At 75.3% G+C, this 45,481-nt stretch carries 41 protein-coding genes and 1 riboswitch; of the genes, 21 read left to right on the forward strand and 20 right to left on the reverse strand.

The window, feature by feature from the left end:
* The coding region (locus tag GCU56_RS00005; protein WP_163479459.1) for a hypothetical protein at nucleotides 1–190 on the reverse strand (190 nt) is incomplete at its 3' end.
* Nucleotides 191–433: 243 nt separating this feature from the next.
* On the opposite strand from GCU56_RS00005, the gene GCU56_RS00010 reads away from it, so the two are divergent.
* Entirely contained in the window at nucleotides 434–1,108 is a 675-nt protein-coding gene (locus GCU56_RS00010) for a response regulator (protein ID WP_163479460.1), read from the forward strand.
* Between the two features lie 54 nt (nucleotides 1,109–1,162).
* Here the strand turns inward: GCU56_RS00010 and GCU56_RS00015 are convergent, their stop codons facing one another.
* From GCU56_RS00015 to GCU56_RS00040, 6 genes are all read right to left on the reverse strand, one after another.
* Nucleotides 1,163–2,884, reverse strand: a complete 1,722-nt coding sequence (locus tag GCU56_RS00015; protein ID WP_163479461.1) for a GAF domain-containing sensor histidine kinase — start codon at nucleotides 2,882–2,884, stop codon at nucleotides 1,163–1,165.
* 94 nt (nucleotides 2,885–2,978) lie between these two features.
* On the reverse strand, nucleotides 2,979–3,419 hold the full coding sequence (locus GCU56_RS00020) for a pyridoxamine 5'-phosphate oxidase family protein (protein ID WP_163479462.1): 441 nt from the start codon (nucleotides 3,417–3,419) through the stop codon (nucleotides 2,979–2,981).
* A 98-nt stretch (nucleotides 3,420–3,517) separates the two neighbouring features.
* The gene (locus tag GCU56_RS00025; RefSeq protein ID WP_163479463.1) at nucleotides 3,518–4,276 is read right to left on the reverse strand and encodes a phosphatase PAP2 family protein; all 759 of its coding nucleotides are present in this window, start codon (nucleotides 4,274–4,276) and stop codon (nucleotides 3,518–3,520) included.
* The gene (locus GCU56_RS00030; protein WP_163479464.1) at nucleotides 4,273–6,678 is read right to left on the reverse strand and encodes a phosphatase PAP2 family protein; all 2,406 of its coding nucleotides are present in this window, start codon (nucleotides 6,676–6,678) and stop codon (nucleotides 4,273–4,275) included. The genes GCU56_RS00025 and GCU56_RS00030 overlap by 4 nt, the downstream gene beginning before the upstream one ends.
* Before the next feature lie 83 nt (nucleotides 6,679–6,761).
* The gene (locus GCU56_RS00035; RefSeq protein WP_163479465.1) at nucleotides 6,762–6,986 is read right to left on the reverse strand and encodes a hypothetical protein; all 225 of its coding nucleotides are present in this window, start codon (nucleotides 6,984–6,986) and stop codon (nucleotides 6,762–6,764) included.
* Nucleotides 6,987–7,017: 31 nt separating this feature from the next.
* On the reverse strand, nucleotides 7,018–7,614 hold the full coding sequence (locus GCU56_RS00040; protein ID WP_163479466.1) for an Rv1733c family protein: 597 nt from the start codon (nucleotides 7,612–7,614) through the stop codon (nucleotides 7,018–7,020).
* Between the two features lie 285 nt (nucleotides 7,615–7,899).
* Between GCU56_RS00040 and GCU56_RS00045 the strand changes: the two genes are divergently transcribed.
* From GCU56_RS00045 to GCU56_RS00055, 3 genes are all read left to right on the forward strand, one after another.
* Entirely contained in the window at nucleotides 7,900–9,483 is a 1,584-nt protein-coding gene (locus GCU56_RS00045) for a DUF4389 domain-containing protein (protein ID WP_163479467.1), read from the forward strand.
* A gap of 114 nt (nucleotides 9,484–9,597) precedes the next feature.
* Nucleotides 9,598–10,332 (forward strand): GAF and ANTAR domain-containing protein, encoded by a 735-nt coding sequence (locus GCU56_RS00050; RefSeq protein ID WP_163479468.1) that lies wholly within the window; start codon nucleotides 9,598–9,600, stop codon nucleotides 10,330–10,332.
* 176 nt (nucleotides 10,333–10,508) lie between these two features.
* Entirely contained in the window at nucleotides 10,509–11,963 is a 1,455-nt protein-coding gene (locus GCU56_RS00055; RefSeq protein WP_163479469.1) for an FAD-binding oxidoreductase, read from the forward strand.
* 126 nt (nucleotides 11,964–12,089) lie between these two features.
* Here the strand turns inward: GCU56_RS00055 and GCU56_RS00060 are convergent, their stop codons facing one another.
* The gene (locus tag GCU56_RS00060) at nucleotides 12,090–13,580 is read right to left on the reverse strand and encodes a SulP family inorganic anion transporter (RefSeq protein WP_163479470.1); all 1,491 of its coding nucleotides are present in this window, start codon (nucleotides 13,578–13,580) and stop codon (nucleotides 12,090–12,092) included.
* Nucleotides 13,581–13,825: 245 nt separating this feature from the next.
* Here GCU56_RS00060 and pgi point away from each other — a divergent pair, with 245 nt between their 5' ends.
* Nucleotides 13,826–15,457: a glucose-6-phosphate isomerase gene (gene pgi, locus GCU56_RS00065; RefSeq protein ID WP_163479471.1), complete on the forward strand. Its 1,632-nt coding sequence runs from the start codon at nucleotides 13,826–13,828 to the stop codon at nucleotides 15,455–15,457.
* Nucleotides 15,458–15,470: 13 nt separating this feature from the next.
* Here pgi and GCU56_RS00070 read toward each other — a convergent pair whose 3' ends face one another.
* The gene (locus GCU56_RS00070) at nucleotides 15,471–17,084 is read right to left on the reverse strand and encodes a peptide chain release factor 3 (protein WP_163479472.1); all 1,614 of its coding nucleotides are present in this window, start codon (nucleotides 17,082–17,084) and stop codon (nucleotides 15,471–15,473) included.
* 261 nt (nucleotides 17,085–17,345) lie between these two features.
* Here GCU56_RS00070 and GCU56_RS00075 point away from each other — a divergent pair, with 261 nt between their 5' ends.
* From GCU56_RS00075 to GCU56_RS00095, 5 genes are all read left to right on the forward strand, one after another.
* The gene (locus GCU56_RS00075; RefSeq protein ID WP_163479473.1) at nucleotides 17,346–17,540 is read left to right on the forward strand and encodes a hypothetical protein; all 195 of its coding nucleotides are present in this window, start codon (nucleotides 17,346–17,348) and stop codon (nucleotides 17,538–17,540) included.
* Nucleotides 17,541–18,009: 469 nt separating this feature from the next.
* Nucleotides 18,010–18,765: a glycerophosphodiester phosphodiesterase gene (locus GCU56_RS00080; protein ID WP_163479474.1), complete on the forward strand. Its 756-nt coding sequence runs from the start codon at nucleotides 18,010–18,012 to the stop codon at nucleotides 18,763–18,765.
* A 154-nt stretch (nucleotides 18,766–18,919) separates the two neighbouring features.
* Nucleotides 18,920–19,462: a hypothetical protein gene (locus tag GCU56_RS00085; protein ID WP_163479475.1), complete on the forward strand. Its 543-nt coding sequence runs from the start codon at nucleotides 18,920–18,922 to the stop codon at nucleotides 19,460–19,462.
* A 171-nt stretch (nucleotides 19,463–19,633) separates the two neighbouring features.
* Nucleotides 19,634–20,569, forward strand: coding sequence for a PDR/VanB family oxidoreductase (locus tag GCU56_RS00090; RefSeq protein WP_345771541.1), 936 nt, complete (start codon nucleotides 19,634–19,636; stop codon nucleotides 20,567–20,569).
* Nucleotides 20,570–20,579: 10 nt separating this feature from the next.
* Nucleotides 20,580–21,788 carry a cytochrome P450 gene (locus tag GCU56_RS00095; RefSeq protein ID WP_345771542.1) on the forward strand — a complete coding sequence of 403 codons (1,209 nt, stop codon included), beginning with the start codon at nucleotides 20,580–20,582 and terminating at the stop codon, nucleotides 21,786–21,788.
* Nucleotides 21,789–21,801: 13 nt separating this feature from the next.
* Here the strand turns inward: GCU56_RS00095 and GCU56_RS00100 are convergent, their stop codons facing one another.
* From GCU56_RS00100 to GCU56_RS00110, 3 genes are all read right to left on the reverse strand, one after another.
* Nucleotides 21,802–22,116 carry an SMR family transporter gene (locus GCU56_RS00100; protein ID WP_163479476.1) on the reverse strand — a complete coding sequence of 105 codons (315 nt, stop codon included), beginning with the start codon at nucleotides 22,114–22,116 and terminating at the stop codon, nucleotides 21,802–21,804.
* Between the two features lie 11 nt (nucleotides 22,117–22,127).
* Nucleotides 22,128–22,192, reverse strand: a riboswitch (guanidine-III (ykkC-III) riboswitch).
* Between the two features lie 47 nt (nucleotides 22,193–22,239).
* Nucleotides 22,240–22,803 carry a TVP38/TMEM64 family protein gene (locus tag GCU56_RS00105; RefSeq protein WP_345771543.1) on the reverse strand — a complete coding sequence of 188 codons (564 nt, stop codon included), beginning with the start codon at nucleotides 22,801–22,803 and terminating at the stop codon, nucleotides 22,240–22,242.
* A gap of 8 nt (nucleotides 22,804–22,811) precedes the next feature.
* Nucleotides 22,812–24,497 carry a ribonuclease J gene (locus GCU56_RS00110; protein WP_163479477.1) on the reverse strand — a complete coding sequence of 562 codons (1,686 nt, stop codon included), beginning with the start codon at nucleotides 24,495–24,497 and terminating at the stop codon, nucleotides 22,812–22,814.
* A 130-nt stretch (nucleotides 24,498–24,627) separates the two neighbouring features.
* Between GCU56_RS00110 and GCU56_RS00115 the strand changes: the two genes are divergently transcribed.
* Complete coding sequence (locus tag GCU56_RS00115) at nucleotides 24,628–25,779, forward strand: acyl-CoA dehydrogenase family protein (protein WP_163479478.1); 1,152 nt, start codon at nucleotides 24,628–24,630, stop codon at nucleotides 25,777–25,779.
* Between the two features lie 78 nt (nucleotides 25,780–25,857).
* Nucleotides 25,858–26,523 carry a hemerythrin domain-containing protein gene (locus GCU56_RS00120; RefSeq protein WP_163479479.1) on the forward strand — a complete coding sequence of 222 codons (666 nt, stop codon included), beginning with the start codon at nucleotides 25,858–25,860 and terminating at the stop codon, nucleotides 26,521–26,523.
* Here GCU56_RS00120 and GCU56_RS00125 read toward each other — a convergent pair.
* Nucleotides 26,498–28,813 carry a helix-turn-helix domain-containing protein gene (locus tag GCU56_RS00125; protein WP_163479480.1) on the reverse strand — a complete coding sequence of 772 codons (2,316 nt, stop codon included), beginning with the start codon at nucleotides 28,811–28,813 and terminating at the stop codon, nucleotides 26,498–26,500. The two genes, GCU56_RS00120 and GCU56_RS00125, sit on opposite strands and share 26 nt — an antisense overlap.
* Nucleotides 28,814–28,937: 124 nt before the next feature.
* Between GCU56_RS00125 and icmF the strand changes: the two genes are divergently transcribed.
* Together icmF and GCU56_RS00135 are read left to right on the forward strand one after the other, a co-directional pair.
* Nucleotides 28,938–32,195: a fused isobutyryl-CoA mutase/GTPase IcmF gene (gene icmF, locus GCU56_RS00130; RefSeq protein ID WP_163479481.1), complete on the forward strand. Its 3,258-nt coding sequence runs from the start codon at nucleotides 28,938–28,940 to the stop codon at nucleotides 32,193–32,195.
* 1 nt (nucleotide 32,196) lies between these two features.
* Nucleotides 32,197–32,970 (forward strand): helical backbone metal receptor, encoded by a 774-nt coding sequence (locus GCU56_RS00135; RefSeq protein WP_345771544.1) that lies wholly within the window; start codon nucleotides 32,197–32,199, stop codon nucleotides 32,968–32,970.
* Nucleotides 32,971–33,000: 30 nt separating this feature from the next.
* Here the strand turns inward: GCU56_RS00135 and GCU56_RS00140 are convergent, their stop codons facing one another.
* Complete coding sequence (locus GCU56_RS00140; protein WP_163479482.1) at nucleotides 33,001–33,489, reverse strand: SRPBCC family protein; 489 nt, start codon at nucleotides 33,487–33,489, stop codon at nucleotides 33,001–33,003.
* 158 nt (nucleotides 33,490–33,647) lie between these two features.
* On the opposite strand from GCU56_RS00140, the gene GCU56_RS00145 reads away from it, so the two are divergent.
* Nucleotides 33,648–34,025 (forward strand): hypothetical protein, encoded by a 378-nt coding sequence (locus GCU56_RS00145; RefSeq protein ID WP_163479483.1) that lies wholly within the window; start codon nucleotides 33,648–33,650, stop codon nucleotides 34,023–34,025.
* A gap of 2 nt (nucleotides 34,026–34,027) precedes the next feature.
* Here the strand turns inward: GCU56_RS00145 and GCU56_RS00150 are convergent, their stop codons facing one another.
* Complete coding sequence (locus tag GCU56_RS00150; protein WP_163479484.1) at nucleotides 34,028–34,492, reverse strand: MaoC/PaaZ C-terminal domain-containing protein; 465 nt, start codon at nucleotides 34,490–34,492, stop codon at nucleotides 34,028–34,030.
* A gap of 74 nt (nucleotides 34,493–34,566) precedes the next feature.
* Here GCU56_RS00150 and GCU56_RS00155 point away from each other — a divergent pair, with 74 nt between their 5' ends.
* The 3 genes from GCU56_RS00155 to GCU56_RS00165 all read left to right on the forward strand — a co-directional run bounded on the left by GCU56_RS00155 (nucleotide 34,567) and on the right by GCU56_RS00165 (nucleotide 37,881).
* Entirely contained in the window at nucleotides 34,567–35,721 is a 1,155-nt protein-coding gene (locus GCU56_RS00155) for a CoA transferase (RefSeq protein WP_163479485.1), read from the forward strand.
* Between the two features lie 25 nt (nucleotides 35,722–35,746).
* Complete coding sequence (locus GCU56_RS00160; protein WP_163479486.1) at nucleotides 35,747–36,511, forward strand: crotonase/enoyl-CoA hydratase family protein; 765 nt, start codon at nucleotides 35,747–35,749, stop codon at nucleotides 36,509–36,511.
* Between the two features lie 80 nt (nucleotides 36,512–36,591).
* Nucleotides 36,592–37,881, forward strand: coding sequence for an MFS transporter (locus tag GCU56_RS00165; RefSeq protein ID WP_163479487.1), 1,290 nt, complete (start codon nucleotides 36,592–36,594; stop codon nucleotides 37,879–37,881).
* Between the two features lie 6 nt (nucleotides 37,882–37,887).
* On the opposite strand, the gene GCU56_RS00170 is transcribed toward GCU56_RS00165, so the two are convergent.
* From GCU56_RS00170 to GCU56_RS00190, 5 genes are all read right to left on the reverse strand, one after another.
* Nucleotides 37,888–38,265, reverse strand: coding sequence for a nuclear transport factor 2 family protein (locus tag GCU56_RS00170; RefSeq protein ID WP_163479488.1), 378 nt, complete (start codon nucleotides 38,263–38,265; stop codon nucleotides 37,888–37,890).
* A 72-nt stretch (nucleotides 38,266–38,337) separates the two neighbouring features.
* Nucleotides 38,338–39,576 (reverse strand): acyl-CoA dehydrogenase family protein, encoded by a 1,239-nt coding sequence (locus GCU56_RS00175; RefSeq protein WP_163479489.1) that lies wholly within the window; start codon nucleotides 39,574–39,576, stop codon nucleotides 38,338–38,340.
* A gap of 85 nt (nucleotides 39,577–39,661) precedes the next feature.
* Entirely contained in the window at nucleotides 39,662–40,372 is a 711-nt protein-coding gene (locus tag GCU56_RS00180) for a Clp protease N-terminal domain-containing protein (protein ID WP_163479490.1), read from the reverse strand.
* A 52-nt stretch (nucleotides 40,373–40,424) separates the two neighbouring features.
* Nucleotides 40,425–41,252 (reverse strand): IclR family transcriptional regulator domain-containing protein, encoded by an 828-nt coding sequence (locus tag GCU56_RS00185; RefSeq protein WP_163479491.1) that lies wholly within the window; start codon nucleotides 41,250–41,252, stop codon nucleotides 40,425–40,427.
* Between the two features lie 100 nt (nucleotides 41,253–41,352).
* Entirely contained in the window at nucleotides 41,353–42,843 is a 1,491-nt protein-coding gene (locus GCU56_RS00190) for an amidohydrolase family protein (protein ID WP_163479492.1), read from the reverse strand.
* A gap of 217 nt (nucleotides 42,844–43,060) precedes the next feature.
* Between GCU56_RS00190 and GCU56_RS00195 the strand changes: the two genes are divergently transcribed.
* The 3 genes from GCU56_RS00195 to GCU56_RS00205 form a co-directional block, all read left to right on the forward strand.
* Nucleotides 43,061–44,233, forward strand: coding sequence for a CaiB/BaiF CoA transferase family protein (locus tag GCU56_RS00195; RefSeq protein WP_163479493.1), 1,173 nt, complete (start codon nucleotides 43,061–43,063; stop codon nucleotides 44,231–44,233).
* Nucleotides 44,230–45,024: a citryl-CoA lyase gene (locus tag GCU56_RS00200; RefSeq protein WP_163479494.1), complete on the forward strand. Its 795-nt coding sequence runs from the start codon at nucleotides 44,230–44,232 to the stop codon at nucleotides 45,022–45,024. The genes GCU56_RS00195 and GCU56_RS00200 overlap by 4 nt, the downstream gene beginning before the upstream one ends.
* 5 nt (nucleotides 45,025–45,029) lie before the next feature.
* The coding region (locus GCU56_RS00205) for a zinc-binding alcohol dehydrogenase family protein (RefSeq protein WP_163479495.1) at nucleotides 45,030–45,481 on the forward strand (452 nt) is incomplete at its 3' end.

A 45,481-nucleotide genomic window follows, 5' to 3' on the forward strand; every position in this document is an offset into this window, starting at 1 on the left:
CCCGGTACGCCGCGATCATCGCCTCCAACCGGGCCAGCCGCCCCAACTCCAGCGCCTTCTCCGCCGGCGTCCGCGACGCAGGCGGCAACACCTCCGACAACCGCGCCGGACGCTCCCACTCCGCCAACTGCGAGGGCACCACGAGATCAGCGACCGTCAACCCGACGCCGAACCCGCCACCGATGAACACACCCCGAACCTATGGAGCAGGTACGACAGTTCCCGGCGCTCTGACCAGCGGGCATGCCGGTACGGGTGCGCGATCGGCCGGCCGCACCTCCGGGCGTCGACACCGGAGGCCGGATGCCGCCGCGGGGGCAGGTCTCGTCGGTCACACCGGGACCTTCGACTCTGCGCGCGCGCAGCGCACGGCCCCCTAGCCTGGGCCGGATGCGTGGCGGCTGCCGGGCCGCACGGGCGGGGGAGGTGGCTGGTGGGCGCAGGCGAGCAGGCCCCGGTGCGGGTGTTCCTCCTCGACGACCACGAGGTCGTGCGGCGGGGCGTGGCCGACGTCCTGGAGAGCGACCCCGGGATCACCGTGGTCGGGGAGGCGAAGAACGCCTCGGAGGCCCTCGCCCGCGTCCCGGCCCTCCAGCCCGACGTCGCCGTCCTCGACGTCCGCCTCCCGGACGGGGACGGCGTCTCGGTCTGCCGCGAGCTGCGGTCGAAGATGCCCGAGCTCAAGGTCATCATGCTGACCAGCTACAGCGACGACGAGGCCCTCTTCGAGGCGATCATGGCCGGGGCGTCCGGCTACCTGCTCAAGCAGATCTTCGGCCACGACCTGGTCAGCGGCGTCCGTGCGGTGGCCGCCGGCGGTTCCCTGCTCGACCCCACCGCCACCACCGCGGTGCTCGACCGGCTGCGGCGGGCGGCCGAGCCGGCCGGGCCGCTGGCCAAGCTCAGCGAGCAGGAGCGCACGGTGCTCGAGCTGATCGGGGAGGGCCTGACCAACCGGCAGATCGGGGAGCGCATGTTCCTGGCGGAGAAGACGGTCAAGAACTACGTCTCCCACCTGCTGGCCAAGCTGGGCCTGGAACGCCGCACGCAGGCCGCGGTCCTCGCCACCGAGCTGCGGGGCACCCCGCCGGCCCCCCGGCAGACCTGACCGGCCCTCCCGCAGGTCCGCCGGGGGACGACGGGCGGGCGACGGCGTCCCCGGTCAGCGCAGCGGCGCCCACCAGCGCAACCGCGTCCCCCCGTCCGGGAGCGCCGCCACCTGCGCCCCACCACCACGCCGGCGGGCGCGGTCCTCGAGGTTGCGCAGCCCGCTGCGGGCGACCCGCGGGTCGATCCCGCGGCCGTCGTCGGTGACCTCCAGGACGACGTCGTCGGCGACGTCCAGGGTGACCATCAGGTGGGACGCGCCGGAGTGCCGGGCGGCGTTGCTGACCGCTTCGCGGGTCACGGCCTCGAGGTCGGCGGCCAGGTCGCCGGTGACCAGGCTGTCCACGGCGCCGGACATCCGCACCGTGGGGTGCATGGTGCGGCCGGCGGTCTCGGTGACGATGTCGAGCACCCGCCGGCGCAGGCTGGTGCTGCGGTCGGTGTCCTCGGTGGTGTGCAGGTCGAAGATCGTCGTCCGGATGTCGCGGACGGTCTGGTCCAGCTGCAGGACCACCTCGTGGATCCGGCGCTGCGCCTCCTCGTCGGCGACGCGGGGGAGGACCGACTGCAGGCTCAGCCCGGCGGCGAAGACCCGCTGGATGACGTGGTCGTGCAGGTCCTGGGCGATGCGGTCGCGGTCCTCGTAGACGTCCAGCCGGCGCGCCACCCGCTGCTGGGCGGCCATGTCCAGGGCGGCGGCGATCTGGTCGGCGAAGGAGCTCATCAACGGAGGCAGGTCGGCGGAGAAACCGGGGCCTCCGGCGGTGCGGGCGGCGATCAGCACCGCCTCCTCGCTGTGCGTCCCCCGGAGCCGGACCCCGATGCAGGGACCCCAGGTGCGCCGGCTGCCCGGGCCCTCGAAGCTCGTCCCCGAGCAGTCCAGCACGACCGCCGACTCCGCGCTCGCCACCGCGTCGAGGACGGGGTCGGTCGCCGCGGACAGCCGCCGCCCGGTCGCGTCGCTCGTGCCCTCTCCGGCCCGCGCCCGGACGGTGTAGCGGCCGTCGCGGACGTCGGGCCCGACGAGCAGCCAGGTGGCGTCGGCACCGGTGAGCCGGCCCACCCGGTCGACGACCAGTTCGAAGGCGTCGTCCACGTCGGAGGAGCTGAGCAGGCAGGCACGGACGTCGGAGACCGCCGACATCCACCGGCGGCGCGCCTCGCCCTCCTCGTAGAGGCGGGCGTTGTCGATCGCGATGCCGGCCGCACCGGCCAGCGCGGTGAGCACCGCCTCGTCCTCGGCGGTGAACTCCCCGTGCCGCTTCTCGGTGATGTAGAGGTTTCCGTAGACGTCGCCGCGGACCAGGACGGGCACCCCGAGGAAGGCGTGCATCTCGGGGTGGTGCGGCGGGAAGCCCACCGACGAGGGGTGCCGGCTCAGGTCCGGGATGCGCAACGGGCGTGGCTCGGTGATCAGCTGACCCAGCACGCCCTTGCCCTCGGGGAGGGAGCCCATCCGGGTCGCCCGTTCGTCGTCCACCCCGACGTGGATGAACGCGGCCAGGCCGCCTCCGGCGGCCAGCACACCGAGCGCGCCGTACCGGGCGTCGACCAGGTCGACCGCGGCCTGCACGATCCGCCGCAGGGTCGTCTCCAGGTCCAGCCCGGCGGACACGCTCAGGAACGCGTCGAGCAGGTGCTGCACGCGGGTCCGGCTGCGGGTGGTGGTCGCCGGCCGGTCCTGGAGCTCGTCCAGGAGCTGGGCGAGCCGCGTCGCGGCCGCCGGTGCCTCGGCACGCCCGGCACCGTGCGGGCGGTCCTGCGGAGTCGGCGGCATGGCGGGGCGTCCTTTCCGGCACCCGAGCGTTCCACGGACGGTTCCGGAGCGGAAGCGGTCGGTCGACATCGACGGGGCCGCCCGGGTGCCGCGGTCAGGACACCGGCCGGGCGACCGGCTCCTCCGGCACCGCCCGCCAGCCGCGGATCAGCCCGATGGCCACGCTGATGTAGCGGCGGTCCGGACAGCTCGGCCGGTGGGGCCAGGGCAGGGCGTCGAGGGTGGCCACCTCGTCGGCGTCGATGACCGACCGGGAGGGGCCGATGACGGTGACCGTCCAGCCGCTGTGCACGTCGGCGTCGAACGAGTCGGCCTCGAACGCCACGACCGCACCGCGGGTGCCGTCGACGAGGTGGCTCCCCGGCCGGGACGGGATGATCACCTGGTCCCCGTGCAGGCGGAACGGGACCGGCGCGATCGCCGGCAGCGCGTCACGGGTGTACCCGAGTCGGCCGATCCCGACGGTGCCCAGGAGTTCGTGGCAGTCGTCGGCACCGAGGACCACGACCGACCGGCCCTGTTCGGTGGGGAGCACGCTGACTCCTCTCCGGCGCCCGGGCGCGGCGGCGCGGACGGACGCCGCCCTGCACGCTCCGGCTCGGTCCCACTCTCGGTCGGCCCCGGCCTCCCGGCTCAGGGGAGAACGTCCCGACCACGGCGTCCGGTCGTCCCGGCCGCACCGGGGACGCCGGCGCCGGGCCCGCGGTCCTGGACACCCGCACCGGGTCCGCGGTCCGGCACGCCGACGAGCAGGTCGAGGGCCGCGCCGATGGCGATGCCGATCATGGCCCCGCCCACCACGTCCAGCGGCGCGTGGGCGCCGAGGTAGACCCGCGCCACCGAGTTCAGCACGGCCACCACCACGAGCACGGCCAGCCAGCGCCGGCGCACGTAGGGGGCCAGGAGGACGACGATGCCCGCGGCGATCACCGCGTGCCCCGAGGGATAGGCGACCCCGGCCGAGGGGACGTCGCGCAGCACCGCGTCCGGGATGGTGCTGCCCGGCCGCTGCCGCTGCACCAGGCCCTTGACCAGCTCGCCGTGCACCAGCAGCTTCAGCGGCACCAGCGCGACCAGTGCGACCGCGAGCCGCCATCGGCGCAGGAGGAGGGCGGCGAGCGCCACCAGCAGCGGCATGCCCAGCACGCCGACCAGCTGGAACACCCACAGCGGGTCTCGCAGGGCGTCTGGCCAGCCGTTGACGGCGGCGAACACCGCCCGTTCGGCCGCCCCGACCTCACCGGACGAGACCGCCCACGACACGAGGACGGTGCCGGCGACGGCGGCCACCAGGACCACCAGGTCGCCGGTCCGGCGCCGGACGGCCACCCCGGTCCGCGGCCTCCGCAGCGCGGCGGCCGGACCAGCTCCCGGCGGCGGGACGGCGGTCATGCGCCGAAGCGGTGCTCGAACCGGGCGGTCAGCAGGGAGCCGATCGCCGCCGGCACCCAGAAGGTCAGCAGCCGGAAGACCAGTGCGGCGGCGCAGGCGCTGGCCAGCGGTGCACCGAGCGCGGTCAGCGCCAGCACGAGGGCCACCTCCGCGGCGCCGGGCGCGGAGGTGGCCGGCAGCACCGACCACAGCAGGTGCAGCCCGGCGTAGACGGTGGCGGTGGCCAGCAGCGGCACCGAGGCGCCGACGGCGTGCATCGCGGCGGCGAGCGCGGACCCCTCGAGGCCGACGGCGAGCATCGTCCAGCCCAGCTGCCCACCGCGGCGCCAGGGGTCGCCCTCCCCGCGGCGCATCCGGACCAGCTCCTCGCGCAGGGTGCGGGTCACGTGTCGTCGCGAGCCCGTCCCGGTGTCGTGCCGACGGGCCAGCCACTGGCCGGCCAGCACGAGGGCCCAGGCGGCCAGGCCGAGCGCGACGGCCGGTACCAGCGCCTCGGGCGCCTCCCAGTCACCGAGCCGGTCCTCGACCAGCGCCATGACCAGCGTCCCGGCCGCGACGAGCACCGCGGCGACGATCGCGCCGGCGACGAACCGGTCGATCGACCGCCGGGCGGCCGCCGGCTGCACCCCGGCGCGCTCGACGAAGCGGGCCGCCGACCGGCGCCAGCCCGCGCTGCCGTGCAGCAGCGACGCCGCCTCGGCCACCATGGACGCGCCGTAGGTCCGGCCGACGGCCAGCCGCCGCTCGACGGTCATCAGCGCCGCGGCGGCGTTGGCCCCGCGCGCGACGACGGCCAGGGCGAGGGCGGCGCCCAGCCAGCGCCAGCCGCCGCGCTCGACCGAGTCCAGGAACGCGGTGGCGCCGGCCAGGAGTGGCACCCCGACGAGGACCAGCGCCGCTCCACCGGCCACCGCCAGCCGCGCGCCGATGCCGGGCGGGCCGAACTCGGGGCGGCGCGGGTCGGGCAGGCCCAGCGTGCGGCGCACTGCCACCCGCAGCGGGTGCAGCCGGGCGCGGCCGTCGCGGACCTCGCTCCGGGTGGCCGAGGAGAGGCTCAGCGGCGCCAGGCCGGGGAGGGCCGCGGCGACGGCGTCCGGGCCGAGGACCGCCACGGCGGTGTCGGCGACCAGTTCGGGGTCGGTGCGCAGCGCGAGGGAGGCCATGAGCTCGGCGACGTCCCCGGCCATCGCGTCGTCCCCCGCGCCGGTGAGGGCGTTGCCGAAGTCGACGATCGACGGACGGCCGTCGTCGTCGACGAGGACGCTCGAGGCGACCAGGTCGTGGTGCGCCACGCGCGCGGCGTGCAGCAGGCGGACCTGCTCCCACACCCGGCCCAGCAGCTCGGGGGTCAGTTCGTCGGCGGGCAGCTCGTCGAGCCCCCGCCCGGGCAGGTGCTCCTGCACGACGACGGCACCGCGGTCGCTGCCGCGGGCCAGGAACACCCGGGCGACACGGACCCCGCGCTCGCGCGCGATCATCGCCGCCACCGCCTCGTGCTCGGCCTGCTGGCCCAGCGGCGCGACGGCGTCGGCGTCCTTGATGTCGCGCACTGCCAGCAGCCGCCACAACCGGAAGAGCCAGTCCCGCTCGGAGCGGTCGGGCTCGAGGAACTTCACGTACAGCCGTCGGCCGCGCTCGTCGACGCCCTCGAACGGGTGCGAGCTGCGCGCCCGGACGTCGGCCGGGCGCAGGTCGCGGACCGGCAGGCCGTAGCGCTCGAGCAGCTGCCCGACCCGGGCGGGGGACACCTCGCGGCGGGGCACGCCGAGCAGCCAGTGCACCAGCGAGCCGATCGCCCAGCCGACGCCCAGGCCGCCGACGACGTCCAGCGGGAGGTGCGCGCCGACGTAGACGCGGGCCAGCGCCACCGTCCAGGCCAGCGCCCAGGCCACCCGGCGGGCCCGGCGGGACAGGTAGGGGACGGCGGCGGTGGCCAGGGCCGCGGCCACCGCCGAGTGCCCGGAGATGAAGCCCAGCCCGCCGACGGGGCCCTCGGGGAAGTTGACCGCGACGGCGAAGCCCCCGGGGCGCTCGCGCTGGACGACGCTCTTGACCAGGTCGGCGGCGAAGTAGGCGAGCACGCCGGCCAGCAGCATGTCGCGCGCCATCCGGAGACGCCGGGTCAGCGCGGCGACCGCGGCCACGACCGGGACGGCGACCACGTTGCCCAGCTGCATGACCAGCCAGACGATCGGGAAGACGCTCTGCGGCAGGTCGTTGACCAGCTGGAAGACGTCGCGCTCGAACGCCGACAGCTCACCGCGCTGGGCGACGAGGAAACCCAGCCCGAGGACGGCGAGCCCCAGCACCACGCGCACCAGGTCGACCGGGTGCCGGTGCACCGGCCGGCGGCCGGCCCGCGAGGGCTCCGGCGGCGTGACGGCCGGGCCGGCAGGAGTCATGACACCCGAGGTCATACCGCGAGTCCACACCCGGCCCAGCGCGCCCCAGCAGGGTCTTCCGACCCGGGCCGGAGTGCCCGGGGTCACCGGGAGGAGCCCACCCGCCCCCAGCGGTACCAGGCCAGCGGGCCGATCCAGTTGACGCCGATGACCGCAGCCCACACGCCCTTGCGGCCGTGGACCTGGTCGGGGCGGCGGTGCGCGAGGTCCCACCAGGCGCGGGCGGCCAGCAGCCACTGGACCACTCCCACACCGAGCAGGACGGCGCGTTGCCGCCCGCTCAGGTCACTCCACCGGCGCAGGGCCATGACGCGGCTCCTCTCCTCGCGACCGTGCCCGTCACGGGACGCGGCGGGTCCAGGTCGGTTCCACGGCCGCCCAGCCCCGGGTCCACTCGCGGTCCCGGTGTCGGTCGAGCAGCCAGCACACGGCGGCGTGCCCGCCACCGGCGGCGGCCAGCGCACCGAACCACCCGACGGTGGCCAGCACCACCGCGCTCAGTGTGGCCTGCCGCCCGGACATCGGCGGGTCGACGGACCGGCCGTCCGCGGTCACCCAGATCTCCACGACGTCCCCGGGCCGCGTGCCGGCCGGCCCGCGCACGTCCCCCTCCACCTCCGTGCCGTCGGGTGCGGTCCACCGGGCGGCGACGACGGCGCGGGCCGCGGCGCCGGTGCCGTAGGAGGCGGACGCGTCCTCGGTCGCGACCGCCTGGGTGGGCGAGCGCTCGCCGGCCTCCCGTTCGGCGGTGGCCAGCAGGTCGCCGCGGACGACGGTGCCGACGGTGAGCGCGACCGGGACCGAGAGCAGCACGACCAGGAGCAGCAGCACCCGCGAGGCGACCTGCACCCGGTCGGATCCGCGCCTGAGCGGACCGCGCCCCAGCGTGAACCGCCGGGTCATGCTCCGGGCGGGGCCCGGCACGTCGCTGGCCACGGTCGCCGTCCTCGTCTCAGCCGGTCCGCGCCCCGTCGCGCGCTCCTCGCCGCCAGCCTGCCCGCTCGGGGCGCGTCCGCGGAGGGGCGCAGGTCCCGGGTGCGCCGCCGGAGGGCCCGCCGTCCGTGCCGGGGCCCGGGTCCCCCCCGGGCAGGGACCTCTGGCCCGCAGCGGCGTGGACGGAGGTCGGTGTCCCCGGCCGCGCACCGCTCGGAGGCTGGGACCACCCCGACGGCGGCCGGCGCGACCGCGCGGCCCACGCGGGCGAGGTGAGGACGAGACGTCGTGACCGATCAGCCCACGCCCTACCCGGTCCGGGTGGACGCGTCGTTGGACGCGCCGCTGTCGCGCTGGTTGTGGCTGGTGAAGTGGATCCTGCTCCTCCCGCACTACGTCGTCCTGGCGGTCCTGTGGGTCGTCTTCGTGGTGCTCACCGTGGTGGCGTGGTTCGCCATCCTGGTGACCGGCCGCTACCCGCGGGCGCTGTTCGACGTCAACCTCGGCGTGCTGCGCTGGAGCTGGCGGGTGCACTACTACGGCTACGGCGCGCTGGGCACCGACCGCTACCCGCCGTTCACCCTCGCCGACGTGCCGGACTACCCGGCGCGCCTGGACGTCCCCCATCCGGAGCGGCTCTCCCGCGGGCTGGTGCTGGTGAAGTCCTGGCTGCTGGCGCTGCCGCACCTGCTGATCGTGGGGCTCTTCGTCGGCGGCGGGCTCTGGGCGGGCACCTCCGCGGCCACGGAGGACGGCGCGTGGGACAACGGGTGGGGCGCCGGTGGGCTCGTCGCCCTGCTGGTGCTCATCGCCGGGATCGTGCTGCTGTTCTCCGGCCGCTATCCCCACCCCGTCTACGACTTCGTGCTCGGCATGGACCGCTGGGTGCTGCGGGTCGCCGCCTACGTGGCGCTGATGACCGACCGCTATCCGCCGTTCCGGCTCGACCTGGGCGGCGCCGACCCCGCGCCCTCCCCGTCCGGCCCGATCGCCCCCGCACCGGCGGGCGGGCAGGTCGCGTCGTGGGGCACGCCGGCCCCGCCGCCCCAGCGCTGGGGTGCCGGCCGGGTGGTCGCGCTGGTGGTCGGTGCCCTGCTGCTGATCACGTCCACGGGGCTGCTCGTCGGCGGTGGCGCGCTGGCGTGGGCCGACACCACGCAGCGCGAGGACGGCTACCTGTCGACCCCGACCGACGACCTGTCCACCGACGGGTACGCGCTGGCCGTCGAGGACATCAGCCTGGACACCGTCGGCGACGAGTGGGTCATCGACGAGGTCCTCGGCGACGCCCGTCTGCAGGCGACCGCGGCCGACCCGTCGGACTCGGTGTTCATCGGCGTCGCCCCCGCGGCCGACGCCGCCCGCTACCTCGACGGCGTGGCCTACCGGGAGATCGACGACCTCGGCCCGGACGGCGGCCTCGACGAGGGCCGCGACGACCCCGGCGGCGCGCCCGCCGGTGCGCCCGGTGACGAGGACTTCTGGGTGGCGCAGGCCGAGGGATCCGGTACCCAGGTGCTGGAGTGGCGGCCGGCCGACGGCGACTGGACGGCCGTGGTGATGCGGTCCGACGCCGCCGGGGGCGTGGACGTCGACGCCCGGGCCGGGGTGACCGCGCCCGGTCTGCCGTGGCTGTGGGGCGGCCTCCTGGTCGCCGGCGGGATCCTGCTCGTCGTGGGCGCCCTGCTGGTGGGTCTCGCCGTCCGCCCGGCACGGTCCGGGCCGGCCCCCGCGGTGCCGGCGCAGCCGGTCCCGCCGCCGGCGCCGTCGGCGGGACCCCCGGCCTGGCCGCCGGCGCCGCGCAGCGCGCCGGAGACCGACCAGCCGATCGGCACCCCCGCGCCGGGGGTCGGGCGACCGCCGGAGGGGTGACCGGGGCCGGCCGTCGCGCGCGAAGCACTGTTGCGCACGCCCCGGCAGCGGCACGGTGGCAGCCGCCGTCCCGCAGTGACCGGGTGGCCGGCTCCAGCAGATCGAGGTCTTCCCATGGTGGTCTCCGACGGCGGCCTGGCCCGGGACGCCCAGGCGGCGTTCGCGGAACTGAGCCGGGTCCTGCTCGCCCGCCGGCCCCTGACCGCGATCCTCGGCCAGGTGGCCCGGCTGGCGAGGGACACCCTGCCGATGACGGGGGAGGCATCGGTGACCGTCGTCCAGGCCGGCGGCCTGGCCACCGTCGGGGGCACCGGGCCCCTGGCCGCGACGCTCGACCAGCGGCAGCACGACGCCGGGCTCGGGCCCTGCCTGGACGCGGCGCTGGCCGGTGACACCGTCCGGATCGACGACACGGCCGCCGAGACGCGGTACCGCGACTTCGCCTCGGTCGCGGTCGGCCACGGTGTCCGGGGCGTGCTCTCGGTGGGGCTGGTGGCGGGCCCGCGCTCCGTCGGCTCCCTCAACCTGTACCGGACCGGTGGCGGCCCGTTCGACGCGGCCGCCACCGGGCTGGCGCGGGCGTTCGCCGGCTACGCCGCCGGCGCGGTGGTCACCGCGGCCGCGTACGCCCGGTCGGCGGAGACGTCGCGGCACCTGCGCCTGGCGATGCAGTCCCGGGCGGTGATCGAGCAGGCCAAGGGGATCCTCGTCGCCCGGTCCCAGTGCTCACCGGAGGAGGCCTTCGACCGGCTGGCCGCGGAGTCGCAGCGCACCAACCGCAAGCTGCGCGAGATCGCCGCCGACCTGGTGGCCACCGCGCAGGTACGGGTGCGGCCGGGACCCGGCTGACGTGCGTCCAGCCAGGGACCGTGCCCCCACCGTCACCACGCGCCGGGACGCGCCCGACCGGCGTCCCGCGGCGGTCGGACAGGGGTGTGGGGCCCGGGCCGCGGGTGCCAGAGTGCCCGTGCTCCCAGCCGGGCAGTTCCCCGGGGAGCGCACGTCTCCTGGCCGAGGGGGCCGACATGCCACTGGACTCCACCGTCCTCGCCCGCTTCCTGGACGACTACCGGGGGGAGTTGGTCCGCCCCGGTGACGAGGGCTTCGCCAGGGCTCGCCAGGAGGCGGTCTGGAACGCCGACGTCACCCGGCAGCCGGCGCTGATCGCGCGGCCGGCGTCCGCCGCGGAGGTCGCCGCGGCGCTGGTCGGCGCCCGCTCGGCGGGCCTGGACCTGACGGTGCGCGGAGGAGGGCACAGCATCCCCGGCAGCTCCGTCGCCGAGGACGCCGTGATGATCGACCTGTCGCGGCTCGCCGGTGTGCACGTCGACCCCGCCACGCGGCGGGCGACCGTGGGCGGCGGGGCCGCGTGGGCCGCGGTCGACGCCGCCACCGCGGCCCACGGGCTGGCCGTCGTGGGTGGCACCGTCAGCCACACCGGCGTCGCGGGGCTGACCCTCGGCGGCGGCATGGGCTGGCTCACCCACCGGCAGGGCCTCACCTGCGACAACCTCGTCCAGGCCACCGTCGTGACGGCCGAGGGCCGGGTGGTGCGGGCCTCGGAGGAGGAGCACCCGGACCTCTTCTGGGGGCTCCGCGGCGCGGGAGCCAACTTCGGCGTGGTCACCGAGTTCGTGTTCGCCCTCCACGAGACCGATCCGATGGCCACCCTGGGCATGTTCTTCTGGGCGGCCGAGGACGCCCGCGAGCCGCTGCGCGCCGTCCGCGAGTACCTCGGCGGGCTGCCGACGCACCTGGGTGCCCTGGTGGCGGGGATGTCGATCCCAGCCGCACCGTTCCTCCCCGCGGAGCACCACGGCCGACCGGCGTTCGGGGCGATGGTCGCCGGCTGGGACGGCCCCGCCGGGCACGCGGCGGCGATCGCGCCACTGCGCGACCTGCACCCGACGGTCGAGTTCGTCACGCCGATCCCGTACACGGCGTTGCAGCAGATGCTCGACGCGTCCTCCCCGTGGGGCGTGCACGCCTACGAGAAGGGACTCGACCTCGAGGACCTGCCCGACGGCGCGATCGACGTGCTGATCGACTGGCTGCCGCGCAAGACCGCGCCGGACTCGTTCATCCCCGTCCTGCCGCTCGGCGGCCGGTTCGCCGAGGTCCCCGACGACGCCACGGCGTTCGGGGGGAGCCGGTCCTGCCGGTGGTCGATGTCGTTCGTCGCCCAGGCCGCCGACGCCGGCACCCTCGCCGCCGATCGGGAGTGGGTGCGGGGTGCCTGGCAGGCGCTGCGCCCGTTCACCGGGAGCGACCGGGCCTACGTCAACTTCCTCGGAGAGCCGGACGACGCCCGGGTGCGCGCCACGTACGGCGAGGAGAAGTACCGCCGGCTGGCCGCGCTCAAGGCTGAGTGGGACCCGGAGAACGTCTTCCGGCACAACGCGAACATCCCGCCGGCTCCGCGGGACCTGCCGACACCCCGGACCTCGGCGGCCGCGGCCGTCGCCGAGCCGGCTCCCTGAACCGGGCCGGCCGGCGGCCGGGTCAGCCCCGCCCGGGTCAGCCGGGCTGCTCGCGCAGTGCCCGCAGCCGGTCGGTCAGGGCGGCGTCGGCCGGGTCATAGGGGAGCTCCGCCAGCGGGGCCGGCATCAGTGCGCCCCGTTCAGCTGACCGGTGTGCCGCTCGAAGCGGGCCGTGGAGTGCTCGTCCAGACCGACGATCTCCACCCGCTTCCCGCGGGTCGCGTACTTGTGGGTGATGGCGTCCAGTGCCGCCACCGTGGAGGCGTCCCACACCTGGGCGTTCGACAGGTCGATGACGACGTCGCCGGGGTCGGCGGCGTACTCGAACTGCGTGTACAGGTCGTTGCTGGAGGCGAAGAACAGGGCCCCGTCGACCGTGTAGCGCGCCGTGCCGTCGGCCTCGACGACGCGGCCGACGTCGACGAGGTGCGCGATCCGCTGGGCGAACAGCACGCAGGCCACGAGCACGCCGACGCCGACCCCGATGGCCAGGTTGTGCGTGACGAGCGTGACCACGACGGTCGACAGCATCACCGCCGTCTCGCTCTTGGGCATGCGGTGGATGGTCCGCAGGCTGTGCCAGTCGAAGGTCGCGATGGACACGAAGACCATCACGGCGACCAGCGCGGCCATCGGGATGACGCTGACGACGTCGCCGAGGGCCACCACGAGCACCAGCAGGAACACGCCGGCGAGGAACGTCGAGAGCCGGGTCCGGGCGCCCGCGGACTTCACGTTGATCATGGTCTGGCCGATCATGGCGCAGCCCCCCATGCCGCCGGTGAAGCCGGTGACGATGTTGGCCACGCCCTGACCCCAGGACTCGCGGGTCTTGTCGGAGTGGGTGTCGGTGATGTCGTCGACCAGCTTCGCCGTCATCAGCGACTCCATCAGCCCGACGAAGGCGATGCCGAGGGCGTAGGGCGCGATGATCCGCAGCGTCTCGAGGGTGAACGGCACGTCGGGCAGGACGAGGAACGGCAGGCTGTCGGGCAGCTCGCCCTCGCCCCCGACGTCCGGCAGGTCCAGCCCGGTGGCCACCACCAGCGCCGTCAGCACGATGATCGCCACCAGCGGAGCGGGGACGACGGTCGTCAGCCGGGGCAGCAGGAAGATGATCGCCAGCCCGGCGGCCACCATCGGGTAGACCAGCCATGGGACGCCGACCAGCTGGGGGAGCTGCGCGGAGCAGATCAGGATGGCCAGCGCGTTGACGAAGCCGACCATGACGCTGCGTGGGACGAACCGCATCAGCCGCGCGACCCCGACAGCGGCCAGCAGGATCTGGAGGGCCCCGCCCAGGACCACCGCGGCGAACAGGTGGTCCAGGCCGTACTCGGCGACCAGCGGGGCGATCACCAGGGCGATCGCGCCGGTCGCGGCGCTGATCATGGCGGGGCGGCCGCCGGTGAAGGCGATGACCACCGCCATCGTGAACGAGGCGAACAGGCCGACCCGCGGGTCGACGCCGGCCAGGATCGAGAAGCTGATCGCCTCGGGGATGAGCGCGAGGGCCACGACGAGGCCGGCCAGCACCTCGGTGCGCGCCACCGCGGGCGACAGCCAGGCAGGGCGGCGCAGCCGGGGCCGGGCGAGGGCAGGAACGGGTGCGGGCATGTCACCGTCTCGATCGGCGCGCCGTCGGGCGCGGGGGTGCGGCACCGGCGCCAGGACAGGGGGGAGCGCCGGAGCACCCGTGACGGGCGGGGGCGGTGTCTCCGTGACAGTCTGCGCGAACTCGACCCTCACGTGCGGGTCGGGTCCTGAGCCGTTCGTCACCGTGGCCCAGACGGCGGGACGGGGTTTGTGCAGGTCGTGCCGCGCGTACCAGGCTGACGGAGAGCCCGAGCGCTGGAGGAAGCATGGACGTCACCGCGACGCCGGAGTGGGCCGCACTGGCCGAGCACCACGAGGCGCTCCGGGACCGCAGCCTGCGGGACCTGTTCGCCGAGGACCCCGACCGGGGACGGCGACTCACCACCCGCGCGGCCGACCTGTACCTGGACTGGTCCAAGCACCGGGTCACCGACGAGACCGTGCGCCTGCTCCTCGCGCTGGCGGAGCGGGTGGGGTTGCGCGAGCGGATCGACGCGATGTTCCGCGGCGAGCACGTCAACGCCACCGAGGACCGCGCCGTCCTGCACGTGGCCCTGCGGGCGCCGGCCGGCCGGCCGCTCGTGGTCGACGGGCAGGACGTGGCCGCCGACGTCCACGCGGTGCTCGGCCGGATGCGGTCCTTCGCCGAGCGGGTCCGCTCGGGGGAGTGGCGCGGGCACACCGGGCAGCGGATCCGCGCCGTGGTGAACATCGGCATCGGCGGCTCCGACCTCGGGCCCGCCATGGCCTACCAGGCGCTGCGCGCCTACAGCGACCGGGGGATCACCGCCCGCTTCGTCTCCAACATCGACCCGACCGACTTCGCCGAGGCCACCCGCGACCTGGATCCGGCCGAGACGCTGTTCGTCGTCTGCTCCAAGACGTTCACGACGCTGGAGACGCTCACCAACGCCACGCAGGCCCGGGACTGGCTGCTGACCGGGCTGGACGGTGACCAGGCGGCGGTCGCCTGTCACTTCGTGGCCGTGTCGACCAACACCGAGGCGGTGCGGGACTTCGGCATCGACCCCGAGAACATGTTCGAGTTCTGGGACTGGGTGGGTGGCCGGTACTCGTTCACCTCGGCGATCGGCCTGTCGTTGATGGTGGCGATCGGGCCGGAGGCCTACGACGAGATGCTGGCCGGCTTCTCCGCCGTCGACGAGCACTTCCGGACGGCGCCGTTCGAGGCGAACCTGCCGGTCCTGCAGGGCCTGCTCAACGTCTGGTACACCGACTTCTCCGGCGCCCAGAGCCACGCCGTGCTGCCCTACAGCCAGTACCTGTCCCGGCTGCCGGCCTACCTGCAGCAGCTGACCATGGAGAGCAACGGCAAGTCGGTGCGCTGGGACGGGCAGCCGGTGACGACGGCGACCGGCGAGGTCTGGTGGGGCGAGCCGGGCACGAACGGGCAGCACGCGTTCCACCAGCTGCTGCACCAGGGGACGACGCTGGTGCCGGCCGACTTCATCGGGTTCGGCGAGCCCGTGCACGACATCGGCGAGATGCACGACCTGCTGATGGCGAACATGTTCGCGCAGGCCGCGGCGCTCGCGTTCGGCAAGACGGCCGAGGAGGTGGCCGCCGACGGCACGCCGGCCGAGCTGGTGCCGCACAAGGTGATGCCCGGCAACCGCCCGTCGTCGACGATCCTCGCGCCGCGGCTGACCCCGGGCACGCTGGGCCAGCTCGTCGCCTTCTACGAGCACACGGTCTTCACCCAGGGCGTGGTCTGGCAGATCGACAGCTTCGACCAGTGGGGCGTGGAGCTGGGCAAGGTCATGGCGCGCGAGCTGGCGCCGGCGCTGACCTCCGCCGAGGCGCCCGAGCTGGACCAGGACCCGTCCACCACCGCCCTGGTGGAGGAGTACCGCCGGCTGCGCGGCCGACCCGTCTGAGGGCTCGATGGGGTCAGCCGAGGTCGGCGGCCACCATCGGGATCAGGGTGAGGTGCGGCTTGTTCTGCACGAGCACGCCGAGGGACCACTTGTCGGTGAACAGAGCCAGCAGCTCGCCGTCGGGACGCCGCATCACCTCGGCGCCCCGGGCGGAGGACAGCTCGCCCGCCGACGCCGCGTCGGTGATCCGGGCCAGCCGGTAGGGCAGCGGCTCCAGGGAGATCCGGGCGCCGAACTCGTGCTCCATCCGGTGGCTGGCCACCTCGAACTGCATCGGCCCGACGACGGCGAACACGGGGGCGCCGTCCCCGCGCCGGTCGGAGACCAGCACCTGCACGACGCCCTCGCCGGCCAGGGTGTCGATGCCCTTGCGGAACTGCTTGTACTTGCTGGTGTCGGCGGCCCGCGCGATGGCGAAGTGCTCCGGGGCGAAGGTGGTCACCGGGGGGTAGGTGACCGGCTGGTCGGCGTAGAGGGTGTCGCCGACGCCGAGCGCGGCGGCGTTGACCAGGCCGACGACGTCCCCGGGATAGGCGGTCTCGATCGTCTCCCGCTCGCGGCCGAAGACCTGCTGGGCGTACTTGGTGGCGAACGGCCGGCCGGTGCTCGCGTTGGTCACCACCATGCCGCGCTCGAAGACGCCCGAGCAGACCCGGATGTAGGCCAGGCGGTCGCGGTGGCCGGTGTCCATCCCGGCCTGCACCTTGAAGACGAAGGCGCTGAACGGCGCGTCGAGCGGGTGCGGACTGCCCTGGTCGTCGGGCCGGGCGGTGGGTGCCGGCGCCAGGTCGACGAGGACGTCGAGCAACTGGCCGACGCCGAAGTTGGAGACGGCGGAGGCGAAGAGCACCGGCGTGGTGGCCCCGGCGAGGAACAGCTCCTGGTCGTGCTCGGCCCCGGTCTCGGTGAGCAGCTCGGACTCCTCCGTCGCCTGCACCCAGGCGTCCCCCTCACGAGCGGCGGCCGCCTCGGCCGGGAACACCTCCTCGGGGGCGACGGTGGCGCCACCGGCGGTGCGGGTGAAGTGCCGGTAGCTGCCGTCTCGCCGGTCCAGCACGCCGCGGAAGTCCCCGGCCAGCCCGACCGGCCAGGTCAGCGGCGTCGGGGTCAGCCCGGTGCGCTCGGCGACCTCGTCCATGAGCTCCAGGGCGGCCTTGCCCGGCCGGTCCCACTTGTTGACCACGGTGATCACCGGGATGCCGCGGTGCTTGCAGACGGCGAACAGCTTCATCGTCTGCGCCTCGAGACCCTTGGCGGCGTCGATCAGCATGACGGCGGCGTCCACCGCGGTCAGCACCCGGTAGGTGTCCTCGGAGAAGTCGGCGTGACCGGGGGTGTCGAGCAGGTTGACGACGGCGTCGCGGTAGGCGAACTGCAGCGCCGCGGACGTGATCGAGATGCCGCGGGCCTTCTCCATGTCCATCCAGTCCGACACCGTGCTGCGCCGGCCGGCCTTGCCGTGCACGGCACCGGCCTGGCCGATCACCCGGGCGTGCAGCGCGAGGGCCTCGGTCAGGGTCGACTTCCCGGCGTCGGGGTGGCTGATCACCGCGAAGGTCCGCCGCCGGACCGCCTCGCCGACGACGACTCGGCCGGCGGACGTGGTGGAACCGGCGGGTGCGCTCACGGACGGACTCCATCTGGCAGGTCACGGACACGCTGGACGACGCCGACCCCGCGGTCGAGGACCACGGGGTCGGCGTCGTGGGTGTCCGGAGGACGGGGGATCGACTGCGGAGGGCCGCCCCGGGGGGCGCCGCTCCGCTGCGTACCGATTCTACGCGCCGGCGGCCGTGGACGAGCGGCTCCCCGAGTTCCGCGGTCGTGGAGGGGGTAGTCGTGCCGCATCGGCCACCGGTGGTGGGGCTGCGACGACGGAGGACGGGCGATGACGGCGAGAGACGACGACCCCGGGGGACGGGCGCGGAGCGGAGCGGAACCGGGGACGGCGGGCGAGGCGGTCCCGCCCGATCCGCCGGTCGGCCCCGGCGTGCCCACCCGCCAGGACACCGACGTGCCCGACCCGGAGACGCCGACGGCGGGCACCCCCGACGACCCCCACGACCCGCCGGTCGGGGGCTGAGCCGGCGCACCACCCTCCCGAACCCGCTGACCCACCGGCCCGGCTCGCGGCCGCCTGGGGTGGGACCGCCTGACTGCGGCCGACCTGGTGCGAGTCGCGGTCACCGAGACGTCCGGCAGCTCTCGCCTTCACCGGTGGTCGGGCCAGGTCCCGGCTCACCCGGAGCCTGACCTGCGGCTGCCCGTGGCCTGGCTCGACGACGAGGACGTCAGCGCCGAGCTCGCACGCATCGGGCGCAACCGCGCCCCGCGACGCTGCCCGGGAGGCCGACCTGGTCCTGCGGCTGGCCGAGCTGCGCCCCGACACCGACGACCCGCACGAGGGCACCCCGGGAGCCCGCAGCCGCACCCGAGGCCGGGGCGGGTGGCCGGCCGCCGTCGGCGCCGCGGCGCGGACCCTTCACGGGGCCGACACCCGCGCCTCGTGTCGGCGTCACGGCCCCGCCCACCGGCGCCGAGAGCGTGCGGCCATGCGCGTCATCGGCCATCGCGGCACCCCCACCTGCCCCCTCCACCCCGAGAACACCGTGGCCGCCGTCCGGGCCGCACTCGAGGCCGGCGCCGACGGTGTCGAGGTCGACGTCCAGGCCACCGCGGACGGCGTGCTCGTCCTCTCCCACGACCGGGACCTGGGCCGGGTCCTCGGCACCGGCGCCGGCACCGGGCCCGTCGTCGCGCGGACGCCGTCGGTCACGCTGGGTGCCCTGGACCTGCCGAACGGCACCGCCGTCCCGACGCTGACCGAGGTGCTCGACCTGGCGGCCGCCAGCGGTGCCCACGTGCTGACCGAGGTGAAGCCGGAGGCCGGGGGGCGCGACGCCCGGCGCACCGCCGGACTGCTGGCCGCCCTGCTCGCCGGTCGGCGCCGGCGCCGCCCCGGCGCCGACCGCGTGACCACCACGTCGTTCGACCTGGTCACCGCGGCGTCGCTGGCCGGGTACGGCACCGTCTCCGGAGCGCTCATCGTCCCCGCGCACCAGGACCCGGAGCGCAGCGCGCTGCGGGCCCGGGCCCGCGGCCTGACCGACGTCCACCTCTCGCCCGTCCACGTCCGGCGCGACCCCGGCGTGGTGCCGCGCATCCGCGCCCTCGGCCTGCTGGTCGGGGTCGGCGTGCTCGACGACCCGGCGGAGGCGGCCGGCCTCGCCGACCGGGACGTCCACCTGGTGTGCACCGACGACCCGGCCGGGATGGTCCGGGCGCTGGCACCCGCGCCGGTGGGCTGAGCGCCGGGCCGCCGGGGCGGCTGCGCGACCTCCTCCGCGGCAGGAGGGGTGGAGCGGTGGACGGCGGGTACTCCGGGACCCCGAGCGGCCGGTCCCCCGGCCCCGTCCCGCCGCCCCGGCGCCGGGACACGGCTTCCCAGACCCAGGAGTCCTCATGGCACGCAACACCCTCTCCCGATCCCTGCACGACGTCGGCCTGGCCGCCTGGTTCGGCGGCACGCTCGCCAACGCGGTGGCGCTCAACCCGGCGTCCGCCGAGGCCGGCAGCGCCGGGCGCACCGGTGCGGTCGCGAACGAGGGCTGGAACCGGTGGACGCCGGTCAACGCCGTCGCCATCGGGGCCCACCTCGTCGGCAGCGTCGGCCAGCTGCGCGCCCACCGGCGCCGGGTGGCCCAGCAGCAGGGCGTCGCGGGCATGTCCGTGGCCAAGACCGTGCTGACGGCCGCGGCGCTCGGCGTCACCGCCTACAGCCGGCTGCTCGGCCAGACCGTCAACCAGGGTGGGGCGGTGCCCTCGAAGAAGGCCACCAAGCCCACCCGGCGCACCAAGGCCGAGATCGCCGCCGCGCAGGAGCAGCTGGACCGCCTGCAGTGGGTGGTGCCCGCCATCACCGGCGCGCTGGTGGCGCTGAGCTCCTACGCCGGGGAGCAGCAGCGGCCGTCGGAGGTCGCGCGGGGCGTCGCCCAGCGGGCGTGACGGCGGGCCTCCATCGCACTCTCACTGGATGAGAGACGGTTGGGCCAGGATGTGGCGGGCGCCGCATCCTGGCCACACCGCGAGAGGGAGGTACCAGTGACCGACGCCGGGACCCTGCTGGCCCCACCTGGAACCGCCCCGGCCCTGCCGGGCCGGGGAGCGGGTGGCCCCGTGGCCACCCTGCAGGTGGTCGACAAGTCCACCGTCGCCGAGGACGTCGTCACCCTGACGCTGGCCGACCCCGACGGACGGCGGCTGCCCGACTGGACGCCCGGCGCGCACATCGACCTCGTGCTGCCCACCGGCGACACCCGCCAGTACTCGCTGTGCGGCGACCGCTTCGACTCCCGCACCTACCGGATCGGCGTCCTGCGCGAACCGGCCGGCCGCGGCGGGTCGGCCTTCGTGCACGACTCCCTGCAGCCGGGGGACACCGTCGGCGTCGGCGGGCCGCGCAACAACTTCCCCCTCGTGCCGAGCGAGCGGTACCTGTTCGTCGCCGGCGGCATCGGCATCACCCCGCTGCTGCCGATGGTCACCCAGGCCGCGATGCTGGGGGCCGACTGGCGGCTGCTCTACGGGGGCCGGCGCCGGGCCTCCATGGCCTTCCTCGACGAGCTGGCCCCGCACGGCGACCGGGTGCGGGTCATGCCCCAGGACGAGACCGGCCTGCTGGACCTCCCCGCCTTCCTGGGCGAGCCGGAGCCGGGCACGAAGGTCTACTGCTGCGGCCCCGGACCGCTGCTCGACGCCATGGGGCTGGCCTGCGTCGACTGGCCGCCCAGCGCCCTGCGCACCGAGCGGTTCGTCGCCGAGGAGCAGGCCGCGCCGGTGCGGACGGCGCCCTTCGAGGTGCAGCTGGCCCGCACGGGGACGACGGTCACCGTGCCGCTCGGGACGTCGGTGCTCGAGGCGGTCGGGTCGGCCGGCGTCGAGGTGCTGTCCTCCTGCCGCCAGGGCACCTGCGGCACCTGCGAGACCACCGTGCTGGACGGCGTTCCCGACCACCGCGACTCCATCCTCGACGACGCTGAGCGCGCCGCCGGGGACTGCATGTTCATCTGCGTCTCCCGCGCGGCGAGCGACCGTCTCGTCCTGGACCTCTGAGAGGGATCTCGTGACCGCAACCGCCGAGACCACCACCGGACTGCCCACCAGCGACGTGGACCCGTTCTCCCACGAGGTCCTCGAGGACCCCCTGCCGATGCACGAGCTGTTGCGCGAGGCCGGGCCGGTGGTCCACCTGTCGCGCTACGACGTGTTCGCCCTCGCCCGGTACGAGGAGGTCCGGGAGGCGCTGGTCGACTGGCAGCAGTTCGAGTCCGGTGCCGGCGTGGGGCTGTCCAACTTCCGCAAGGAGGAGCCCTGGCGCCCGCCGTCCCTGCTGCTCGAGGCCGACCCGCCCCTGCACGACGCGCCCCGGCGGGTGCTGACGAAGGTCCTCGGCCCGCGCGCGCTGCACCGGCTGCGCGAGGGCTGGGCCGCCGACGCCGAGGAGCTGGTCGACGCGGTGCTCGAGCAGGCCGAGTTCGACGCCGTCCCCGTGCTCACCGAGGCGTTCCCGCTGCGGGTCTTCCCCGATGCCGTCGGCATCGGCAAGGAGGGCAGGGAGCACCTGCTGCCCTACGGCAACCACGCGTTCAACGCCTTCGGCCCGCACAACGACCTGGTCGCGGCCGGCGCCCCACGGGTTCCCGAGCTGGGGGCCTGGGTGGGCGCCCAGTGCGCGCGGGAGGCGCTGACCGACGACGGTTTCGGCGCCGCGATCTGGGCCATGGCCGACCGCGGCGAGATTACCGAGGCGCAGGCGCCGCTGATCGTCCGGTCGCTGCTCACCGCCGGCGTGGACACCACCGTGCACGGGCTCTCGGCCGTCCTCTACGCCTTCGCCACCCACCCCGGCGAGTGGCAGCGGCTACGGGAGCAGCCGGGCCTCGCCCGGGTCGCCTTCGACGAGGCGGTCCGCTGGGAGTCGCCGGTGCAGACGTTCTTCCGCACCGCGACCACCGACGTCCGGATCGGGAACGCCGTCATCCCCGACGGCCACAAGATCCTCATGTTCCTGGCCGCGGCCAACCGGGACCCCCGCCGCTGGGCCGACCCGGACCGCTTCGACCTCACCCGGGACCCGTCGGGACACGTCGGGTTCGGCTTCGGCATCCACCAGTGCGCCGGCCAGCACGTGGCGCGGCTGGAGGCGGAGGCGCTGCTCACCGCGCTGGCCCGCCGGGTGGAGCGGATCGAGCTGACCGGCCCGACGAAGCGGCACCACAACAACACGCTGCGGGCGTGGGAGAGCATCCCGGTGCGGCTGGTCCCCGCCTGAGGGCGGGCCGGGCTCAGTGGGTGAGCTTGAGCCCGACGACGCAGCCCACGATGCCGGCCAGCAGCAGCACGCGGACCACCGACACCGGCTCCTCACCGGCCCACATGGCGTAGCCCGCGGTCAGGGCCGCGCCGATGCCCACCCACACGGCGTACGCCGTGCCGATCGGCAGCCCGCGCATCGCGAACGCGAGACCGGCCATGCTGGCGGCCAGCGCCACGCCGAACACGACGCTGGGCAGGAGGCGGGAGAGGCCCTCCGAGCGGCCGAGGGCGGTGGCCCAGACCGCTTCGAGGACACCGGACAGGACGAGCACGAGCCAGTACACGGGGATCTCCTGGGACGCCGTCTTGTCGCTGTCCGGGTACGGCGTGCTCGTCCGGGAGTCCGGGAGCGGACTCGCCTCCAGGGTGGCACGACCCGGGCCCGGCTGCCGGTGAGGTCGGTCTCCTCAGAACCAGGTGAGCACGGCGGCACCGATGCCGACGTGCAGCACCGAGCCGGGGACCACCCCGACCGCCGTGCCCAGCGCGTGCGGCAGCCACCGCACGCTGGACAGCCCGGCCGCGTAGCTCACCACCCAGAACGGCACCGGGCTGACCCGCGCGGTGAGGACGGCGAGGAAGCCGCGTCGCCGGAACAGCCGGTCCGCGCGGGCCAGCCGCGGGCCGGCCAGCCGGACGACCGCGTCCCGGCCCAGGTGCCGGCCGACCGCGAACCCGCCCATGCCGCCCAGCCACCCGGCGGCCACGGCGACCGCGAGCCCGGCCGGGAAGCCCGCGGCCGCGCCGAGCAGCACCGACAGCGCCGTCCGCGGCACCGGCGTCATGAGCGCACCGGCGACGCCGAGGACCACCGCCGCCCAGCCCAGCGGGCCGGCGTCGGCCAGCCAGCCGCGCAGCGCCGGGACGCCCGGGGTGTCCACGGTCAGGGCGAGGACGACGGCGGCGGCGACCAGCAGGCCGAGCAGCCCCAGCCGCAGCGCGACGGACGGCCGGGGGTCCTCCGTCGGCACCGGGGCTTTCAGGCGTCGATGACGATCGGGATGATCATCGGGCTGCGCCGGTAGGTCTTGTGCGCCCACGAGCCGACGGCGCGGGCGATGAGCTGCTCGAGCTGGGTCGCCCCGCCCACGCCCTCCTCCGCGGCCTTCGCCAGCGCCTTCTCCACCAGCGGGACGACGGCGTCGAAGGTCCGCTCGTCGTGGACGAAGCCGCGGGCCAGGAAGTCCGGGGGCTCGGCCAGCGTGCCGCTGTCGGCGTCGACGATGGCGACGACGGTGATGACCCCCTCCTGGGCGAGGTTCCGCCGGTCCTTGAGGTGCGCCTCGGTCGCGCCGCCGACGGTCATGCCGTCGACGTAGACGTTGCCGGCGGGCACCTTGCCGGTGATGGTGGCCCGGCCGTCGACCAGGTCGACGACGACGCCGTCCTCGGCCAGCACCACGCGCTCGGGGTCGACACCGGTCCGGATGGCCAGGTCGGCGTTGGCCTTCAGGTGCCGGACCTCGCCGTGCACGGGCATCACGTTGCGCGGCCGGACGATGTTGTAGCAGTAGACGAGCTCGCCGGCGCTGGCGTGGCCGGAGACGTGCACCTTGGCGTTGCCCTTGTGGACGACGTTCGCGCCCCAGCGGGTCAGCTCGTTGATCACCCGGTAGATCGCGTTCTCGTTGCCCGGGATGAGCGAGCTGGCCAGCAGCACCGTGTCCCCCTCGGTGATCCGGATGACGTGGTCCCGGTTGGCCATCCGCGACAGCGCGGCCATCGGCTCGCCTTGGGAGCCGGTGCACACCAGGCACACCTTGTCCGCGGGCAGCTTCTCGAGCACCTTCATGTCGACGACCAGGCCCGGCGGCACGTCCAGGTAGCCCAGGTCGCGGGCGATGCCCATGTTGCGGACCATCGACCGGCCGACGAAGGCGACCTTGCGACCGTGCGCGTGGGCGGTGTCCAGCACCTGCTGGATGCGGTGCACGTGGCTGGCGAAGCTCGAGACGATCACCCGCCGCGGGGCGGTGCGGAAGACCGTCTCGATGGCGGGCACCAGCTCGCCCTCGGACATGGTGAACCCGGGCACCTCGGCGTTGGTCGAGTCGGTGAGGAAGAGGTCCACGCCCTCCTCGCCGAGCCGGGCGAAACCGCGCAGGTCGGTGATCCGCCGGTCGAGGGGGAACTGGTCCATCTTGAAGTCACCGGTGTGCAGCACCAGGCCGGCGTCGGTGCGGACGGCGACGGCGAGCGCGTCGGGGATCGAGTGGTTGACGGCGAGGAACTCGCAGTCGAAGGGCCCGAACGCGACGTCGTCACCCTCGCGGACCTCGTGGGTGACCGGCTTGATCCGGTGCTCCCTGAGCTTGGCGTCGATGAACGCCAGCGTCAGCTTGGAGCCCACCAGCGGGATGTCACGCCGCTCGCGGAGCAGGTACGGGACGCCGCCGATGTGGTCCTCGTGGCCGTGCGTGAGCACGATCGCCTCGATGTCGTCGAGCCGGTCCCGGATGGAGGTGAAGTCGGGGAGGATCACGTCGATCCCGGGCTGGTGCTCCTCGGGGAACAGCACGCCGCAGTCGACGATCAGCAACTTCCCGGCGTGCTCGAAGACGGTCATGTTGCGGCCGATCTCCCCGAGACCGCCGAGGGCCGTCACGCGCAGTCCGCCGGAGGGCAGGGCCGGGGGGGTGCGGAGTTCGGGGTGCGCATGGCTCATGCCCTCACGCTACTGTCGCCCGCTGCGCGCCTCCGGTCGCCGCCCGGCGAGCTCCCGGTCGAGCGCGTCGAGCCGGCCGGTGTCGGGGACGATGGGCCGCCCGAGCCGCCGCCACCGAGGGAGCACCGGCATGACGTCGTTGACCGAGGACGAGCGGCAGATGGTCGCCCTCACCGCCGAGTTCGTCGACGAGCGGGTGCGGCCGCGGGTGGCCGAGTTCGAGGCGGCCGACCGCTATCCCGAGGACCTCATCGAGGAGATGAAGGCGCTGGGCTTCTTCGGCCTCCTGGTGCCGGAGGAGCACGGCGGCAGTGCGGTCAGCACGGCCTGCTTCGCCGCCGTCACCGAGGAGCTGGCGCGGGGGTGGATGAGCCTGGCCGGGGCCATCGGCGGGCACTCGGTGATCACCTCGCTGCTGCGCAGCGCCGGCACGCCGGAGCAGCAGGCGGCGTACCTGCCGCGGATGGCGACCGGCGAGGTCCGCGCCACCATGGCGCTCACCGAGCCCGGCGGCGGCAGCGACCTGCAGGCGATGCGGACGACCGCGACCCGCGGGGACGGCGGGTGGACGGTCACCGGCAGCAAGACCTGGATCTCCAACGCCCAGCACTCACAGCTGTTCGGCCTGCTCTGCCGGACCGACCGGGACGCGCAGCCGGCGCACACCGGGATGAGCGTGCTCCTGGTCGAGCCGGGCGACGGGCTCACCGTGTCGGAGAAGATCGGCAAGCTCGGCTACCGCGGGGTCGAGGCGTGCGAGCTGACCTTCGACGCGATGCCGGTCCCGGCCGACGCGGTGCTCGGCGGCGAGCCGGGCCGCGGGTGGGTGCAGATGATGCGCGGCCTGGAGCTCGGCCGGGTGCAGGTGGCCGCCCGTGCGGTCGGGGTGGCCCAGGCGGCGCTGGCCTCGGCGACCCGCTACGCCCAGGAGCGCGAGTCCTTCGGCCAGCCGATCTGGCGGCACCAGTCGGTGGGCAACCTGCTCGCCGACATGGCGACCAGGGTGCAGGCCGCCCGGCTGCTCACCGCCGACGCGGCGCAGCGGCTGGACAGCGGTGCCCGCGCCGACATGGAGGCCGGCATGGCCAAGCTGTTCGCCTCCGAGGCGGCGATGCAGGTCGCCCTGGACGCCATGCGGGTGCACGGCGGCTACGGGTTCAGCACCGAGTACGACGTCGAGCGCTACTTCCGCGACGCGCCGCTGATGATCCTCGGCGAGGGCACCAACGAGATCCAGCGCACCGTCATCGCGGCGCAGTGGATCGCCCGCCACCGCATCTGAGGCCGCCGCGACGACTGTGGGGGCGCTGTGGGGGTCGTGTGGGTGCCGGCCGCGGGCGCCCGGCGACAGGCTCCTCCCATGACCGAGACCTCCTCACGCCCCCTCACCGACGTCCACGACATGGTGGTCGTGCACCGCGTCTTCCGCCGCGAGTTCCGGCTGCTCCCCGCGCTGGTCCGGGCCGTCCCCGCCGGGGACACCGCGCGTGCCGCCGTCCTGGCCGGGCACGCGCGGTTGTGCCTCACCGGCCTGCACCTGCACCACACCAGCGAGGACGTGCTGCTCTGGCCGAAGCTGCTCGAGCGGGCCGCCCCCGACGCCGCCCTCGTGCACCGCATGGAGGCCCAGCACGCCCGCGTCGAGCAGGCCGTGGACCGGCTCGGCCCGGCCCTGCGCCGGTGGCAGGCCGAGGCCCGTCCGGCGGTCACCGTCGAGGTGGCCACCGACCTCGAGGAGCTGGCCGCCGCCCTGCTCGAGCACCTGGACGACGAGGAGCGGGAGATCCTGCCGCTGGCCGCGCGGCAGCTGACCCAGGCCGAGTGGTCCGAGCTCGGGCAGCACGGGATGAAGGAGATGCGCAGGCAGGACCTGCCGCTCATGTTCGGGATGGTCGTGGAGGAGTGCTCGCCCGAGGAGCGCAGCGAGATGCTCGCCGTGGTCCCCGCGCCGGTGCGGCTGCTGCTGCGCACCGTCTTCGCCCGCCGGTACCGCCGGTACGTCAGTCGGGTCCGCGGCGGGCGCTGATGTGCCCGGCGAGCGCCGGGACGTCGTCGGGGCGCAGCCCCCGCCCGCGCGCCCAGGCCCGGGCGAAGTCCACCTCGCCGAGCTCGGTGCGGACGGCCGACAGCCAGTGCCGCGCGCTCTCCAGGTCGGGCGGGAAGGTGACCGCGACCGACGCCGCCTCCGCCCGGGCCGAGCCGGCGGCGAACAGCTCCGCGGCCAGGCCGGGCAGCCCGCGCCGGGCCGCGACGACCGCCAGCCCCGGCACCGTGTAGGCCAGCGGCCAGGTGGTGCCCACCGCCACCGCCAGCCCCGCCGCCTCGGTCCACCGGTCGAGGGCGGCGTCGTCGTCGCCCGCGGCGAGCGCCACGCTGGCCTGCACGTTGAGGACGGTGGCCAGGGTGAAGGGGCTGGCCAGCTCCCGGGCCAGCTGCTCGGCGTGGTCCAGGACGGCGGCACTCGCGGGGAGGTCACCGGCCCGGAACAGCAGCTGGGCCTGCGCGGTGACCGCGTGCGCGACCACCCACCGGGCGCCGGTCGCCCGGCCGAGCCGGGTCGCCTCGGTGACGGCGTCGGTGGCCGTGCGGTCGTCCCCGACGAAGACGGCGGCCGACGCCGCCAGCACCAGTGCCTCGCCGCGCAGCTCGTCCGCTCCGGCCACCTGGGCGGCGCGGGCCGCGGCATCGGCCGACCCCGCCGTCCCCGGGACGTCCCCGGAGGCGAACCGCAGGGCGGCCAGGGCCAGGTGCAGCGCGGCCAGCTCCGCGGGGGCGAGTGCGGCCCCGGCCGCCCGGAGGGCCTGCTCCATCCAGCTGCGGCCCTCCGCGACGTTGCCCCGCAGCGCCCAGTAGAGCCACGTGTCCGCCCCCACGACCGCGGCCGTGCCGGGGCGCCCGCCGGCGACCAGGCGGCTCAGGGCGGCCGCCAGGTTGCCGTGCTCGGCCTGCAGCCGGTCCAGCTCCCGCGCCTGTCCGGACGTCCGCAGCCCGGCGCGCGCGGCGGCCGCCAGGCGGACGACGCGATCGGCCGCGCGGTCGGCGACGGCGCCGGTCTCCCCGGCCTCCGCCAGCCGGTCGGCCGCGTACTGGCGGACCGGCTCGAGCAGCCGGTGCCGGGGGTCGCCGCCCTCCACCGGCAGCACCAGTGACTGCTCGACCAGCCCGGCCAGGGCGGGCAGGACGTCGCCGCCGACACCGGCCACCTCCTCGGCCGCGGCCAGCGAGAAGCCGCCGGCGAAGACCGACAGCCGGCGGAGGAGGACCTGCTCGTCGTGGGTCAGCAGGGCGTGGCTCCAGTCCAGGGTGGCGCGCATCGTGCGCTGCCGCTCCGGGAGGTCCCGGGACCGCGGCGAGGCCAGTGCCTGGTCGAGCCGGGCGAGCAGCGCCGCGGGGGAGAGCAGCCGGGCGTGCGCCGCGGCCAGCTCCAGGGCCAGGGGCAGGCCGTCGAGCCGGCGGCAGATCGCGGCGACGTCCGCGGCGGTGTCGTCGGTCAGCGCGACGGCCCGGCCGGTCGCGCGGGCGCGGTCGAGGAAGAGGCGGGCGGCGGGGGACGCCGCCACCGCGGCGGTGCCGGGCCCGGTCGGCAGGGCGAGCGGCTGCACCGGCCGGTCCTGCTCGGCGCGCACCCGCAGCGGAGCCCGGCTGGTGGCCAGGACGACCAGTCCCGGACAGCGGGCCAGCAGCGCGGCGACGTCGGCCGCGGCGTCGAGCAGGTGCTCCAGGTTGTCCAGGACGAGCAACCGGCGACTGCTCCCGAGGAGGGCGGCGAGAGAGCCGAGCAGGTCGCCGGCCGGTGGTGCGCCGAGCGCCCGGGCGACGGTCGGGAGCACCAGCCGGGCCTCCGGGACGGCCGCCAGCTCGACCACCGTCACGCCGTCCGGGAAGTCCGCCGCCACCGTGCGGGCCAGGTCGAGGGCCAGGCTGGTCTTGCCGACCCCTCCCGGGCCGGTCAGCGTGAGCAACCGGGTGGCGCCGGACCGCAGCAGCCCGGCCAGCTCGCCGCGCTCCGCGTCCCGGCCGACCACCGGGGCCGGGGGCGCCGGGACCGGGTGGGTCACCGGCACCGGCGCCGTCGGGGCCGGCCGGGTGGCGGCCGACAGCTCCGCCCGGGCGGCCGGATCGAGGCCCAGGGCGTCGGCCAGCGCGCGGACGGTGTGCGGATGGGGGCGCCGGCGCTCGCCCCGCTCCAGCGCGCTGACCGCCTTGGCGGTGAGGCCGGCCCGGGCGGCGAGCTCGTCCTGGCTCAGCGCCGCGGCCCCCCGCAGGCGGCGCAGCAGGGCGGCGAACTCCCCGCGACCGGCCCCCGCCTCCCTCACCGGCCGCAAGCTAGCAGCGCCGCCGTCGCCGGGGGGCGTGGACAGCCGCCGTCCGAGGGGAGATGCTAGGACGTCCTACTATCTGCACGCGGCGGCCCGCCGGCGTCCGACCCCAGGGAGTGGCATGCCCGCCTCGCCGTCCCCCCGCCCCGCCGACCTGCACGTGCCGGCGCACCCGGTGCGCTTCGTCACCGCGGCCAGCCTCTTCGACGGCCACGACGCCGCGATCAACGTGATGCGCCGCCTGCTGCAGGCCCAGGGCGCGGAGGTGGTCCACCTCGGCCACGACCGCAGCGTGGACGCGGTCGTCCGGGCGGCGCTGGAGGAGGACGTGCAGGGGGTGGCGATCTCCTCCTACCAGGGCGGGCACGTCGAGTACTTCGGCTACCTGGTGGATCGGCTGGCGCAGGCCGGCGCCGGGCACGTGCAGGTGTTCGGCGGCGGCGGGGGGGTGATCGTGCCCGAGGAGATCGCGCTGTTGCGCGAGCGCGGGGTGACCATCTTCTCGCCCGAGGACGGCCAGCGGCTCGGCCTGCCCGGCATGGTCAACGAGCTGATCCGGGCCTGCGACGTCGACCTCGCCACCGGCGGCCCGGACGTCGACGCCCTGCTCACCGGCGACCCGGCCGCGCTGGCCCGCGCGATCACCGTGCTCGAGGCCGGACGGTCGCCGGAGCTCGCGGTGCGGGTGCGCGAGGCGGCGGCCGGCCGGACGGTGCCGGTGCTGGGCATCACCGGGACCGGCGGCTCCGGGAAGTCCTCGCTCACCGACGAGCTGCTGCGCCGGCTGCGGACCGACCAGGAGGACAAGCTGCGGGTCGCCGTCCTGGCGATCGACCCCACGCGGCGCCGCGGCGGGGGCGCGCTGCTCGGTGACCGGATCCGGATGAACGCCCTGGAGACGGGGGAGGGCTCGCACACCTTCTTCCGGTCGATGGCCACCCGGTCGGCCGGCGCGGAGACGCCCGAGCACCTGGACGACGTGCTCTGCGCGGTGCGGGCCGCCGGCTTCGACCTCGTGGTCGTGGAGACCCCGGGCATCGGCCAGGGCGACGCCGGGATCGTGCCGTTCTCCGACGTGGCGCTGTACGTGATGACGCCGGAGTTCGGCGCCGCCTCGCAGCTGGAGAAGATCGACATGCTCGACTTCGCCGACGTGGTGGCGATCAACAAGTACGAACGCCGCGGCGCCGAGGACGCCCGGCGCGACGTCGCCCGGCAGCTGGTGCGCAACCGCGCGGCCTTCGGGCAGCCCTGGGAGCAGATGCCGGTGTTCGGCACCAGCGCCGCCCGGTTCGACGACGACGGCGTCACCGCGCTCTACCAGCACCTGCTCGCCCTGCTGGGCGACGCCGGCCTGCCGGTCGGCAGCGGGGTGCTGCCACGGGTCGACGTCCGCGCCTCGTCCGGGCTGTCGTCGGTGGTGCCCTCGTCCCGGTCGCGGTACCTGGCCGAGATCGCCGACGCCGTCCGCGCGCACCACCGGACCACCGAGGAGCAGGCCGCCGTCGTCCGCCGCCGGCAGTCGCTGCGCACCACCGCCGAGCTGCTCGGCGACGACGCGGCCGGCGGGCGGGTCCGCGAGCTGCTGGAGGCGGCCGACCGGGAGCTGATCCCGGAGGTGCGGTCGCTGCTGGCGGAGTGGCCGGGCCGGGTCGAGGACCACGCCGGGGACTCCTACGTCTACCGGGTCCGCGACCGGGAGATCCGCACGCCGCTGACCCGGGAGACGCTGTCCGGGACGAAGGTGCCCCGGATCGCGCTGCCCCGGACGACCGACGAGGCCGACCTGCTCCGCTTCCTCCGCCGGGAGAACCTGCCCGGGGCCTACCCCTTCACCGCCGGGGTGTTCCCGGTCAAGCGCGCCGGGGAGGCGCCGGCGCGGATGTTCGCCGGCGAGGGCGACGCCTTCCGCACCAACCGCCGCTTCCGCATGCTGTCGGCCGGCAACGAGGCCACCCGGCTGTCGACGGCGTTCGACTCGGTGACGCTCTACGGCCGCGACCCCGACCCGCGGCCGGACGTCTACGGCAAGGTCGGCACGTCCGGGGTCTCCATCGCCACGATCGACGACATGGCCGCGCTCTACGACGGGTTCGACCTGTGCAGCCCGACGACGTCGGTGTCGATGACGATCAACGGCCCGGCGCCGGCCATCCTCGCGATGTTCCTCGACACCGCGATCGACCAGCGGCTGGACCGCTTCCGGGAGGAGGAGGGCCGCGAGCCCGACGCGGCGGAGGCCGAGGAGCTCCGCGCCTGGGTGCTCTCGACCGTCCGCGGCACGGTGCAGGCCGACATCCTCAAGGAGGACCAGGGCCAGAACACCTGCATCTTCTCCACCGAGTTCGCGCTGCGCGCCATGGCCGACATCCAGCAGTGGTTCATCGACCACCGGGTGCGGAACTTCTACTCCGTCTCGATCTCCGGATACCACATCGCCGAGGCCGGGGCGAACCCGATCAGCCAGCTGGCCTTCACCCTCGCCAACGGCTTCACCTACGTGGAGTCCTACCTCGCCCGCGGCATGTCGATCGACGACTTCGCGCCCAACCTGAGCTTCTTCTTCTCCAACGGCATGGACGCCGAGTACTCGGTGATCGGCCGGGTGGCCCGCCGCGTCTGGGCGGTCGCCATGCGGGACCGCTACGGCGCGGGGGAGCGGTCGCAGAAGCTCAAGTACCACGTGCAGACCTCGGGCCGGTCCCTGCACGCGCAGGAGATGGACTTCAACGACATCCGGACGACGCTGCAGGCGCTGTGCGCCGTCTACGACAACGCCAACAGCCTGCACACCAACGCCTACGACGAGGCGGTGACGACGCCGGGCGAGCACTCGGTCCGCCGCGCGCTCGCCATCCAGATGATCATCGACCGGGAGTGGGGGCTGGCCGGCAACGAGAACCCGCTGCAGGGCTCGTTCGTCATCGAGGAGCTCACCGACCTCGTGGAGGAGGCGGTGCTGGCCGAGTTCGACCGGATCGCCGAGCGCGGGGGAGTGCTGGGCGCCATGGAGACCGGGTACCAGCGCGGCCGGATCCAGGACGAGTCGATGCTCTACGAGCACCGCAAGCACGACGGCAGCCTGCCCATCGTGGGGGTGAACACCTTCGTCGACCCGCACCGCGACGAGGCGCCCCCGCAGCCGGTCGAGCTGGCCCGGGCCACCGAGGCGGAGAAGCAGTCGCAGCTGCGGCGGCTCGCGGACTTCCACGCGCGGCACGCCGCGGAGGCGCCCGCCGCGCTGGCCCGCCTGCAGCAGGTGGCGAGGGAGGGCGGCAACGTCTTCGCCGAGCTGATGGACGCCGTCCGGGTCTGCTCGCTGGGCCAGATCTCGGAGGCGTTCTTCGAGGTGGGCGGCCAGTACCGCCGCAACATCTAGGGTGGCGACGGACATCTCCGCCCTTCAGGACGACCTGGGGACGCCGGTCGAGCTGCCGGGGCCGCCCCGACGGGTGGTCTCGCTGGTCCCGTCGCTGACCGAGGCGCTGGCGGTCACCGTCCCCGACCGGCTGGTGGGCGCCACGGACTGGTGCACCCACCCGGCCGGCCTCGACGTGCCGCGGGTCCGCGGCACCAAGAACCCCGACCGCGCGGCCATCGAGGCGCTCGCGCCGGACCTGGTGGTGGCCAACCGGGAGGAGAACCGGCGGCTGGACGTCGACCGGCTGCGCGCCGCCGGCATCCCGGTGTGGGTCACCGTCATCGAGTCGGTCGACGAGGCGCTGGCCTCCCTGCGGCGGCTCTTCGGCACGGTGCTGGGTGCGGGGGAGCCCGGCTGGCTGGCCGAGGCGGCCGACGTCTGGTCGGAGCCGCCCCCGGCGGGCGGGCTGCGGGTCGCCGTCCCGATCTGGCGCGATCCGTGGATGGTCGTCGGGGCGCGGACCTTCACCGGGGACGTGCTGGCCCGCCTGGGGCTGGTCAACGTGTTCGCCGCGGGGGATGACCGCTACCCGCGCGTGGAGCTCGCCGCCCTCGCCGCCGCCGTCCCGGACCTGGTGCTCCTGCCCGACGAGCCGTACCCCTTCACCGCCGACGACGGCCCCGAGGCGTTCCCCGGCGTCCCGACGGCGCTGGTCTCCGGCCGCGACCTCACCTGGTACGGCCCGTCGCTGGCCCCGGCGCGGCGGCGACTGCTCGACGCGCTCGGGGCCTGACCGCGCCCGGGGTCGCGAGGGACGACCCCGTCACGCGTCGGCTGCTCGCGCGTGCGCCTCGTCGATGGCCGCGGCGAGCCGGTGCAGGCCCCCGGGTGCCGACCGCTCCATCGACGGGGCGACGACCGGCTCGTACTCGGCGGCCCGCTCGCCGGACAGTTCCATCGACTGCGTCATGGTGCAGCCGCCTGCAGGCCGCGGTCGAAAGGACCACGAGACGTGCAGGGCGGCGCCAGGGACGGGGAAGTCGATCCGCGCCCTGCGGAACGCGACGACCTCGCTGATGCGCCAGTCCACCCGTGCCCCGTCACTGGTCACGGTGGTGCCCTGCGCCCCCTCCTCGAACGCCGGTTCGACGCGGACGTGGTCGATGGCCGGATCGACGACCGGCCAGTTGCCGACATCGGTCCAGAACCGCCAGGCGAAGTCGGCGTCAGCGAGGTCGCACTGCGCGTCGAGCACCAGCGTCCACATCAGGACCTCCCGCCGTCGAGATGAGCCGCTCCGGCTGACGGCCACGCATCCTCCACCCGAGGCATGGCTCCTGGCGCGGGCCGCGGCCGGGCTGGTCGTCGAGGCGGCGGGAACGAACCCGGACGGCTGACGCGGAGCGACACCGACCGGGACCGATCGCTGCGCACGTTGACGTCGGCGCTCCCGGCGCCCAGCCTGTCGGGATGACGGTGCTGTCACTGCCCAGCCGGAGCCGGTGGGTGTGGGACGCCCGCGACCGGACCCGCGCGGTCCGCGTCTCCGCCCACGCCGAGGTGGGGCTGCTCAACCTCAGCCTGTGGCGGGACGAGACCTGCGTGGGCACGGTCAAGCTGCAACCGGACGAGGTCGCCAGCCTGGTGGCCGCGCTCACCGACGGCCTGGCCCAGCTGGCCGACGGGCCGCCGTCCGCCCCCGGGTCCGACGCGGTGCGGCTGGCCGCGGTGGAGGCCCGGCTGGCCGAGCTCGAGTCCCGCCCGGTGCCACCCCGTCGCTCGGTCGCGGCGTTCGTCGCCACCGTGGCCGCCCGGGGGCGGGCCTTCCTGGGGGCCGGGGACCGCTGAGGTCAGGGGCGGGTGCGCACCAGGTTCATCGCGACCATGCTCAGCACGACGGTCCCGCCCTGGTCGAGCAGTTCGACGCGGGTGCGCACCAGGCCGCGGTCGGGCTTGCTGCGGGAGAGCCGGGCCTCCGCGACGGTGGTGCGCAGGGTGAGCTCGTCCCCGGGCCGCACCGGCGCCAGCCAGCGCAGCTCGTCCACGCCGGGGGAGCCCAGGCTGGAGACGGGCGAGAGGTACTCGTCGGCCAGCAGCCGCATCATCAGGGCGCAGGTGTGCCAGCCGCTGGCGATCAGCCCGCCGAACGGCCCGGCCGCCGCGGCCTCGGCGTCGACGTGGAAGGGCTGCGGGTCGAACCGGCGGCCGAAGTCGACGACGTCGTCGGCCGTGACCCGCAGCCTGCCGAACTCGCTGGTGGTGCCCGGCACGTAGTCCTCGAACCAGCGATCCGCGGTCGGCTGTGGCCTGCTCACCGCTGCGAAGGTAGGGCACCGGTCCGGCCCCCGCGCCCCGGGCCGGTGCCGCCCGCCGTTGCTAGCGTGACGCCGTGCAGCCCGCTCCCGGACCCCTCGCCGGCATCCGGGTCGTCGAGCTCGCCGGGCTGGGGCCGGTGCCCTACGCCTGCATGCTGCTGGCCGAGCTCGGCGCCGACGTCGTCCGGGTGGACCGCCCCGGGGGTGGCACCCAGCTGGTGTCCCCGGCCAGGGACGCGCTGCACCGCAGCCGCCCGTCGGTCGCCGTCGACCTCAAGAACCCAGCCGGGCGCGACCTCGTCCTCCGGCTGACCGAGTCGGCCGACGTGCTCGTCGAGGGCCTGCGGCCGGGCGTCACCGAGCGGCTGGGCATCGGCCCCGACGAGTGCCTGGCCCGCAACCCGCGGCTGGTCTACGCCCGCATGACCGGCTGGGGCCAGGACGGCCCGCTGGCCGACCGCGCCGGGCACGACATCAACTACCTGGGGCTCACCGGCGCGCTGCACGCCATCGGGCCGGCCGACAAGCCGCTCCCGCCGCTCAACATCGGCGCCGACTTCGGCGGCGGGTCGATGTTCCTGCTCGTCGGCGTCCTCGCCGCGCTCCTGGAGCGGGCGACCAGCGGTCGCGGCCAGGTGGTCGACGCCGCGATGGTGGACGGCGCGAGCTCCCTGGTCACCATGGTCTACGGACTGCTCGGCGCGGGGCTCTGGCAGGACCGGCGGGCGGCGAACCTGCTCGACGGGGCCGCGCCCTTCTACGACACCTACGCCTGCGCCGACGGCCGGCACGTCGCCGTGGGCGCGATCGAGCCGCAGTTCCACGCCCAGCTGCTGCACGGCCTGGGCCTGGACCCTGCCGGGCACGGGGACCAGGGCGACCGCGCCCGGTGGCCGGAGCAGCGGGCGGCGATCACCGCGGCCTTCGCCACCCGTACCCGCGACGAGTGGGCCGAGGTGTTCGCCGGCACCGACGCCTGCGTCACCCCGGTGCTGGGGCTCACCGAGGCACCGGCGCACCCGCACCTGGCCGCCCGCGGCACGTTCACCGACGTGGACGGCCGGCCGCAGCCGGCGCCGGCGCCGCGCTTCTCGCGCACCCCGGCCGCGCTGCGCGGCGAGCCGCGGGCCCCGGGCCAGGACACCCGGGCGGCACTGGCGGCGTGGGGGATCGGCCACGACGAGATCGGGGCGCTGCTCGGCTCCGGCGCCGTCGTCCGGGCCGACTGACATCGACGACTCCCGGAGGACCCCCGTGGCGGACGAGGTACTGGTCGAGCGGCGCGACGGCGTCCAGGTCATCACCATCAACCGGCCGGAGGCGCGGAACGCGCTCACCCGGGCCGTGGCCGAGGGCGTCGCCGCGGCCGTCGACGAGCTCGACGCCGACCCCGGGCTGCGGGTCGGTCTGCTCACCGGCGCCGGCGGCACCTTCTCCTCCGGCATGGACCTCAAGGCCTTCCTGCGCGGGGAGACCCCCGCGATCGAGGGCCGGGGACTGTGCGGAATCACCCAGACCCCGCCGCGCAAGCCGCTGATCGCGGCCGTCGAGGGCTGGGCGCTGGCCGGCGGGTTCGAGCTGCTGCTCGCCTGCGACCTCGTCGTCGCCGCCGAGACCGCGCGGTTCGGGGTGCCGGAGGTCAAGCGGTCCCTGGTGGCCGCCGGCGGCGCGGCCCTGCTGCTGCCGCGGCGGCTGCCGCACAACCTGGCGCTGGAGATGCTGCTCACCGGCGACCCGCTCGGTGCCCCGCGGGCCGCGGAGGTGGGCCTGGTCAACCGGCTCACCCCGGAGGGCGGCGCGCTGGACGGCGCCCTGCAGCTGGCCGCCACGATCGCCGGCAACGGCCCGCTGGCGCTGACCGCCACCAAGGCGATCGCCCGCGGGAGCGCAGACTGGACCACGGCGGAGGGCTGGCGCCACCAGTCGGAGCTGGTGGCGCCGGTGTTCGCCAGCGACGACGCCCGGGAGGGTGCCACGGCCTTCGCGGAGAAGCGCCCGCCGGTCTGGCAGGGTCGCTGAGGAGCACACCGTCGTCCCCCGGCTCTGCGGGCGGACGCCGGGACGGCGCCGTGCCCGACGGCGCGGGGGACGAGGGAGCCATGAGCGCGGAGACCACGCCGGAGACCGGCACCGGACAGGGTGCGGCGACGCCGGCACCCCTGGGCGCGCTCGCGCTGCTGCGCATCGGCGGCTTCCTGGTGCTCTACCTCAACGCGACGGCGGTGTTCCTCGGGGTCATGGCCCAGGCGATCGCCCGCAGCTGGCTGGCCTTCGAGCTGACCGGTTCCAACGCGGCCCTCGGTGGCGTCCTGCTCTCCTTCGGCATCGCGCTGATCATCGCGACGCCGTGGGGCGGGGTGGCCGCCGACCGGCTGCCCAAGCGGCTGGTCCTGCAGGTCTCCGTGCTGATCCTGGCCGCCTCCAGTGCCTGGATCGGGTTGGCCGTGGTCTTCGACGTGATCCAGTACTGGATGCTGCTCGGCGCCGGCGTCCTGCAGGCCATCGGCTTCGCGCTGTTCAACCCGGCCCGCATGGCCTTCCTCGCTGAGCTGGTGCCGCGCGGGTCGGTGCCGCCGGCGGTGTCCCTGCTGCTGGTGAACGCCGAGGTCAACCGGGTCGTCGGTCCGGCGCTGGCCGGCGTGGTCATCGGCTCGGTGGCCTGGGGAACCGAGGCGATCTTCCTCTCCAGCGCGGCCCTGGCGACCGTCGGCGTGCTCCTCACCGGTGCGCTGCCCCCGGGCCGCCGGCGCGGGGAACCCTCGGACCGCTCGCCGCTGGGCGAGCTGGCCGACGGCGTCCGGTACGTCCGCCGGCGTCCCCGGCTGGCGGCTCTGCTGTGGTGCGGCATCGGCGTCACGATGGTGGGGCTGCCCTACCTGGCCTTCATGCCGACCATCTCCAGCGAGCTGTTCGGCCTGGGGTCGCTGGGCTACGGCGTGCTCTCGGCGACCTCGGCCGTCGGCGGCGTCGTGGCGGGTCTGCTGCTCGGGCGGCGGTCGTCGCGGATCCGGGAGACCCAGGTGTTCATCATCGCCGGCGTGCTCTTCGGCCTCGCGCTGTGCGGGCTCGCCGCGTCGCCGAACGCCGTGGTCGCCGTCGTCGTCCTCCTGGTGGTCGGTGGCGCGATGCTGGCCTTCCAGACGACGAACCAGTCGATGCTCATCGCCCTGTCCGACATGGAGTACCACGGCCGGGTGCAGTCGCTGGTCATGCTCAGCTACGGGGCGTTCGGCATCGCCGCGCTGCCGCTGGGGCTGGTCGCCGACGCCATCGGGCTGCGCTGGACGCTCACCGGGATGGGCGTCGGGGTCCTCGTCTTCGTCGGGCTGTTCACGGTGGGCAGCCGACGCCGGGTGGCCGCGGCGAGCCGGCTGCGCGACCTGGGCTGACCGGGCTCAGCGCCGCCAGTCGACGCCGGGCAGGGTGGCGCTCCACGACTCGACGATCCGGTCCCCGGCCACCCGGTGCACCACCAGCCAGGTCACCACGGACGTCTCGCCGGTGTCGCGGTTGACCCCCGTGGTCGTGGCGCGGGTCCAGACCCGGTCGTCGGCGGCGACCTGGTCGTCCACCGTGGTCATCGGGTCGTGCAGCAGCTGCCACGAGTTGCTCAGCTCGCGCTTGAAGTCGGCGCGGCTCAGCGACCGGGTGCCGGCCGAGGAGTGCCGGACGTAGGGCTCCGCGATCAGCTCGTCGACGACGCCGAGGTCGTGCCGGTTCCACAAGCCGTCCCAGTACCGCCGGACGATCGCCGTCATGGCCTGCTGATCCACGAGCGGGATCTTAGGAGGACCCCCTGCCCCCCACCGCTCGCAGGCTCGCGGCGGGACCCTGCATGGGGCCGCTCAGACGGTGATCCGGCCGGGCGGCAGCAGCGGGCCCCGCTTGAGCTCGGTCCGGGCGACCGACCGCAGGTGCACCTCGTCGGGGCCGTCGAACAGCCGCATCGCCCGGTGCCAGGCGTACATGGCCGCCAGCGGGGTCACGTCGGTCATCCCGGCGCCGCCGTGCACCTGGATGGCCCGGTCGATGACCCGCGTCGCGGCGCGGGGGACGGCCACCTTCGCCATCGCGACGAGGTCCTTGGCCGCCTTGTTGCCCTCGGTGTCGATCACCTGGCAGGCCCGGTGGCACAGCATCCGGGCCTGCTCGATCTCCAGCCGTGACTCCGCGATCTGCTGCTGCACCACCCCCTGGTCGGCCAGTGGCCCGCCGAAGGCGACCCGGTCCCGCGCGCGCTGGACCATCAGCGCCAGCGCCCGCTCGGCGGCACCGAGGGCCCGCATGCAGTGGTGGATCCGGCCGGGGCCGAGGCGGGCCTGCGCCGCGGCGAACCCGCCGCCCTCCTCACCGACGACGTTGGTCACCGGCACCCGCACCTGCTCGAAGCGGACCTGCGCGTGCCCGTGCTGGTCGTGATGGCCGAGCACCGGGTAGTCGCGGACGACGGTGACCCCGGCGGTGTCCCGCGGGACGATCACCATCGTCTGCTGCCGGTGCGCCGGGGCCGACGGATCGGTCTTGCCCATGAGGACGAACAGCGCGCAGCGGGGGTCCATCGCGCCGCTGGTCCACCACTTGCGGCCGGTGATCACGTACTCGTCGCCGTCCCGCTCGATCCGGGTGCCGATGTTCGTGGCGTCGCTGCTGGCCACGTCGGGTTCGGTCATGGCGAACGCCGACCGGATCCGGCCCTCCAGCAGCGGCGCCAGCCACTGTTCCTGCTGTTCGGCCGTGCCGAGCAGGTGCAGCAGTTCCATGTTGCCGGTGTCGGGCGCGGCGCAGTTGATCGCCTCGGGAGCGAGGTCGAGGCTCCAGCCGGACAGCTCGGCGATCGGGGCGTACTCGAGCTGGGTGAGGCCGGACTCCGCGGGCAGGAAGAGGTTCCACAGGCCCCGCTCGCGCGCGGTCGTCTTGAGCCGCTCGACCACCGGCGGCACGTCGTGGCCGTCGTGGCCGGCCTCCCGGCGGTGCGCCAGGTACTCGGCCTCCGCCGGGAGCACCTCCTCCCGCATGAACGCGAGCATCAGGTGGTAGAGCTCACGGGCCCGGGCGGAGGGTGCGGGCAGCACGGCGGTGGTCATGGCGGCTCCTGGTCGGACCGGTCGGGGCGTGTCCCTGACCGTAGGGACTCCGCCGGCCGCCGACAGCTCGGGAGCCGCTCGGACCTCAGTCCGCGGACCCGGCCGAGCGGGCGGCGGCGACGGCGGACTCGACGCCCGGCCGGGTCACGCCGAGGCCGGCCGGCACCCTCCCCGCGTCCGCCACCAGCGCCAGGAGGACGTGCTCGGTGTCGACGACCTCGTCGCCGAGCCGCTCGGCCTCGCCGAAGGCGCCCTCGAGGACGGCGCGGGCCGCGTCGTCGAACGGGATGAAGTCGCCCGGGGTGCCGCCGCCGGGGGGCAGCGCGGCGGTGACGGCGGTCCGGACGGCGTCCAGCGGCCGGCCGGCGGCGAGGACGCGGCCGGCCAGACCCTCGGGCTCGGCGAGCAGCCCGAGGCCGAGGTGGGCGGGGGAGATCTCGGTGTGGCCGGCGGCGCGGGCCTCGTTCTGGGCGGTCACCACGACGTTGCGGGCCGACTCGGTGAAGCGGCCGAAGCCCTCGGGTGCCGACGGCCGGGTGGACGCCTTGCCGACGAACCGCTTCTGCGCCGCCTGCCGGGTCACGCCCATGCTGCGGCCGATGTCGGACCAGGACGCCCCGGACCGGCGGGCCTGGTCGACGAAGTGGCCGATCAGGGCATCGGCCACCTCACCGATCCCGTCGGCCAGCAGTACCGCGTTGGTCAGCTGCGTGAGGACGTCCTCGTCCACCCGGCGGACGGCGGAGATGAGGTCGTCGAGGCGGACGGGGTTGGACATCTGCACGGGAGGCGCCATGCGTCAACCGTAGGTTGACACGCCACCGACGTCAACCACGGGTTGACGTTCTTCAGGCGGTGGCGGCGCCGTCCGGGCGGATCGGGATCTCGACGTGCGGCCGGGACTGCCACAGCGCCCACTCCGCGCTGACCTCTCCGGCCGTGCGCAGCAGCCGGGGCAGGTGCTCGGCCAGGAGCCGCTCGGTCGAGGTCTCGGCGGCGTGCACGGTGACGTTCATGGCCGCCCGCACCGTCCCCGCCCCGTCCCGCACCGGGACGGCGACCGAGCGCACCCCCGGCGCCAGCTCCTCGTTGGCCAGCGCCCACCCGCGGGCCCGCACCTCGGTCAGCTCGTCGCGCAGCTCGCCGTCGGTCCGGTCCCGGTGGGGCGGCAGGCCGGCCCGGCTGGGTTCGGCCAGTGCTCCCGCGAGCTCCGTCGGGGGGAGCGCGGCGAGCAGCACCTTGCCCTGCGACGTCCGCGCGGCGGGGAAGCGGGTCCCGATCTCGACCCGCAGCGCGATCAGCTTGGGCACCGAGACCCGGGCGACGTAGACGATGTCGGAGCCGTCCAGCTGGGCGATGGACGACGACTCCCCGGTGGCCGCCACCAGCGACTCGAGGTGCGGGCGGGCGATGTCCCAGAGGCCGAGCGCGCCGACGTAGGCCATCCCCAGCGTCAGCACCCGCGGGGTCAGCGCGAACGCGGTCCCGGACGGGCGGACGAAGCCCAGCTCGGTCAGGGTCAGCAGGAGCCGGCGCGCGGTCGGGCGGGCCAGGCCGGTGGCCGCCGCGACCTCCGAGAGGGTCATCGTGCGGTGGCGGGCGTCGAAGCAGGCCAGCACGTCGAGCCCGCGCGCCAGCGCCTCGACGAAGTCCGGCCCCGCCCCTCGCCCCGCCATCTCCACCCTCCCCCAGCCGGCCCGGTCGCCCGATGGAACGGCCACCCTCCAGGGACCCGCGCCGAGCTCGCGAGGCGTGGGGGGAAGGGTGGTCCTCCCTTCAGCGGCCGAGGACGCGCTCCTCGCCGCCGGCGCGCTTGCCCTCGTCGACGTAGTCGCTGTACTGGTAGGGGTTGTCGAGGATCGAGGCCTCGGCCTCCGGCATCTGGGGGAACATGCCCTGTTGCCAGGTCTCCTCGCCGCACGCGCCCTTCAGGTACTCGATCGTGGACTCGATCTCCCGTCGCACCGGGGCGAGGTCGATGCCGACCAGTTCGTGCGCGTACTTCACGACCCGCCCGTCGACCAGCACGGTGTGCACGTCGCCGCGCTGGGCCTGGAAGGCCACGTGGCCGAAGGGGTTGAGCAGGGGGAACGACACGGGGGACCGGTCGTTCTTGATCAGCACGACGTCGGCCTTCTTGCCCTCCTCCAGGCTGCCGAGGTCGTCGCGGCCCAGCGCGTGCGCCCCGCCGCGGGTGGTCCACTCGACCACCTGCTGCGCGCGCAGCCTCAGGTGGGTGATCGTCTCGCCCTTGAGGTGGGCGTCCATGTGCTCGGCCATGCGGTCGGCGTTGAGCGTCGCGCGCATCGCGGAGAACATGTCCCCGCTCCACCAGACGCTGGTGTCCATCGACAGCGACACCGGGATGCCGTACTGCAGGACCTGCTCGGTGGGGGCGTGGCCCTGGCCGGCGCTGCACTCGGACTCGGTGGCCACCGAGATCGAGCCCCCGGTGGCCGCGATCCGCTGGTAGCTGTCGCGGGTGAGCGTCGAGGCGTGCACGTACACGGTCTCCGGGTTCATGAAGCCGTTCTCGTGCATGAGCCGGATGCCGTCGTCGTTGGTGGCGCCCCAGACGCCGGCGTGCGTCGTCACGGGGATGCCGAGGTCCCGGGCGACCTCGAAGGCCGCCTTCTCCGGGAAGGCGGGGTCGCCGGTGACGTCGAAGGCGATCTGCACGCCCATCCGGTCGTCGCCCGCGTCGCGCAACCGCTCCAGCAGCGAGCGGACGGCGGGGTCGGCGCTCCACTCCCACGGGCCGGCCTGGATGTTGCCGTAGGCCATGACGAACCGGCCGGGGACCGACCGGAGCGCGTCGATCGCCGCCTCGCCGTGGTCGACGGTGTGCAGGTTGTGCGACCAGTCGACGGTCGTGGTGACGCCGGCGTCCAGCGACTCGATGGCGGCCAGCCGGTTGCCCGCCGCGATGTCCTCCGGGCGGAACTTCTTCCCGTGCTCGAGGTAGTACCAGACGAAGTACTGGGTGAGCGTCCAGTCGGCGCCGTAGCCGCGCATCGCGGTCTGCCACATGTGCCGGTGGGTGTCGATCATCCCGGGCATGACGATGCCGCCGCGGGCGTCTACCTCCTGGGCCCCCTCGGGCACCTCCAGGTGGGGGCCGACGGCGGCGATCCGGTCGTCGACCACGAGCACGTCGGCGTCGGTCAGCACGGTGCCGGCGGCGTCCATGGTCAGCACCGTGCCGCCGCGGAACACCACCGGGCGGCCGGCCTCGGGGGCGGCTCCTGCGGACTCGGGGTGGGTCATCGTCTCCTCCTGGTCTCAGCGGAGCCGTGCCGGACAACCGTCCGGTCTACGGTCAGCACCTCTCGTGCGATACGTTCGTGGTGACGCGCATCACCTGTCAAGCACTCCGCCGCCGCGCCCGCGGCGGTGTTGACAGTGGCGCGAGACCGGCCGGAGACTCCGCGCGGCACCTCGGACAGCTGTCCGCGCCGCCGACCACCGAGGAGGACCGCCACCGATGACCGACGGCCCCTCCGGCCCGCTCGCCGGCCTCCTGGTCGCCGACTTCTCGCGCATCCTGGCCGGTCCCTACGCCACGATGCTGCTGGCCGACCTCGGTGCCGAGGTGGTCAAGGTGGAGGGTCCCCGTGGCGACGACACCCGCACCTGGGCACCACCGGTGCGCGAGGGTGTGGCCACGTACTACCTGGGCGTCAACCGCAACAAGCGGTCGGTGGCGCTGGACCTCGGCGACGCCGGCGACCGCGCCGCCGCCCAGGAGCTGGCCCGCCGCGCCGACGTCCTCGTGGAGAACTTCAAGCCCGGCGGCCTGGCCCGCTTCGGCCTCGACCACGCCACCGTGTCGGCGACCAACCCGCGGATCGTCTACGCCTCGATCAGCGGTTTCGGCAGCGGGCCCGGCGGGGCGGCGCTGCCCGGCTACGACCTCATCGTGCAGGCCATCTCCGGGCTCATGAGCCTCACGGGCGACCCCGGCGGTGAGCCCTACCGCGCCGGTGTCGCCGTCTTCGACGTCATGGCCGGCCTGCACGCCACCATCGGCGTGCTGTCGGCGCTGCACGCCCGCCAGGAGACCGGCCGCGGCCAGCACGTCGAGGTGGACCTGCTGTCCTCGGCGCTGTCCGGCCTGGTCAACCAGTCCAGCGCCTTCGTCGCCGGCGGGGTCGTCCCGTTCCGGATGGGCAACAGCCACCCGAGCCTGTTCCCGTACGAGCCGCTGCCCTGCGCCGACGGGGAACTGATCGTGACCGCCGGCAACGACGGCCAGTTCCGCAAGCTCTGCGGGGTGCTCGGCGTCCCGGAGCTGGCCGACGACGAGCGCTTCGCCACCAACGAGGCGCGCAACGCCCACCGCGACGAGCTCCGCCCCCTGCTGGTCGAGCGGCTCCGCACGCGGGGCAAGCAGGAGTGGTTCCGCGACATCATCGGGGCGGGCGTGCCCTGCGGTCCGATCAACACCGTCGACCAGGGCGTGGCGTTCGCCGAGGAGGTGGGCCTGGCCCCGGTCGTGACCGCGGGGGAGGGCGCCGCCGCCGTCCCCTCGATCCGCAACCCCATCCGGTTCTCCGCGAGCGCGGCGAGCTACCGGCTGCCCCCGCCGGCGGTCGACGAGCACGGGGACGAGATCCGCCGCTGGCTGGCCGCCCCGGCGAGCGAGGAGACCGCGTGACCGACTTGTCCTTCCCCACCTCCCTCGGCACCTCCACCGCCGAGGAGATCCGCCTGCTCGGTCAGGACCTGACCGCCGACCTCATGGGGCAGGTGGGCTTCGGCGAGCTCGCCTTCTGGCTGGTCACCCTGCGCCGGCCCACCCCGTCGGAGACCCGCGTGTTCGAGGCGTGCCTGGTCGCCCTGGCCGACCACGGGTTCACCCCGACCGCGATCGCCGCCCGGCTGACCTACCTCTCGGCCCCGGACTCCCTGCAGGGCGCGCTGGCCGCCGGGCTGCTCGGCGGCGGCTCGCGGTTCCTCGGCGTCACCGAGGACTGCGGCGCCTACCTGCACGAGGTCCTCGAGGCAGCCGGCCCCGACCTGCCCACCGACGACGCCGGCTGGGACGCCCTGGCCCTGCGGGCGGTCACCGACACCCGCGCCGCGCGCCGGTTCGTGCCCGGCCTCGGTCACCCGGTGCACAAGGAGCGCGACCCCCGGACGCCGGTGCTCGTCGCCATCGCCGAGGAGGAGGGGCTGCGCGGCCCGCACCTGCGGTTGTTCGAGGCGATCGGGCGGGTGCACGAGCAGGTCCTCGGCCGCCGGCTGCCGCTCAACGGCGCAGGCGTCTGCGGCGCGGCGCTCGCGGACCTGGGCCTGCCGGTGGAGATGCTCCGCGGCTTCGCGCTCCTCGCCCGGGCCGCCGGCCTGCTCGGCCAGCTCGCCGAGGAGCGTCGCCGGCCGATCGGCATGGACGCCTACCTCGCCGTCGACCGCAACGCGGTCTACGTCGACCCGAGCGGGGACTGAGCACCGTGCACGCCGCCGTCCTGACCGAGCCCGGCAGCCCGCCCGCGCCCGGCCCGCACCCCGACCCGGAGCCCGGCCCGGGCCGCACCGTCGTCCGGGTGACCGCGGCGCCGGTGGTGCCGCTGGACCTGCTCTGCGCCTCGGGCACCTCCTACTTCGGCCGCCCCGCGGTGCCCTACGTGCCCGGCGTCCAGGGCGTCGGCGTGGTCGAGTCCTCGGCCACGGTCCCGGTGGGCAGCCGGGTCTTCCTCGCCACCAGTGCCGGGATGGCCCCGGGTGACGGCAGCCTGGCCGAGCGCTGCGCGGTCCCCGACGCCGACGTCGTCCCGGTGGACGCCGACCTGCCCGACGCCGCGCTGGCGGCGCTGGGGCTGTCCGGGGTGGCGGCCTGGATGGCGCTCACCTGGCGCGGGCGGCTGCGGGCCGGCGAGCGGGTGCTGGTGCTCGGTGCGGGGGG

This window comes from Geodermatophilus sabuli, from assembly GCF_010686765.1.
In the GTDB taxonomy this organism is placed as follows: domain Bacteria; phylum Actinomycetota; class Actinomycetes; order Mycobacteriales; family Geodermatophilaceae; genus Geodermatophilus; species Geodermatophilus sabuli_A.

Excerpts from the sequence above, each read along its gene's own strand:
- GCU56_RS00175 (WP_163479489.1), bottom strand. The coding sequence starts at position 39,576 with ATGACCACCGCCGTGCTGCCCGCACCCTCCGCCCGGGCCCGTGAGCTC.
- GCU56_RS00195 (WP_163479493.1), top strand. The coding sequence starts at position 43,061 with ATGACCGACGGCCCCTCCGGCCCGCTCGCCGGCCTCCTGGTCGCCGAC.
- GCU56_RS00060 (WP_163479470.1), bottom strand. The coding sequence starts at position 13,580 with ATGCCCGCACCCGTTCCTGCCCTCGCCCGGCCCCGGCTGCGCCGCCCT.
- GCU56_RS00115 (WP_163479478.1), top strand. The coding sequence starts at position 24,628 with ATGACGTCGTTGACCGAGGACGAGCGGCAGATGGTCGCCCTCACCGCC.
- GCU56_RS00055 (WP_163479469.1), top strand. The coding sequence starts at position 10,509 with ATGCCACTGGACTCCACCGTCCTCGCCCGCTTCCTGGACGACTACCGG.
- GCU56_RS00075 (WP_163479473.1), top strand. The coding sequence starts at position 17,346 with ATGACGGCGAGAGACGACGACCCCGGGGGACGGGCGCGGAGCGGAGCG.
- pgi (WP_163479471.1), top strand. The coding sequence starts at position 13,826 with ATGGACGTCACCGCGACGCCGGAGTGGGCCGCACTGGCCGAGCACCAC.
- GCU56_RS00025 (WP_163479463.1), bottom strand. The coding sequence starts at position 4,276 with ATGACCGCCGTCCCGCCGCCGGGAGCTGGTCCGGCCGCCGCGCTGCGG.
- GCU56_RS00080 (WP_163479474.1), top strand. The coding sequence starts at position 18,010 with ATGCGCGTCATCGGCCATCGCGGCACCCCCACCTGCCCCCTCCACCCC.
- GCU56_RS00190 (WP_163479492.1), bottom strand. The coding sequence starts at position 42,843 with ATGACCCACCCCGAGTCCGCAGGAGCCGCCCCCGAGGCCGGCCGCCCG.
- GCU56_RS00110 (WP_163479477.1), bottom strand. The coding sequence starts at position 24,497 with ATGAGCCATGCGCACCCCGAACTCCGCACCCCCCCGGCCCTGCCCTCC.
- GCU56_RS00035 (WP_163479465.1), bottom strand. The coding sequence starts at position 6,986 with ATGGCCCTGCGCCGGTGGAGTGACCTGAGCGGGCGGCAACGCGCCGTC.
- GCU56_RS00165 (WP_163479487.1), top strand. The coding sequence starts at position 36,592 with ATGAGCGCGGAGACCACGCCGGAGACCGGCACCGGACAGGGTGCGGCG.
- icmF (WP_163479481.1), top strand. The coding sequence starts at position 28,938 with ATGCCCGCCTCGCCGTCCCCCCGCCCCGCCGACCTGCACGTGCCGGCG.
- GCU56_RS00085 (WP_163479475.1), top strand. The coding sequence starts at position 18,920 with ATGGCACGCAACACCCTCTCCCGATCCCTGCACGACGTCGGCCTGGCC.
- GCU56_RS00145 (WP_163479483.1), top strand. The coding sequence starts at position 33,648 with ATGACGGTGCTGTCACTGCCCAGCCGGAGCCGGTGGGTGTGGGACGCC.
- GCU56_RS00015 (WP_163479461.1), bottom strand. The coding sequence starts at position 2,884 with ATGCCGCCGACTCCGCAGGACCGCCCGCACGGTGCCGGGCGTGCCGAG.
- GCU56_RS00030 (WP_163479464.1), bottom strand. The coding sequence starts at position 6,678 with ATGACTCCTGCCGGCCCGGCCGTCACGCCGCCGGAGCCCTCGCGGGCC.
- GCU56_RS00050 (WP_163479468.1), top strand. The coding sequence starts at position 9,598 with ATGGTGGTCTCCGACGGCGGCCTGGCCCGGGACGCCCAGGCGGCGTTC.
- GCU56_RS00180 (WP_163479490.1), bottom strand. The coding sequence starts at position 40,372 with ATGGCGCCTCCCGTGCAGATGTCCAACCCCGTCCGCCTCGACGACCTC.
- GCU56_RS00120 (WP_163479479.1), top strand. The coding sequence starts at position 25,858 with ATGACCGAGACCTCCTCACGCCCCCTCACCGACGTCCACGACATGGTG.
- GCU56_RS00185 (WP_163479491.1), bottom strand. The coding sequence starts at position 41,252 with ATGGCGGGGCGAGGGGCGGGGCCGGACTTCGTCGAGGCGCTGGCGCGC.